Source organism: Acidobacteriota bacterium, assembly GCA_003225175.1.
In the GTDB taxonomy this organism is placed as follows: domain Bacteria; phylum Acidobacteriota; class Terriglobia; order Terriglobales; family Acidobacteriaceae; genus Gp1-AA112.
The window spans coordinates 57672-113199 of sequence record QIBA01000033.1 but is presented as its reverse complement, the minus strand read 5'-3'; the positions used below and the strand labels follow the sequence as shown (position 1 = coordinate 113199).

The following is a 55528-nucleotide window of genomic DNA, read 5'->3' as shown; positions in this document are numbered from 1 at the left end:
TTTCATGTACAGCTCAGACTCTCGCACCTATTTTAGCTGCGCTGAGCGTAACGCAATCTCACAGAAGGAGACCGACGGTCAGCAAGAAGTACCGGCCTCCAGTCTCTCACGCTCGCCGATTGCCATCTCCGCAAGGATGGCCCAATACAGCCCTGGCCTTTTGATGATCTCATGATATCATGTAGTCATGAGACGTACTTTGATCCAACTAGACGAAGCCACATACGGAAAGTTGAGGCAGAAGGCTTTTCAGCAGGAACGGTCGATCTCTTCAGTGGTCCGGGAATTGGTGGAGGCAGGCTTAGAAGGGGAAGTCAGGCGCGCGAAACCGAAGCGTGCGAGTCAATTTTTATCAGTGGCATCGGGCCGATCGAAACCTGGGCATCGCTCTCCCGTTTCGGAGCGGCATGACGAAGCTTTGGCGGCGGCATTCGACAAATGATCTTTGTCGATACTTCGGCGGTCTACGCGTGGGCAGATTCAGCCGATGCTAACCACTCCATTGCACTGCGGCGCCTCAATGCGATTCTCGAAGCAGGGGAAGAGTTGCTAACCCATAACTATGTGCTGGTCGAGTCGATGGCGCTGCTTCAGGCCCGTCTGGGAATAGCCGCGGCGATGAAGCTCGCCAGAGACGCGAGAAATTTCGTTCTCGAGTGGGTGGACGAGGATTTGCATGCTCTTGCCGTCCGAGAGCTGGAGCACCCGAAAAAGCGCCAGGTCAGCCTGGTGGATCACGTCAGTTTTCTTGTAATGAAGCGGCATGATGTGGCTACCGCGTTCGCCTTCGACTCCGATTTCGCTGCAGCAGGCTTCCGGCTTTTTTCGGAGTAGGGCGCGCTGTAGGCTTAAGGTGGTTTCTATGCAGACGGCGAACTTATTTGCATGATCCAGGTATGGATTTCCCGAAAAATCTTGAGTCGCACTGTTGAAGTGCTCCGGGGTTGGTTGCTTTCGCCCACTTCCACTCTTCCACGATCTCAAGGTCTGCCGCGTGTATGATTCCGCGCACTTTCGCGAGCGTCTTGCCGCGCTAGTCGCCAAGTTCCTTGATCTTCTCGTCGATCATTGCTGAAGCAGATTCCATCAGGGCAGTTGTTTTCATGTATACCGGCAACAACCGCAGTTAGCCCGTTGGGGTTTCTCGGCAACTTTATCAGAACAAATCCGTATCGATTCCCGCGACAAACTGAATTCCAGGCACTCCCTTTCCGACTAAGGCGTCATCATTGGTGAGGAATACGTCGGTTTTTGATTCAGCAGCACTGGCGAGGTGTATGGCGTCCGCAGGAGCGAACCCAAAACGTGCGCGGATCCTGGCGTAAACATCCGCCGTTTCATGCGTGAACGGCAGCATCTCAATCGCAGGACCGCTAAACACCTCGCGTATTTGAGTGGCTAGCCTCTCGTCTCCGCGTTTGTAAGGGCCGGTAAGCACTTCCGCCAATGTGAAAGTGCTGGTACACAGAGCGTCACCACGTTCGGTAATTCGGTCCAGTATGTGGGCAATGCGCCGAGCGTATCGCGGATGATCTTCGATCCAGTAGATGAACAGCATCGAATCCCAATAGATTCGGCTCATCGCCCACGCTCTTGGCGCATGCTTCGCGAGAATGCGCTACGTTCGTCCCGAAGGAACTTCTCTCCGCCGCCCAGCTCACGAAAGACTTTTTTTCCGGCTCCGCGGAGTACACGCAAAGACTCCATCGCCGCAATTGGCCGGTCGGGATTCAGCAATTCGAAAGTCAGTTCCACCGTGGTACTTTGCCCCGACGGAGGTCCCGTACGACCAAGCAGACGAAGTGAGTTTTCCTCCAGAAACTTTCGTGAGGCCAGGGCATTGCACACGAGCGGCACGCGATTGTTTAATCTGAGCGCGCGATGGACATCGCCAACCACTACGCGAAACGTAGCTTGCCGGCGACTCCGTGCTGGCCGAACGTAATGATCGCGAACATACCTCCGGACTTTCGACGTCTGTCCTTCACTTGATCGCCGGATCATTTAGCAAGCATAACATAGCAAGGCAAGCTCGAAGGAGCGAACAGTTAGACCGATCCTTTCCAAACCAGTCGTCGAACGACATGGCCCTTCCACATCCAAAGTCCCGAAAGGACCATTATAGGAACGAAGACATACTGTGTAGCGGGTGCGTAGTTTGGAATTTGGTCAAATGGGCTATAGATATAGCCGACGATCGGAATGGCAACGACGATGTGAATCCAGCGAAGAATCGAACGTTGAATAGCTTGGCTCATGGCTCACCTCGATTCAGGGTTTTTGAGCCGCCGGAGGCGGCAAGTTGGGCGTTGCAATACCGAACTGTTTCGCATATTCCACGTGCAGCCGCTGCCAACCACGGAACTTCACCGCCTCGACGCCGGCAATGCGGCCGATAGGAGTTCCGCTGAGAAGACGATCCAGAACATCGAAACAAATGTGCCATCCGGCAGCACCCATTGCGATGAAGCGGCGATCCAGGCTGTGCCAGAGAGTCAGGCGCGTGCCACCGCCAAGGGGTTCGAGTTCCCACCGGGTATTGGCGTCCCCCCAGTTGTACTCAAGCACCTTGGGCGCGTCGGCTCGCGTGACTTTTATTTCGGAAACTTGCGGCGTGGGCGCTGCCATCCACGTGAGCTTTACCTTCGCTCCAACCGTGCACAGGCTCCTATCGGCGTCGAAGGGCGCCCACTCTCGCAGATGCGCCGGTTCGGTAAGCGACCGCCACACTTTTTCCGGCTTGTGGCGCAGTTCTCTGACGAGAATGAGCGTCCACATCTCTCCGTCCTTTTTTACCTGCGCCCCGCTGGCTGGACCCGGTGTGTACTGCTCGCGATCGGTCATTTCGCTCTCCTCGTCTTCCTGGTTGTTCGTGGTGATGGATCCTCGCCCATGCGGTCGAGGTGACGTTCGAGAGCGTCGATTAGAGTGGACCAGAACCGACCCAACTGATCCAGCCAGGCATCCACTTCCCGAAGTGGTTTAGTGTACTGCTCACGATCGGTCGCCTTCTTCATACTTCATCCCTAGCGTGAATACCATGTCAGTTGGGTGAGTTGAATGAGGTTGCCGCAGGTGTCCTTCAGCATCGCAATGGTCGAGCCGGTCACGCCGGTGGGCGGCATGGTGAACTCGGCGCCGCGTGCCTTGATCCGCTCGTAGTCACCCTTGACGTCGTCGGTAAAGAACATGGCCCCGGGCTGGCCCTGTTGAAACATCGCCTGCTGATACGCTTTAGCCGCGGGGTTATTGTTCAGCGCCAACTGCAGCTCAGTGCCGTCCGGCTCCTCGGGCGAGGCCACGGTCAGCCAGCGATATGGGCCCTGACTGAAATCGGTCTTCTTGGCAAAGCCCAGTACCTGCGTATAGAAGCGCAGGGCCTTTTCCTGATCGTCCACGTACACGTTGGTCAATTTGATTTTCATTTCGTTTCTCCTTTTCCACGTTCGCGGTTTCGGCCGCGTCGTCTTCTCCTCGTCTTTCTTTTCGTTGGTGTTGATTGATCTTCATCGATATCCATGCGGTCGAGGTGGCGTTCGAGAGCGTCGACGTGAGCGGACCAGAAGCGGCGGAACTGCGCCAGCCAGTGATCGACCTCCTGAAACGGTTCAGGCTTCAGCCGGTATAGACGGCGCTGTGCGTCGACCGTGGATTCCACGAATCCGGCCTCGCGCAGCACGCGCAGGTGCTTTGACACGGCCGGCTGGGGCATACGAAGTTGACGCTCGATTTGTCCGACGGACTGTTGTGACGAGACCAGCAGACTCAATATCGCGCGCCGGTTCGGCTCCGCAATGATTTCGAAGACAGATTCCACGTCCTTTATATACTCTACATGGCATATACGCGTCAAGGCATATAAAGCGACGGCCCAGATAGAAGGTCACAAACCAGGAAACATTGGGATGGAAAGATTGGCTATGCCGGATCGGCTCTCAACCGCCGGAAGGCAACGTTCGGCAGTACCCTGGGTTCCAACTTGATTGATGCATCGATCGTGTGTAGCAGCGGCTGGCTGGGTTCTGCTCCTGGGTGGGGTGGCGTTTGCGCAGAGTCCCCGTGACCTGGTGAACCGCATGGTTCAAAACGAACTCGCGGCGGCGAAGAACGATCATAGCCAATGGATGTATCGCGATAAGAACTCGCAGCGCGGCACGACGAGAGTTGAAGAAGTAGTGGGCACGCCCGAAGGCTCCATGCGCCGGCTGATTTCCGTGAATGGGAAACCGGCTACCGCCGATCAGGAGAAACGGAGTCAGCAAGACATTCAGAAGTTCCTCACCGATCCCAATTATCGCAAGCAGCAGCGTGAAAAGACCGAGCGGGATGCAAAGAAGGCAACCGAACTGCTTGCCATGCTGCCGAATGCCTTTCTGTACAGCGCAAGCGGGAGGGAAGGCGATACGATCCGGCTTGCCTTCCGGCCGAATCCGAAGTTTTCTCCGCCAAGTCGCGAGGCGAAGGTCTTCCATGCAATGGAAGGCATGCTGCTGATCGACGCAAAGCAGATGCGTCTGGGAAAGCTGAGCGGACACCTCCTGCAGAACGTTGATTTTGGCGGCGGCATTTTGGCAAAACTGAAAAAGGGAGGCACCTTCGAAGTGGATCAGGCGGACGTCGGCGGAGGACACTGGGAAATTACCAGGCTCACCACGCACATCTCAGGTCGTGCGCTGTTTTTCGCGACAATCACACAGCAGCAGGACGAAACTATGAGCGACTTCCGCGAAGTGCCGGCGGGAACGAATTTAGCGAAGGCGGCAGAATTACTGAAAGAGATACCTGCTGTGGCCTCTCTGCAAAAGCATTAGCATCAGCCTGTATTCCTCACCTTTATTATGTCAGCACGTCAGGCTTAGTCTGCCAGTTCTGAGACATTGATCTCGGTTGAGACTTGGCGGTGTGGCCGGGTTGGGCTCTTTCTTCTGCTCTTTGAGGTCTTGCGCTCACCACCCTTCTTGCGCGCGCTGCTGCGTTTCGTCTTTTTTGTGTTTGCCATGTTCTGGCTCCTCGCGAGTCATCCGGTGGGTTATTTGGATGCTCCAGTGAATTCAGGGGTGGTGAGAGCCGAGTTTCTTCGTACACCAGTCAGCAATACCGGATGTAGGTGTGATATGCATCGAACCATGTATGTTCACTCTGGAATTCAGGCCCAAGGAAAGCTCCGGCCGATTGCTGCCGCAGGTCCGCAATGTCGTGCTCGTTGATATGGACGGCACATTGGCCGACGTGACTCACCGTCTGCACTGGATTCGCGGCAGCAAAAAGAAAAACTGGAAGCGATTCTTCCAGGAAATGAGCAAAGATCCACCCAATCCAGTGGTTCTGGAATGGGTGAAGAACCTGGTACCCGAGTACGAGATCTTCATTGTCTCCGGGCGTCCGGCGGAGTATCGGCAAGCGACGACCGACTGGCTGCGCCGCTATCAGGTGCCCTTTTCGGAGCTGCATATGCGGCGCTCCGGTGACCGGCGTCCCGATCACATAGTCAAGCGAGAGTTGCTTGATGAAATCGGCGACGATCGTGTGGCCTTTGTGATTGACGACCGCAACTCAGTGTGCGACATGTGGCGCAGCAATCGGCTGACGTGTTATCAGGTCGCGGAAGGGAATTATTGAAGCCTTCTCTTTGCAGGTGGGCCTAATCACGCCACCCCACTCACGCCGATTGCATCCATCCAATCGGGAGAAGATGCATGGAAAACGACAGCAAGATTGCTTCAGCTTTTTGGGCACTCCGAATCGGATTGGGCGCTACAGCATTCCTGGCAGGTGCAGACAAATTTACCAATCTGCTGACGGACTGGGAAAAGTACACCGCTCCTGACGTCAATGAAAAGCTCCCGATGAGTAACAAGAATTTCATGCGGATTGTCGGGATTATCGAAATGTTAGTCGGAGTGGGCATTCTGAGTCCGCGCACACGGCTCTCGAGCTACGCCGCTTCTGCATGGCTGCTGTCCATTGCGGCGAACCTTGTGCTCAACGACGACTACGACATCGCAGTGCGCGACGTGAACATGGCCTTGGGCGCTTTCGCCTTGGGGCAATTGAGCGCGGCTCGCCAGGAATCATTGCCGAAAGAGGAATTGACAGGCGCCGAGCTAGAAGCTGCCTGACAGATTCTCAACAATCATAACGATGAACGGTTTCCTGCAGGTGCACAGTCGCAACCGTCGGAATATCCGCGAAGTGCTGCCAGCAGCAAAGGGCACAAGCTTCCTACTCGGTTCTCAACGCACTCATCGGTGAAATAGAAGCTGCTCGTCCTGCAGGGATGATGGCGGCGAAGAACGCGCATATCGCCAATGAGATTGCAGCAGCTGAGAGTGCGAGCGGATCCCAAATTGAGACTCCGTACAACTGGGCGGCGATCAGCCGGCCGGCGCCGACCGCCAGGGGCAGGCCGAGCAATAGTCCGAGCAGCACGCGGTTGAAGGCGCCACGCAGCACGAGCTGCACGACGTTGCGGCGGTTAGCGCCCAGGGCCATGCGTACTCCGATCTCGTTGGTGCGCTGCGCAACTGTGTAAGCCGTTACTCCATACAGCCCGACTGCGGCGAGCACCAAAGCTACGATCCCGAACAATCCTGCGAGACTGGCGACGGCGCGCTCCTGTTCGAACGACATATCCACTTGTTGCTGCAGGGTTCTTACGCTTATAAGTGTCAAATTGGGATCGATCTCGGAGAGAATTCGCGTCAGTTGCGGTTCCAGGGCGCCCGGCGAGGCGTCGGTGACGAGCATGCCTGCGCTCACGCCATGCGACGACATTTCGAACCTTCGCATCAGCAGGTCGGGATAATGAACGTACTGCGCCAGCGGCACGTAGAACATCGGGCGTGCCGGTTTGTGCAGCGCAAATCCGGCAAACTTCGCGTCATGCACGATACCCACGATGCGGTATGTGGAGGCATTCTGCGGCAGGTCGAGGCCGAAGTGGTGGTCGAGAGCTTCCTCGCCGCTCTTGAAGAATCGCTTCACGAAGGCTTCGTTCACGATGGCGACGTTCTCGGTATTCTCATTGTCGGCTTCGCTGAAGTTGCGGCCGCGCACCAGTCTCACTCCGAGGCTCTGGAGATAATTCGCGCTTACGCGGTCCCAGGATGCCCCGGCGTTCTCGTTGAATTTTGGAGCTTCGTGGCCTTCGATCATGATGAGCTCGCCCCAGTTGTTAGTGAGCGGGTTATACAGCGCGAGTCCTCCACCTTGGACTCCGGGAATGCTCAGGAGGCGTTGCTCCATTTCACGGTAAAGCGAGGCCAGCTTCTCGGGCCCGTACTTGGATGGCGGCGACTCCAGCGACACGAGCACGCGTCCCGGGACTTTATATCCGAAGTCCTGGTGCTGGAGTTTGTTGAGGCTGCGCGCCAGCATGATGGCACCCGCGACGAGCACAATCGATAGCGTGGCCTGCAGGATCAGCAACGCTTTGCGCGCGAACGACGAATGATCGCCTGTGCTGCGAGTCGATCCGCGCAGCGCGTCGGCTGGGTCAGTGCGCGTGGCAAACCACGCGGGAGCCGCGCCGAATATGATTCCCGTCAACAGCGCTACGAGGAAAGCGAAGCCAAGGACGATAGGGGATGGCGCGGTGCTAATCGGCAGAAAGTGCGCGCTGTGAAAAGCCAGGGAGAGCAGAAGCCGCGCTGCGCCGAAGGAGACTGCGAGCCCAATCATTCCCCCGGCGACCGCCAGGAGAATACTCTCCGTAAGCGCCTGGGCGATGATTTGTCTGCGTGAAGCGCCGATGGCGAGGCGCACGGCGGTTTGCGCGCGGCGTGCCACGGCCCGCGCGAGAAGCAGATTCGCCACATTCGCGCAGGCGATCAGCAGTACTACACCACAAACAGCGAAGAGGATCTGCAGGCTTCGTCCGTACTCTTCTTTCATCTCGGCAACGCCGGCTCCCGCTGGGATGACGTTGATTACCTGGTTGGGGAGGTGACGCTTAATCTCCGGCATCCAGTCGACGGGATACTGCGAGTCCTTCAGCATCCATTGACGCAGCATCGCGGTAAGGCGTGGACCCATGGCAGCCGTCGAGACGCCCGGGCGCACACGCCCGATCACCCGCAACCACGCAGAGAAAGGCGAGTTCAGCAGACCGCCGTCGCGACTCATGACCGCTTCTTGCTGCAGCGGAATCCAGATTTCGGGTGGATCGCCGCGCAGGGTTTCTCCGAAGAATCCCGGAGGCGAGACCCCGATGACGGTGAAGGGGTGTCCTTCGATGATGAAACTTGCGCCTACTACGGACGGATCGGAACCATAGACGGTCTGCCATACATGATGGCTGAGCACGGCAACGGGGGGAGCGGAAAGGGTGTCATCGGCTGGAGTAAAGAGGCGTCCGCCGAACGGGCGCACTCCCAAAGTGGAAAAATAACTTCCAGTTACATATTCGGAACGCAGTGGACGGGCAGCAGTTTCAAGGTGCTCGCGGCGAACCGCCATGCGCCCGCCACCGGCCTGGAACGCCGTGACTTCCTCGAACTCCGGCATTGCCGTGAGCATTTGCTGATAAAACGAGTATGGAAAGAAGCCCCAACGGTCCTGCGGACCGCCTTCCACGCAGCAATCATTCCCTTCTCCCACGCGATAGAGCCGCGCCGGATCGGAGACCGGCAGCGAGCGCAGCATCACAGCATGTATCAGCGTGAAGATCGCCGTCGTGCCGCCAATCCCTAAAGCCAGAGTAAGAACTGCAGCAGTGGTGAACACTGGTGACTGCCTGAACTGCCGAACGGCGTAACGAATACTGCCGGAAAAATTCTGCATTCGCACACTCCGGGGCTTGCACCTGCTGCGCTCTTGAGAAGGTTGAAGTCTGCTGGTTCTGGAACAAGGAACAATCAGTTCGAAAGCGATCATCCGCACAGCGAAGTCGCTTGCACTGTTTATGACGGCTCAAGGCAGATTTGGTGAGCTATGAATTGCCGGTGGCGATGCCCTGCCAGTCTTAGTCTTCGTTGAGAGCCCACAAAGAGAGTGCCTGCTCTCGGTAGGCCGCTGCGGAGGGCGTGCCCGCGTGAATGCCTCAAACTTCCATTCGTGTCGAACGCCCAAATCTCGTATCTCCGGGAAAGGAGCCGGGAACTTCCGCCAACACCAACTTGCTCTTGACAGCGCGCGCTAAGAGTCCGAGACTTCCATAGTCTAACTATGTCACGGAGGCCGCACGCTTGCGTCGAGACGAGATTCCTCCCGGAACGCTTTACCTGTTGATTTTGAAAACTCTCGGCCGCTTCGGCGAGATGCACGGGTATGAGATCGCGAACTCTATCCAGCAGATTTCGGACGATGTTCTGCAAATCGAAGAAGGCTCGCTCTATCCTGCGTTGCAGCGCATGCTGATCAAAGGTTGGGTGACAGCAAGCTGGGGTACAACGGCCGGAAATCGCCGCGCCCGCTACTACCAATTGACCGCCGCAGGCCGCAAGCAATTGGCGGTCGAGCGGTCGCAATTTAAGCGTGTTATTGGAGCGATCTCGCGTGTGATCGAAGCGATCTGAGAGGAGTTCTGCATGAACCGGCTACGCGAACTCGCAAGACGGCTGAGGATGTTAGTCAATCGTCGTCAATTTGACGCGGAGCTCGAGGAGGAGGTGCGCCTGCACCTGGAGCTGCGCCAGGAGGAACATCTCGCTTCAGGCATGGCGCCGAATGCGGCTCGCGAGGCCGCTCAACGCCAGTTCGGAAATGAAACCGCATTGAGGGAGAAGAGTCGCACGGAGTGGGGCTGGGGATGGATTGAGGATTTTCTCCAGGACGTGCGCTTCGGCGCCCGAATGTTGCGTAAGAGCCCAGGTTTCGCCACACTCGCCATACTCACGCTGGCGGTTGGGATCGGAGCAAACACGGCTATCTTCAGCGTGGTCAACTCCGTTCTCCTGCGTCCACTGCCTTATCCTGACGCGAACCGGCTGGCGATCATTTGGTCCGGTTTGGGAAACACCAACCGAGCGCCTGCTTCGAACTTCGAAGTTTTTCAGATTCGCCAACACACGAAGGAGTTTGATCAGGTTGGCGGCATCTGGGTGACCAACGGCGCTCTCCCCGGAGATGGAGACGTGGAGCAGGTGAAGGTGGGCACAGTTACCGCCAACTTTCTGCCGCTGCTATGCCCAAAGCCTGAACTCGGCCGCTTCTTCGCGCCCGAAGACGAGCCGAAAGCACCGAATGCCCAGCGGCCGATCATCATCTCTCATGGAGTCTGGATGCGGCGCTTCGGTGGCGATCGGGGCATTATTGACCGCGTGGTCCGATTTGGGCCGAGATCGGCAGTTGTGATTGGCGTAATGCCTGAGAATTTCCGGCTGATTCTTCCCGGCGGATCGAGTATTGCCGCAAATGTCGATGTCTTCTATTCGACTGGTATCGATGCGTCCGATCCTCTTGGGCCGGCATATCTTCGTTTAGTTGGGCGCCTGCGCCCGGGAAGCAATATCGCAAGAGCCCAAGCCGAAGCGGATTCCATCGCAACCCAGATCACTTCGTTTGACGGAAACTCAGGGATTTCCAACTTTCGCCTGTACGTCTATTCGCTTCAGGCAGAAGACGTGCGCGAGGTCCGCGGCACCTTACTCTTTCTTTTTGGCGGCGTTGCTCTAGTGCTGCTCATCGGATGCACAAATGTTGCTAATCTGCTGATGGCGCGGGCCACACAGCGCCTGCGCGAAACCACAGTTCGCGTTGCACTCGGCGCATCGCGGGGAAGACTTGTGCGCCAACTCCTGACGGAGAGTCTGCTCCTTGGCTTCCTCGGCGCAGTGCTCGCCCTTGGCATTGGCTGGGCCGCCGTGCGTGCAATTCTGGCGGTCCGGCCGCCTTCGCTGGCAAACCTCGGCGAGGTTCAACTGGACTTGCGCGTCCTGGCCTTTACCTTCGCAGTGGCCATAGTTACCAGCGCGCTCTTCGGGCTCGCGCCGATGATCACAGTGAATCGCTTTGACTTGGTTCAAAACCTTAAGGAAGCGACACGCCCGGCAGGGTGGACTGGAAGGCGCTGGAATAGCGTACTTGTTTCGGCCGAAGTGGCTCTGGGATTTGTACTCCTCATCGGAACCGGTTTGCTGATGCGGACCTTCGTCAACATTCTGCGCGTTGATCCTGGCTTCCGCGCAGAAAACGTCTTCACTTTTCAGCTTCCTCCGCCGAATTACGAGATGCTGCGGCAATTGCAGCAAAATCTTAGAGCCCTTCCCGGTGTTGAATCCGTTTCGGCGGTCTCGCATATTCCGCTTGAGGACACTGCGAACTGGTATGACTATTACTGGAAGCAAGGCACGCCCACCGAACTGCGGAGCACGGTTTACGCAGACCATCGTTCTATTCTGCCGGGATATTTCAGCACGATCGGCGCGACGCTGCTTCATGGCCGCGATTTCATGGAAGCTGATAATGCTGCACACGAGCACGTAATTATCATCGATGATCTTCTCGCACACGAGCTCTGGCCGGACGGCGATGCAATCGGAAAAAAGCTCAACATCTCAGACTCTCCCAGCGGTCCGTATCAGTTCCAGCGAGATTGGGCTGTCGTTGTCGGTGTGGTCAGACACATTCAATGCCACTCGCTTACAGCGATCGTGCGGCCGCAGATCTATGTTCCGTTCCAGCTCGCGCCACGGCCAATGGCGATTGTCATTCGCACTGCCGGCAACGTCTCTGGTCTTACTGACGCGGCGCGCAAGCAGGTAGCCCTGCTGAACAAAAACATGCCGGTCTCCCGCGTTGCGCCTCTAACGGATTATGTAGAGAGAGCGCGTTCCGAGAGCCGCTTTGCCTCGTTACTTGCGATATCGCTCTCCGCAATCGCGCTTCTGCTGGCCTGCATCGGCATCTATGGCGTTCTGTCGTACTCGGTAGCGCAACGCACCAGTGAAATCGGCGTTCGCATGGCGATCGGCGCTCGCCGCGTGGACATAATGAGAATGGTGCTGGCCGATGGATTTGCGTCCGTCCTGCTCGGTTTAACCGGCGGCTTCTTACTGTCGCTCGTCCTGACGCCGCTGCTTGCGGGATTGTTATTCGGCGTGAAGCCAGGGAATCCGGCGAATTACGTGTTGATCGTGGCGATCGTGCTGCTCGTAAGTGCGCTTGCATCATTCCTTCCAGCACAACGCGCAATGCAGATCGATCCGCTCACGGCTCTGCGGCATGAGTGAATCATCTTGGCAAAAAGTCTGGCCAAGGCCTCCTAACGCTGCGAATGAGTCATCTGTGTGTTTGTTGCTGATACTGCCGCTGTGGGCTGAGTCTGATTCACCAGCGCGTTCGCCGCGTTGGCTGCCAGAACCCATCGGCTGGCGACGTCAATGACGTATTCGTCTTCAAACCAGAGGAAGCCGAAGTCGTCGATGCATTCCGGGAAGTCCGGCTTGATGATGATGTAACCCGGAATCACGCCGCCAGGAATAAACGTATTGTCCGCGCGGTTGTTTCCGTAGGCCTTCAGCTTGGAAACTGTTCCGACTCCAGAGACATAGGACGTGCTCGATACCGGATGCGTGCCGAGGATGTAGTTGGCGGCGCGCAGCGTGTAGTCGGGGCTGACGATCTCGGGGAAGGCTTTGTGCAGGAAGTACATGCGCGCACCGAGATCGATTACTTCGATGGCGCCTCCCCAGGTGCGCAGGCTGGGCGGGACTCCGAAGGGCGTGGCGGCCAATTGCTTATCCAATTCGGCGACGTAGGAGCGGACCGCGGTTTCGACTTGATGTTTGAAGCCCGCGTCCATGTAGGGCAGGGCGAGCACGGCCATCCAGCCGCCGAAGCCAAAGCGCTTTTCCACATTGGGAAACATTTCCAGAACGTGCTTCTTGTAGGCCTGGCCGCCGTTAGTCGCGAGGAGTAATTGCACCGTCGCTTTCCACTCTTCATTGCGGACGATTCCTTCGGCGAAGTTCTGTGGTGTTTGCCGGCCGGGCGGTGACTTGATCGGAGTGGGATGCGCTTGTTCCTCCGTCCACAGCTTCACGGCCGTTTCCAGACAGTGTTTGGCCAGCCCATCGTCCCAGCCCTTTAGCGCCTGGGAGGCGGCGGCCAGCGCTGCGATGGATCCGTATTGCAGGCGCGGCTCTTTAGTGGTGAACGCCCAGCGATCATCGGGAGCGCCGGAGAAGTTTCCATCCACCTGGTGCGGGGTGAGTTTTGCGTTGTAGACACGTCCGTCAGTCTTCGATGCTGCGTCGCCCAGGTGCGTATACTCGCGCAGATTGGGCTCCATGATTTCGGGTACCGGATGGCCAATGGAATTGATCTGTCCGAGCACCTGCAAGACGCCGTGCTTCACCTGTTGTACCGCATCGGGAATGCCGTCAGGCCGGTGCATCTCGACTGTGCGGGCGTTCTCATCTACGGTGAGCTCGTCCCATTTCAGGCTGAACTCTTTGTAGGCGAGCGCGAGGTCCTGGATCACCGCGTATTGGGTTTCCGCGCGGATGTCGTAGTCGCCGGCGTCGTACCAGCCGCCGACGTTCAATCCGGGAATGTGCTGGCCGGGCTGAAAGGGAGAATCGGTGTTCGGACCCAGCCATGCGCCGTCGAAATGATTTGTGTTCGGAGGAGCCTGGCGTGCGTCGTCGAGGTGCGAAACGCCGTGCCACAAACGGTAGCCTTCGCGCACGGAGACGTGGTCCATCTCAACGGCGAGATAACCGTCGAGGCTGGATTGCCAGCTGCGGCTGTAGACGTCTTTGGAGATAGGAAACAGGTCGGTGCGCTGGTCTGCGTATTCGATCGCGTACAGGCCGGGATCCTTCACTGAGGAGAAGTCGAATTTAGCGTAGGCGTACCGCAGCCACGGCTTGGGCGCCGAGATCGGCGCCTCGAAGACCGGCTTGTAGGAGCCGTCGTCGGCAAGGCGGAGCAGCTTCGCCATTTTGGGCGCGTCGAATTTCGGATCGAGTTCGATCACAGCGACCTTCGGGAAATTCGGAGCGTAGCCGATCTGACTATGCGCGATCATCGGCGGACGCGTCCAATTCGGGATCACGTTCGGACGGATGTGCCAGACCACAGCGCCTTCGGACTTGCCGGAGGGAATCAGAGTGCGCAGTACGAACCAGCCGTTCTGCGCGCGATTGCGTCCGTCGTAGAGGGCGAGCGGGCCGGTTTCGGAACTGATGCTGATGCGATGCAGAGGATCTTCCGTAGCGAAGGTGATGTTATTTCCCGTAACCAGCGGAAGCGGCTGCGTGTATCCCTTCGCCTCGTCCCACTCCTCCTGGTAGGGCAATTTCTTCGGATCGTCAGGGGAGGGCAGCACTTTGTGCATTTCTTCCTGCGGGCTGCGCGGGAAGATGCCGAACGCGTTGCCATCGGCGGCGTAGGTCTTATCCATATAAATCGACGGCAGAAATTCCAGATTGAAACCCGCGCGTCCAGCCAGCTTCTCCGGCAAGGGCTTATCGAGATTCACGCTCACGCGCACGCCGCCCGGCTCGGCAGCCACTTCCAGGCGATAGTCCATCTGATAGCTGGGAAACGAGAGATCGGCGGTGAGGCGGTTGTGATCCTTGTCGGCGTGGCGTCCCTTGAGCTGCGCCACCAGGTCCCACTGCTCGGGAGTGGGCATGAGGCGTACATCGCCGTTGGTCGCGATGCGCTCGCCATGAAGAATCATCTCCATGGCGGTGTTCTTCTGGTCGACGAAAATAGGGTGGAACGTGCTGTCGTAAAGCATCACGTTAAAGCCCTGCGTCGCCAGATAACCTGTCTCGGTGACTTGCATCGTGAAGTCAGCGCCCAGAGCGGGCAAAGAGATCAGGAATACCAGAGTGAACAGGAAGCGAGTGGGCATGAAGGTTTTTCCGGGGACTAAGAGTACCGAAACTGCCACTCAATTGCCAAGTCTAAAACGTTTTAGGCAAAAACCAGTATTGTCTGGTGGGGCTACCACATTGCACCTTCCATTCGGGCAGGACCCACGGGTAGGGCGAGCGTTGATCCTGAACGCGGGTACGCATTGTGCATCATCCTTTATGGAATGCGAGGTTTACCTGCGCATGAAGAATCAAGCCCACCGGATTAGGGATTTTGATATTGGCTCTCAAGCTCAGTAAGTGAGGCGCAAGTCATGCACCCATACTGAATATGGATCGGGATTGCCGTTGGCGTTCAGTTGGATGTGTACGCCGAAGTCGCCGTTCAGACCATTTACAGGTTGTGGGTTGAAGGCCATGTTTACAGGCACGATGTTGCCGTTGGCGCCGATGGAGACAAATACAGCCTGGCCGTTGCTGCGCTGGAACTCGAGCCGCAGTTGGGTGTGAGTTGAAGGCGCCGGCCTCGCGCACGGTACCGAAGTGGGAACCCAGCGCTGATTGGCAGGATCCCAGAGTTGCCAGATGCCGTACCCGAACGAGCATTGCGTGGCGAAGTCGTACCACTGGCCATCGACGATCTGGTTAGCCTCGTACTCGATGCCAAACGACGCGCCGGGATTCTCGATGTACTCGTCGAGTGTCAGAACAAAATGTGAGGCAGTGGGATCGGTCCCCAGCCGCTTCCACCACAGCGCATGTCCCCATGCAGCTCCCTGACCCAGCGAGAATTGCGCCGTGCCGGACTGGGGATAGTTGAGTCCCTGAGTCATCGAATAGCTGATCGTTCCACCTCCGGAGCAGGTGTCGCACGAATCCCAACCAGCCATCTGCTCGATATTGCTGATGGTCACATTCGGGGATGGGACCGGAGCGGGCGATGATGTCGGGGTCGGATTCGGGCTCCCACCTGAGGAACCCGGTGCAGGCGGAGTCGTTGTGCCTGTAGGTGCGGGCGCTGTTGTGGATGAAGGCGCCGAAGGCCCGGAACTCGAAGCTGGGAGGGGACCCGTAATTGTTGTGCTGGTTAGCGATGAAGCTGCGCCACCGCATCCAGAGATCGCTAAGAAGAGTATGGCCGATAGACCAGCGCTCAGCATTGCCAGGGGAAAGAAACGCATTTCCCGATTTTAGAGTTCACTTAAGTCAAGACCGAAATGGAATCGCGTCGTAATTCGGAATGATTACGATGGCCATGAGAGTAGCTGAAGAGCAACTCACATCCGGCGCTGTCCCGCCGCGGGCTGTGTGCTGCCCCACATCAGCGCATGGCGCAATGAACCATCGCTTAGGGGAACTAATCCGAAAAGTGCTGATCCAAATGCCTTGGTCCAATATGTTCGTGTCGGTGGTTCTGGCTTGATCATGGCAGCGGAAATTGGCAGCAGTATGAACAAGGGGTTTAACATTGCCATGCTCAGTGGTGGTAGTTCAATTTGCTGGAAAGAGGATACGAATGACGACAAGCGTGAGTTCAGCGAGAACCGAGGCGACCGGAGCTGGCAGCATCCTCGATGCAGCAAACGGCTTGGCACTGGTTCGCGTGACGGTCGGGGCAATGTTTGTATCGGTTTTTTTCGAGAATCTGGGAAAGGGCCTTTACAGTCCGGCAAACTATGCAGCTTTGATCAACTCCTACATTAAGCAGAGCCACTCGCCTGCCGTGTGGAAGTCGGTGATGGCGCTGGCTGCGAATCATGCGACGATGGCTGCTCCTATGCAGGGCTTGACCGAGATCTCTCTCGGCATCCTGCTGGTCATTGGTCTGGTGACTCGGCCGGCAGCATTTGTGGCTTTTCTATTTCTCGGCAGTCTCTGGATGTCGGAGTTGGGCCTCGGATGGATCTGGGAACTGTTGGTTCCGGTCCTGGCGTGCCTTGGACTCGCCATTGGACGTGCCGGACGAAGGTGGGGCATGGACGCACTGCTTGCAAAACGGTCGCCCTCCTCTCTGTGGTGGTGATCGAGCGAAGCGGTCGCACACTCTATGCCCGATATGCTGATAGGTGGAGCAGGCCGATTCCGGCCTGCATTCACAATCCGAAAAGAAACCTATTCAGCTACTGAGGTAAATTGGGTGCAGCCAATTTACCGCCAGAGGTTAAAGCCAGAATATGAGCATTAGCAGCGACGCAGGCCCGAAGCTGCCTGCTCCACCCAATTGCCGTACAGCTACTTTGAAATCGTCTTAATTCACGTGCGAGTCTCGGTCATTATTCCTACTCACAATGAGGCACAGTCGATTGGGCGCGTTCTTGCGGATCTTCCGTCCGATCTCGCGACCGAAGTCATTGTTGTTGACAGCAACTCGAACGATGGCACGGCGGAAATCGCCGCGAAGCTGGGAGCGCGCGTCGTGCAGGAACCGCGTCGTGGATATGGACGCGCCTGTCTGACAGGACTGGCGAATACCAGCGCGGCTGATGTTGTTGTCTTCCTTGACGGCGACTACAGCGACCGTCCCGCTGAACTTCCCATTCTCTTAGCGCCAATCAGCAATGGAGTTGCCGATATCACGATCGGAGGCCGCATCGGCGAGCACGGCGCTTCCGCGGCGCTGCCTTGGCATCAGGCGTTTGGAAACCGACTCGCTGCCACTCTGATCAGATTCCTCTACGGTCTTGACATCAGCGACCTTGGACCTTTTCGGGCCGCACGTGCCGATGTACTTCGCTCACTCGCGCTGGAGGAAACCACATACGGCTGGGCGGTTGAGATGATTCTCAAAGGCGCGCTGGGCGGATTCCGCGTGGTTGAAGTCCCGGTGAGCTATTATCCGCGCATCGGAAAATCGAAGATCGGCGGTACGCTGAAGGGCAGTATCGGCGCCGCCTGGTTCATTCTCAGCTTGATCGCGAGATACTATTTCCGGCAGCGGAGAGCCGGAAGTCCGCGGCCGGCGTAGGTTCCCCGTCAAAATCTATGACATCTTCAAGCGAGACGGTGGTGCATCCTTCAGGGAGTGACCGTGTGCTGGTGATTATGGCGAAGGCACCACGCCCCGGCACAGTTAAGACGCGTTTGACTCCGAACCTCTCTCCTACAGATGTCATTTCCTTTTACTGCTGTCTCCTCGACGATACGCTGACACTGGCGCGGTCATTGGGCGATGTGGAAGTTGCCATTATGTGCCCGGAGTCCGATGTGAGCGAGTTGACCCAGCTGGCAGGCGAAAACGCAAACGTAGTTGCGCAGAAAGGTGAAGGTCTGGCTGCGGGGCTCACTTCAGTGTTTGCCCACTTCGCGCGAGATCGTCACCGACGGACGATTGCCTTCAACAGCGACAGTCCACATCTGCCGCGTTCGGTTCTCGAAGATGCATTCGAAACTCTCATCTCGCATGACGTGGTCGTGGGACCGACCCACGACGGAGGCTACTATCTCGTAGGGGCAAAGCCTGGGCATCCTACGCTTTTTGCACACGACGGAATGGGCACCACGAGCGCACTGGAGAGGCTACTATCACGCGCACGAGCTCTTGAGCTGACGGTGGGTTTCGCAGATCCATTTTGGGACATTGATGTAGCTGACGACCTGGATCGTCTGGCAGCGGAGTTGCGCCAAGCTCCGGCAAGAGCGCCGCGCACGGCACGGTGGCTTAAAGAGTGGGAGCTTGCGGCAGCACAATTGCGTACGGGCACGGGAGAAATGTGAAGATGACCCCCGCGTGGAGAGTGCATCTCCTCGGCGCCACGTTGTGCGTGGCACTGACGATCTGCTCACGCAACTTCGGCGATAGAGGCGGACCGTACTTCATGGCCTCATTGACGCTTGCGGGCGTCGTGTACCTCTTAGCGATCCGTGAGTTTTTTGCCAGGCCAAGATTCTCCCGACGCGTTGTCGTCATTGGCCTCCTGCTGGCTGCTGTGTGGCACATTGAATTTCTTCGGATGCCGCCGGGCGCGGATGACGATATTCATCGATATGTTTGGGATGGCCGCCTGCAGAGGCTCGGCTACAACCCTTATCTTGTCGTTCCCGGCGATCCTTCCGTTAAAGGGCTGCATACTCCCGAAACCCGCACCTTGAACAATCCGGATCTACCGAGTCCATATCCAGCGGGAGCGCAGCTCTTCTTCCGTGCCTTTACCGGTATTCACGAATCTGCGTTTGCGCTGAAGGTAGCATTTGTGGTTTGCGAGCTCGCTATTGTTCTCTTGTTGTTCGATGTCTTGCGTTTTAGCCGGCAGGGCGAGCACTTGGTTCTGGCGTTCGCGTGGAATCCATTGTTGGCGATTGAGGTAGCGGGAAGCGGTCATATTGACATTGTTGGCGCGCTATTGCTGCTCGTGTCCGCTGCTGCGCTGCTCCGCCGATGGCGTGCGACTGCGGCCGTTGGATTTGCCCTAGCTGTAGCAGTTAAATTTCTGCCGATCGTACTTTTGCCTCTTTACTGGAAGCGCGTTCGCATTCGGGACGCTGTGCTAGCGCTTAGCCTCGTCGCCCTTCTGTACCTTCCATTTCTGAGTCACGGCCGTATTCCGGTCGGCTCGCTCGGCGCGTACGTGCAGAGTTTCCGCTTTAATGGTCCAGTGTTCGGAGCGCTCGATCGAGTGGCGCCGCCGCAGTGGTTAGCTGCGCTGGCAGTGCTCGTTGGATTAGTGACTGCAACCTGGCTTAGAAGCGCAGCGACCGAGTGGTCTCCGGAGACGTTTGCGTGGCCAATGGCAGCATCTCTCTGGTGCGCACCCGTCGTATTCCCCTGGTACCTTCTCTGGCTGCTGCCATTTCTGACGTCGGCTTCGACACTGCTGATTGTGCTCTGGACTGTGAGTATTTTCCCGACATATATAATGTGGCACTTCCGCGCACTTGGGCGTCCGTGGGGATCGCTTCCTGCTTGGGTCATGCTGCTGGAATATGGATGCCTGGCAATGGCCGGTGCAATTCTTGCTTTGCGCCGGATCACACGATCGGCGACGTTACTACGCCAAACGAGCCAAGTAGAGTGAAGCCAACTTCACGAGATGTATTCTTGTATCCGGGAACCTTTGTGCGTCATCCAAGCGACATTTACTTCATTGATTGAGGAGGATCTCTATGGCAAAGCTGGGCCGTTCAACGATGATCCGTTTCCTATTTTTTGCGGCGCTATTCCTTGCTTCGAACTTGTGGGCGCAAGAGCGCGCGCCGATTCTCGAGCAGATCGCTAAAACGTACGGTCTCGACTCGTTTGGACAAATCGAGGCTATCCGCTACACCTGGAATGCTGAAATCCCCGGAGTCTTCAAACTCAGTCACAACTGGGAGTGGGAGCCTAAGACTAATAAAGTCTCTTACGAGGGGAAAGACAAAGACGGTAAGCCGGTCAAGGCCACTTACATCGAGTCTCAGCTCAGCAGCCAGCCAGACAGCGTGAAGAACGAAGTCGAACCGGCTTTCGTCAACGATAACTATTGGCTGATCTTTCCTTTCCATGCCTACTGGGACAAGAGTGCTACGGTGACCGACGAAGGTATGAAGAAACTGCCGGTGGGAACTGGCTCGGCCAGGCTGGTCGTAGTGAAGTATCCCGCGGAAGCTGGCGGGTACACGCCCGGCGACACCTGGGACCTCTACGTCGCCAAAGACAACCGCGTGCAGTACCTCGTCTACCATCGCGGCGGGCCCAAGCCGCCACAATTAGTGATCGCCAGCTGGGCAGGCTACAAAAAGGCAGGTCCGGTGCTTGTCTCAACCGAGCACCGCGGCACCGCCGACGGCAAGCCCCTGCACATCTTCATCTCAGATCTGGCGGTTAAGCTGACCGGTTCGAATACCTGGGTGAAAGCGCAATAAGTCGCGCGCAGTAAAAAGCTATTTCCACGTGCTCTCGCAACTGTAAAATGCGCGGATTCCGATGAAGACTAAGTTCGATCTGGATATCGCGCGAAAGACGTTCGCGTCTGGCCTCTTGCCGGAATTGATCTCTGTTCTGCGCCGCGGTAGGCCGGGCGATCTTGTCGCGGTGATCGGCGACGAAGAGAGCATTGGACCTGAGTTGGAAACCTGGTGCCGATTCACCGGAAACCCACTCCTGGAGACCACGTCCGAAAATGGCCGCACGCGGTGGGTTTTCCGTTTTGGGACTGCAGCAATGCCTGCCGAAGAAAATCGGCCGGTCGGTTCCCGCCTTTGGCTGTACACCAACTTCGACTGCAACCTGCATTGCGACTACTGCTGTGTGCGTTCCTCGCCTACCGCGCCGCGACGAGAGCTGGGGCTCGAGCGTGTACAGCGCATTGCGCGTGAAGCTGCCGAACTTGGGGTGAAAGAAATTTTCGTCACTGGAGGCGAGCCGTTTCTGCTCGAGGATATCGGCGAGATTCTGCTGGCCTGCGCTGCGGCCGCTCCCACTACTGTGCTGACCAATGGCATGTTGTTCACCGGCCGTCGCGCGGAAGGCTTGCGAGCGTTGCCTCGCCAGCGAATTGTTCTGCAAATCAGCTTGGACAGCCCAACGCCAGGGCGGCACGACCTCCATCGTGGGTCCGGAACATGGGCTCGAGCGCGCGCAGGTATTCAGCACGCTCGTGCGCAGGGGTTTAGAGTGCGGCTGGCTGCAACCGTTTCAACTGATGCCGAGGCTGAGGAGTTCCGTCAGTTCCTCGACGAAGAGAAGATTGCCGCAGAGGACCGAGTCATACGCCGTATGGCGTTGCGCGGCGCTGCCAGCGAAGGTGTTGCCGTCAGTCGAGCCGATCTGGTGCCGGAAGTCACGATTAGTGCTGATGGTGTGTACTGGCATCCGGTGGGGGCGGAAGATGCCGACCTGCTGGTTACGCACGACATCTTTCCTTTGGCTGAGTCCTTCGCTGCCGTCCGCCGCGCTTTCGAGCGCGAAGGCGAACACGCAAGTAGACTGGCGAGAATCTTTAACTGTGCGTGAAGCTTGTCCGCGCTTACGGCCAAAAATCTGGCTGGTTGAAGAGCCTGCGGAAAGATGGTGTGACAACTGAAGTGAAAATCGCTTAGGGAAGGGCACTGGCTTCAGCCTTGCCGTGCAGTCGTTCCAAATCAGCACAGCTTTAGCCGATGAGCTGAGTCTTTCTTTCGTGCTCCAACCTCAAGCGGGCGCTAACACTCCAAGACAATCGATAGAACTCGCCTAAACGGCACGACTCAAAGGCGTGCCGTTTTCTAAAGCCTGAATGATTTTTCTGAAGCTCGTAAGGCCAGATCGCCTCAGCCTCTCAGGCCGATTTGGCCAATGCCTGCTGCAACAATCCCTGTTGCGCGGCCGCGTGCCGCAAGGCCGAGTAGCCATCGAGGTGAGGCGTTACCCAGCGCTGCAGCCCTTCCGCATCGAGAATCGCGCGATGAACTGGATTCTCGTAGTCCATAGCTAAGAGCGCTTCGACAAACCGGCGCTCCTGTTCGAGGGTAAGATCGGGCCGGGCCGTGAACATGCAATGGTTGTACGCCGGAGAGGACCATATCTCACAGAGGCCTCTTTCCGGCACCAGGCGCTCCTTGCGGACGGTGTCCCAAAATGGGCTGCCGATAGCGCCGGCGTCGGCTCGACCATCGAGAACGGCGCGAACGACCTCCACTTCGCTGGTACCGGTATCGCCGTGTTTCCCGACGTCGCTGTCGAAGCGCAGCGTTCGGTAGTCCCTTCCTTCGCACATCCCTTGCTGCTCCAAGAAGTGAACAGGAAGGATCGCCGCGTGTCCGCTGTCTCGGCTGCCGAGCGCGAGCGTGCGATTTCTCAAATCCGCGAGTGTCGAAATGGGACTTCCGTTGACGGCGATGATCGTGGTCATCCAGCCGAGATCGGTGTCGCGCATAGCGATTGCACGACAGGAGTGGCCACTCCACTCATCTGCCTGCAGGTAGGCCAGGTTCGTATTCCAGGCAATATCGATACGCGGCACCGCCTCGCCGGGTTGAGCGAGCAGCGCGAGGACCTGCGCCTCATAGCTCTGGAACAGCACGACCTCAACATCAAGATGTGCTTCCTCATGAAAATATCCCCGCATCCCCTCCCAAATCGTGACCACTTTGGGATTGTATGCAACAGCTCCTAACCAGATTGTCTTGCGCATAGGCCTCCACGGCGGCATTTCACAAAAATATTTTCTTGCTTTTCGCAGCCGCTCATCTAGAAGAGCGGCATGCCTAAAAGGGCCTTTCCGATGAACTCGCGCAGAACATCTCCGGTTGGCGCCATCACAGCGCCCGCGTGCGCATCGCGGAAGAGGCGCTCGATGCCCAAATGTTTTGAGAAGGCCGCACCGCCGCAAACGCGCATTGCGGCTGAAGTCACGCTAATCGCGACGTCGCCGGCAGCGGCTTTGGCTTCAAGCACGCGCAGCATGGTGGTCTCGCGCGGGTTTTCAAGATGGTCGACTAAATCGTCGATGCGTGCCGACAGCCCATCGGTCTCGATCTGCATCGTCGCGAGCTGCGCGCGTAGCGTAGGCAGGCTCTCGCCGAGGCTCTGGCCGAGGTGCTCGAATTTTGCAGTCTTCAGATGCGAGGCCGTCCCTGCAACCGCCGCTCGGCACAATCCCAATGACACCGATGCTGATCCCAAATTGAACAGCGGGAGCACCATGTTCAACATCGCGGGAAAACCTGCGCCGTCGTCCGTGAGTTGAAAATGGGATGGCACTTCGCACTCTTCGAGTGCGATTGGCGCAGAGGCGTTGGCGCGAAGTCCCAAACCGTCCCATGGACCGGCAACGGATAGGCCGCGTGTTCCTGCCGCAAGAAGATAAAGAGTTGAGTCGGTAGGTCCGTCGCCCTCAGGCGCAAGCGCGGAAACGATGTAGCTCTGCGCATGGCCCGCGCTGGTGACCCAGGATTTCTTCGCGCTAATGCGTACGCCGCTACCGTTGCGATGTGCTCGCGATATTGGTGCCCAGAAATGACTGCGTGAGCCGGCTTCACTGAAAGCGAGCGTCGCTAAATGGCGGCCAGCGCCGATCTCCTGCAATATCGGCGTGAGTGCCTGAGCTGCGCTTGGACGGGCTGCCGCGATCGTGGCGGCGCCCATGATGTGCATTACATACACCATGGCGACAGAAGCGTCTGCCTCAGCGAGCGCGGCGGTGACAGCCGCAAACGTGCGTGGTCCCAGGCCTGAACCGCCAGAATTCGTGGATAACAAAAGCCCGAGCAGCCCGGACTCTCCGAGTGATTCCACCGCCTCCGTGGAAAATCGTCCCGCCTTGTCGTTTTGCCCTGCACTTGGCGCCAGTACACGACTGGCCAGCTCGCGAGCTTTCGAAACGGCTGCTTCATGAGTCATGAGGCACCTGTCTTCACTATATGCAGCGGAGCCAAGATTGTACGCTGAGCCGCGCGTGCAGGATCAAGCTTCGCGGCCAAATTTTCGGAGCATCAAGCGGATGTGCCACTCGGGACACCACCGGGAACTCCGCAGCATTCAGCATTCAGGCACATCGAGAGCATACGCCGAGCGTATATTGGTATGCGCAACGGCGACGGTCTTGAGTTGTGCGTTGCCAACTTCTCTCCGCAGTCAACAGCCAACCCATCATCCTTAATTCCTCAATGGAGATCAGCATGAAGGCCATTCGAATTCATCAGTATGGGGATGCCGATACATTGAAGCTGGAAGATGTGCAGCGAGTATCCATCGCGGACGACCAGGTTCTCGTTCGAGTTCACGATGCCGGAGTTAATCCAATCGATTGGAAGATCAGGCAGGGGTATCTGAAGCAGGTGATGCCCGCATCCTTTCCGCTTACCATCGGGCAGGACTTCGCTGGTGAAGTGGCAGATCACGGCAAGGCTGTCGATCGCTTCGCAGCGGGGGATCGGGTGTTTGGTTTTGCGCAGGGCGCATACGCAGAATACGTTGCGGCCTCGGTTTCTGAAATCGCCGCGATGCCTGCATCGATGGACTTCGTCACGGCAGCCGCGCTTCCGACTGCTGGATCGACGGCGCTGCAAGTTATCCGTGACGTCGTGAAAGCGAAGTCGGGCATGACCATTTTGGTACACGGCGCCGCCGGCGGTGTGGGCTCGTTCGCCTCGCAGATTGCGAAGAACTTTGGAGCCCGCGTGATCGGCACGGCTTCGGGTGACGACATTGAATACCTCAAGTCCATCGGAGTCGATGAGGTGATTGACTATCAGCGCGAGAGGTTTGAGGAGAAGGCGGGCGAAGTCGATGCGGTGGTCGATCTCGTCGGTGGCGACACTCTGGTGCGCTCATACATGGTGGTGAAATCCGGTGGTGTGCTCGTCACCACGGTTCAGCCAGTCGATGAAGCAGCCGCAAAACGGGCTGGCATCCATGCGGTTATGGTATTTATGCGCAAGAATGCGGCAGACCTGAAGGAACTCGCAAAGCTGGTCGAGCAAGGCGCTTTGAAGCCCAGACTGGCTCAGACGATGAACCTCAGCCAGGCGAAAGAAGCGCAGGAACTTAGTGAATCCGGCGGGACACATGGGAAGGTGATACTGAAGGTAGCCTGAGGGAAAGGCGACAAGTTAAAGGGAAGAGGGGATAGTACATCAGAACTGTCCGCGGTAGGGATGGGTTAGAGCGATCGGGTGATTCAATTGGCCACAGAAGGAGCACATCAATGGGCGATCGAAATAAAAAGGATGAACTCGGGCCGGCGTCGGCTGGTCAGTCTGGCGACATTCAGCAATTGTCTGATCTGGCTGATGCAGATTCGGAGAGTGTGGAGGAGCTTCTGGAAGAGGGGAATGCGTTCGAGGCTGGTGTCGTTGAAGGCGTCGAGGGCGCTGAGTCGCCGGATGTCTCTGAGGTGAAGACGCGCGAAGTTCCGGAAGATGATGTGCCGGGCGAGTACTTAGAGAATGATGAGGATGTAGCGTGAGCGAATAAATCGGGGAGCACTTAGTCGCGTCGACAGTCGAAGACAAAGCCGTGCTAGCCGCTACCGCAGGTGGTTTTATCTGCCTTCCAGGACATGCACGTCAGGTTCGCTCAGCTTTGCTGGATTGGCGATGACCTGGACCTGACGATTGTTCCGTCTCTGATCGTGAAGCTGGGGCGTCTGAAGAGCCTTCCCCGTGGATCCCACAGAATCCCAAGGCTCCGTCGATGAGCATCTGCGCCTCTGCCGACTTTGCCCACTTGCCTGCCACTTGTTCCATGCTGACACTCACCCGGTTCCAGTAGTCTGCACGGCGTTTCCCATTCTGGAACGTTAAAGCTTCGATAAGACCTCCAATGAAGGAGGCGCCATCACAGATTGGGACGAAATGGATCGGGATGAAGCGGCCCGCTCGCATTGACTTGTACTCACCTTGGGACGAAAATACGCGACGCCTACAGCTTTGCCAAAGGAAATCCCGGTTGGGATGCAATTCACCATCCGACAAGTTCCTACAGCAGAGCTATCGCTCAGAGGAGGAGTTGTGAAGACCATCCGTCGATTCCTAGTCATTGCAGCATTACTCAGTGGTTCGCTTCTCGGCACAATGTCGGCCCAAAATGGTTTCGTCGAAACCGATCTTGTCGCTAATACATCGCCCTTGACTGATGCCAATGGCATCATTCATACGCCTCTCGTGGCGGATGATCACCTTAAAAATGCCTGGGGTGTGGGTGCATCCGGTACTTCGCCCTTTTGGATTTCTGACAATAACGCGGGTGTCTCCACGCTTTACCGAGTTACAGCCTCTGTTCCAGTGGCCACGCTGGGACTGGTAGTTTCCATTCCCAGGCCGGGAGATCCGCTGGGGAATTCGGGAACACCGACAGGACTCGTCTTCAACATTAATGGTGGCGCAAACGGCGGATTCAAGGTCTCGGGGGTTGACGCGAACGGAAAGCCGGCCTCTGCATCGGCGGCGTTTTTGTTCTCGACAGAAGATGGAACGATTCTCGGCTGGAATCCAGGAGTAAATCCGCTGGGCTTTGACCCTGTGCGAGACAAAGCGAAGGCAGGCACATTCGCGATTATCGCAGTCGACAATTCCTCCAACCCTGATGCAGCCAACGGCGCTGTGTACAAGGGACTGGCAATCGCCACCGATAGCGCAGGCAGGACTTTGTTGTACGTTCCCAATTTCCGTTCCGGGAAAGTTGAGGTGTATGACAACACCTTCTCTACACCGCGCAATTTGCCGGCGAGTGCGTTCTTTGACCCGAAACTGAAAAAAGGCTATGCACCATTCAACATAGTTCTGATGAACGGAAAGCTCTTTGTCAGCTATGCCGTACAGGATGAGACGAAGCACGACGATCTGGCCGGTGAGAGCCACGGCATTGTGAACACTTTCAATCTCGATGGCAGCGGGCAGGAGCGATTCGCGCAGTATGGGCAGCTCAATTCGCCCTGGGGAATGGCACTCGCCCCCGCCGGTTTTGGTCAGTTCGCCGGCGATATTCTGATCGGCAATTTCGGAAATGGCCACATCAACGTGTACACTCCGGGCGGCGAATTCGTGGATAAGCTCCGCGATCCGCATGGACAAGCGATTGTCATCGACGGCTTATGGACGCTGAGAGTCGGCAACGGTGGCAACGGTGGTCTCACTAACACAGTGTATTTTACCGCTGGTCCAAATCAGGAAACTGACGGACTTTTTGGCGGTCTCACGCCGCAATAGCAGGCAACGGGGAACAGCCGGGGACCAGGTTGTTCCCCGGCACTCCAATCTCCGTGCTCGCCATAAATCCTCGGCTTCCGGTGGAACTTCTTGACAGAGGAAGGTGTCTTATTCTGCGGAGGAGTCTATGCACCGTCAGATTGCCAGCCGAATGCACATGAAATACAGGCGTAGTCGGCCAACCAGCGCGGCTGATACAACTTTTTTTCCCATCGCGATGATTGTGGTGCTCACCGTTGTGCTCGTGCTACTCATGCTCCTCGCGGCGCACCGATAGCCTTTGACGAGATTGCGACCGCCAGGTTTCACGTATCGCCGAGCCTCTAGGCGGAGGTTTGATGCTGCTCTGGTCGATTGCGTTCGCGCAAAAGACAATCGTCACTGCTAACGTGCCGCCTGCTCGCCGTTCTGAATTGAATCAGACACTTTACGCAGCCGCTCGAGGATCTCGGAGGGAAAAGGACACGCCTTGCGCGTCGCCTGATCGATATGCACGCCGGTCAATTCTGAATTGGCAGCGATTTCTTTCGATTCGTCGTGCACAGTCTCATGCTGAAAACGTACTAACAGAGGGCGCCCTGCGGATGCAGGGCGCCGCTGAGTCGAAGGGAATCGGTTACTGGTTTGCCGCAATGATCGTGACAGATGGTCCCTCTGCACCTTGAGCGCGTTGTGTCTGCTTACGCGAGGATGCAAAGTGGAGCTTGCCACGGAGCGTCACCACATCGCTCAAAAAGTATTGATCGCCGATGTGACGGAACACTAGCTTAGTTCCGGTGACGGTGTCGTCGATTTCGGTGGCTCTAGTCAAAATTCCGCGATGATCGCCAATGAACGCGAGACCCCTATTGTCGTTTGGGAGTGACTCTCGAATGGTATAGGTGGCCGCCGGCAGTGTGTTTCCACCGACCACGAAATCAAACGGGACCGCAACCTTCAGCGCCTGAGCATTGGCCGTCGCCGCAGTGCAAAGCGTGACTCCCGCAATGAAAAACAGAGCAACAAGTTTCTTCACAGCTTTCTCCTTGAGCGCGTCTCTTTAGTATGTGCGCGCATCGATATAGAGCGTTGCAGCTGTGTTAACGATTCCGGAAGAAAGAGAATCTGCGGGAGCAAGTGTCATTGTGGGACTGGAGGGAAATGGAATGGGATTATTGTGCATCGCCATAAGATCGCAACTGCTGGCGCGCTCTTTACTCTGACTCTGAGGGAAGGATTCGGGCGATGAACAGCGGTCGGGTTTCCTCTCCAGCCTGGCCTTCCCGTGAGTGGATCGGGAGAGCGCCGTTCGGCGCAAGCTGAAAATCAGTAGTTATAAGGGGAGCATCGATGCTCCCCGCCTGTCCCTGCTTTTGATCCCGCGTTTCTTCCTTATTTACCGGAATATCTGTAACCGATCAACATTTCCATTCATCTTCGATTGCGACTGCATTCCCGCACATGCTCAAGTGTTGAATCCGTCGAGCCGAATTGGGAGTTTGCAGCCTTGACACGCACCCCAACGGGATTGCTCCGAAACCATTGCCCTTCGGTAGCGTAACCTGGCAGAGTTCCTTCGACAGCAGCAAGGTGTGGGCGCAGAAGAAGAACGCGGTTCCCGCAGGTTCGGAAGATAGTTGCCCAAATGATGGCGCAATCGCCTGTCTCTTATTGCAGTCAATAGGCTCGGACAACGGTCCAACTGGGGGCAGCTTCCTGACGCAAACTACGTTCATCCAGCGCCTGAACACCAAAGGTGGAACTGCGCCGGCTGATGGTTGCTTTACCTCTGCCGATGTAGGCAAGCAAGCCTTGGTGCCATACTCGGCGGACTACTACTTCTTCCGCAAACAGGAATAGTTTCATTACGCGGTTGACTTCTCGTGAGTAATGTTTCGCGACGAGAAAGGAGGGCGGCTGGGGGAGCCGCCCTTAGCTATTTCTCGACAAATGCTTTAAGCCTGGACAATGTCTCGTCCCACTGCTGCGAGACAATATCCAGATAGAGTCGAAGTTCGTCGATTGGTTCTGGATTGAATTTGAAGCGGCTCTCGCGACCTTCGCGGATGCTGTACACGATCCCAACGCTTTCCAGTACGCGAAGATGTTTGGTGATCGCCTGGCGCGTAAGTCTAGTGCCTTCGGTCAGCTCAGAAATAGAAGTGGGTCGCCCACGGCTGAGCTTCGTTACGAGCCGCAGACGCGTCTCGTCTCCCAAGGCTGCGAAGACAGGCGCCTGGCGCAGTACGGCGAGGCGATTATGGGTTGCTGGCGACATAGCTCTCGATGTTGTGGATCTGAGTCTCCCATCCGCCTTCGTTCATGCGAAACGCTTCCTGGCGGCGGTCAGCCGGTATCTGGTCGAAGCCGGATTCTGTGACCACAAGCAGCGTGCCGTGCGCAGTCTTCTCCAGCCTGAACTCGACAAGGGTAGGCTTCTCTTTCGAATAATCCCTTTTGGCATCGATTCCGGCCGGATGCCAGGTGAACGAGAAAAGACGCTCCGGCTCCATTTTCTGCACGACGGCTTCCCACTTCAGGTGCTCGTAGCCGGAATAAGTAACTTGTCCATGTGAAGCCTCGCCTGGTTTGAATGGGCCATCGATTTTCACGCGAAACCATTCGCCAAATTCTCGATAATCCGTTAAGGCGCGCCAGACCCGCGAAACTGAGGCTTTCAATTCGATGCGCTTCTCGATACGGTCGGTCATCCAGTATGCAACCTCCAAGTTGCATATTAACCGGAGGCAAAATAAAAGGCAACCATAAGGTTGCCTGTTACTGAAGGCATTACAGGTCGTGTCTAAACCGCACGCTTATTCGGTTTTGCAAGCCAGCCGATAACGAAGCCAATTGCCAGTCCTGCCGCAGCTGCAGATCCCACTGCGGCCAACGGATGCCGCTTGATTTGATAACGGCTGTCATAGAGTACGTCGTCGGCTGTGTTCTTGGCCCGCCTCATGCCACGGGATACTTCTTCATATGCCGAGTCCACCGTGCGGCGAAGGTCTTCAACCACTTTGACGGGCAGGCTGGATACCTCTGAGCGGTGTTTTTGTATTTGTCTAACCGTGCTGTTCTTCATCAATCTACCTCCAAAAAGTCTGGGCACATCCATTAAGGATACCGATGGAATAGAGGTGAGACACGCAAAGTTTTAAAAAAAAGCGGAGTAGCGGACTCGCGGTTATGGCAGCGTGAATGCCATCACGTAGTCGCCCTGCTTCGTTCCAAGCTTGCCGTGTCCACCCGCGCAAATCACAACATATTGCTTGCCGTTAAGCATGTAGGTCATCGGCGTGGCCTGGGCGCCGGCAGGCAGTTCGAAGCTCCACAGCTCCTTTCCTGTTTCGGAATCGAACGCTCGCACGAAGTTGTCCATGGCCGCGGAGGTAAACACCAGGCCGCCTGCCGTAGTCATGGGTCCTCCGAGGTTGATGGTGCCGGTGCTCTTGCCAGGAATGAAGCTTCCCAGAGGCACTTCCCACGCCTTCTTTCCCGAAAAGAGATCGACGGCCGTCACAGTGCCCCAGGGCGGGGCATTGCAAGGCACCTGGCCAGGGGAGAACAGGAATGTCCGATATATTCCAAACGGAGCCGGATCTTGATCGCCAAACTCGCCGTAGATTCGGTTGTCTTGATCTTTGTTGGTCTCCGCTTCATAGTTAGCGCGTGGAATGAGCTTTACCCATGCGACAAGTCGATTCGTATTGACGAACATTAAGTGATGCTGCGCATCGTAGGCGGCTCCTCCCCAATTTACACCCCCCACGTTCCCAGGAGCTGTCGCCGTGCCTCGCAGCGTCGGTGGCGTAAAGATGCCCTCCGCACGAGAAGCGTTGAGCTTGTCCTGGCACCACTTCAAGGCTTCCGGAGTCGGTCCCCAGGCATCGGCCGCAGAGATTTTTTCTGGAACAAGCGAGATGGTAGAAAACGGCTGCGTGGGCCACGTCTCCTCGCCGGCAATATCCGTTTGCGGGAACGGACGTTCTTCCACTGGAAGCAAAGGCGCGCCCGTGAGCCGGTTCAGGACAAACACATGGCCCATTTTGGTATTGATCACTACAGCCGGAGTTCCGTCCTTCCAGGTGAATAGTGTGGGCTGAGCTGCGACATCGAAATCCCAAAGATCGTGATGCACGACCTGGAAGCCCCAGACAAATTCCCCGGTAGAAGCGCGTAGAGCCACAACAGAATTCGCCCACTTGTTATCGCCTTTGCGGCCTCCGCCGTAATAGTCGGGAGCGGCGCTGCCTGTTGGGATGAAGACGAGGTCATGATCCGCGTCGACTGAGAGCGTTGACCACGCATTGCCACCGCCGGTGCGAGGCTTCGTGTTCTGTGCCCATGGAATCGGGTCCCAAGTCCATCGCAGTTTGCCGGTGCGGGCGTCAAAGGCGCGAACAATGCCGCGTCCGGTATCAACCTTCCAATTATCGGCGATCGAGGATCCCACGATGACGAGGTCTCCGGCGATTGCCGGAGCAGAGGTTACTTGATATCCGCCGGTCCATTCTGTCTGGGTTGCTGCATCACGATTAAGATCAATCTCGCCCTTAGTACCGAAGTCGCTGCAGAGCTTTCCGGAGTCGCCATCAAGAGCTGCTAGACGAGCGTCGAGAGTGCCGATGAAAATGCGCAGACTGCACGGTTGTCTAGACTTGGCTTTCGCGTCGCGCCATGCCGAGACGCCGCGCGAAGCAACTTCCGAGTAGTTGCGTTGCAAATTGACGTGTGGATCGTACTCCCACCGCTTCGCGCCGGATTGCGCATCGAGTGCGATCACATGATTGTAGGGAGTGCTGAGGAAGAGAACCCCATTCACCAGGATGGGAGTGGCTTCGAAGGCTGCTTTCTTTATCAGCCGCGTTGGGGTGTCATTGGCGCCGGTGCGATAAGTCCATGCAATTTTGAGGCGCGCAACGTTTGTTCGACTTATCTGCGACGCAGGCGAGAAGCGAGTTCCTCCAGGATCATTGCCATAGGTGGGCCATCCCGCTTCAGAAGCAGACTGAGCGTGGAGAATGGCGAACGATATCAGGAGAGAAAACAACAGAGACCGATGGCAACGGAGAGATCGTTTGCAGGTTTTCATTGAAATTGTGCGTATGCAGAACCACAGCACCACCAACCCCAAAAACAACAGCACCACCCGCTACCGCAGGTGGTTCCGCTTACGTTAACGGGCAGCGATCAAAAAGACAAACAAAAGGATCGAGAAAAATTGAAATCAGGAGGTTAACGTTCAATTCACCTCTACATCTGTAAAGCCAAGAGCTTGGACCAAAGCCGTAACCGTCCCTCGGGCATTGGTCGAAGCATTGTTCAGGATGCCATCGATCAAAGCGGCCTGCAGGAGCTGGCGTTCGGCTTCGGCGCGAACCTCTGATTCCAGATTGGGATCGGCTGGCACGAGCAATCCCGTCTCACGAGAATAGACTCGGGTCTGGTTGTTATCGACACGCGTGGAAAAAATCTCCGCGCGAGGCAGGCTAATCTTCACCTGCTTTCCGTTTACCTGGACATCACTGGATTGCAGTTTGCCTAAATCGACGCCAGCGAACACTTCGCCACGCACAATCAATAGCAGGCGCTCGCCTGCCAGGGATTGCGGCAAGAATCGACTTTGCCTCTCGCCTGTGACTACCTTTTCGAGTGTGTATTTCACGGATTCCAGCCGCTGCAGACGCTGGATGCGCTGCACGATCGCAGGCTGATCGAGATCGACATGCAGAACCCTCTGAAGCCAGCGGCCACGACCAGCGGGATAAGAAACCAGGAACAGCAGGAACACTGCTGTTACAAAGCCAGCCAGGAAGATTCCAAGTCTTCCCAGACGGCTTGGAGCACGCAAGTTGTCTGTTGGCAGGATCGACATCGCAAATTCAATTGACTAAGACGAAAACTACAGTCAAAGGCAAGAGCAAAGCAAGAGTCCAGTCAGGAGGACACGGTTTCAAACATTACCAATCTTAGTTTGCGTCCAACGCGCCTCGCCGATCTGATCGAGCAGCCACGCGGAGCTTCGGTGCATTGAGCGGCCTCCCTCGCGACAGGTAAAATCGGTAAAGTGGACTAAAAACCCGCGAGTGTGGCCCTGTAGCTCAGATGGATAGAGCAGCGGTTTCCTAAACCGTTGGTCGGGTGTTCGAGTCACCCCAGGGCTACCATTTTGTCGGCAATTTGCCTTAGTGCCAGCTTCGGTATAGCGCGAATGCCAGACATCCAAGCGTAATCAGGAGAGACAGGAGATCAAGGATGATCTTCGTCTTTTGTGCCGCTCTGCGGCTTGATGTTGGGATGTTTTCGATGTTGATCACGGAACCGGTCCCTCAGCGCTTCGATCTATCCAGATTGAGCGGCAACTCCCATTTTGGGCAGGAAGTTATGAGTCGCTGCTGACAGGGGACAGTATTCATCCAAAGTCGTATATCCGCAATGTACCGTAGTAACGTTTCTTCCGTAATGCCAAGCTGAAGCAACCAACTCGTGATTGGCAACCATCGCGCTCAGAGCGCATTGTTACCTGTGTGCGACAAGGCTCAGACCGCGATTACGCGGGTTATCTGGTTTTGCCGAGGCGAGCGGCGTAAAGTGCTGGCATGATCATCTGGGAAGACGATTTCACGGCTGCTCAAAGGCCAGGTTTCTTCTGGGTCATGTTCCCGCTTCAGTAAGCCCCTGAAATCTACTCATATCTCAATGCCTTTGTTGGGTTCACGCCTGCTGCGCGGCGTGCCGGCAGCGTCGCGGCGAGCATAGCTACGCCTGCGATGACCACAACAACTCCGATTAGAGTCAGTGGATCGGTGTTGGATACACCGTACAACTGGCTGCGCAGGTAGCGAGCAAGCAACAGGGCAGCCGGCACGGCGACCACGACGCTGATTCCGGCGAGCCACAATACCTCGCGCAAGACCATCTGTACGACCGAGCTCCGGCTCGCGCCGAGGGCCATGCGAATCCCAATTTCACGCGTGCGCTGCGCTGTGGAGAAGGCAAGTACTCCATATAGTCCAATGCCGGCCAGAAAAGTCGCCAAAATGCCAAAGCTCACAGCAAGAAAGGCAACGATGCTTTCGTTGGTAACGTTGTTGTTGATCTGCCGGTCCATCGTGAGCAGAGAATCGAGTACCAATTTCGAATCGAGGTTCTGCATGGCAGTACGGATCGTATTCATGGCCTGCTCAGGCGCTTGCCAGGTGCGGATATAGAACTGCATGTACGTCAGGCCGTTCTTCGGATCAACCTGCATGTAGGGTATGTACACGGTCGGCTCTATCTCACGGCGAAGATTGCGGTGTTTCGCATTCCGCACAATTCCAATGATCTGAAAGTCAGGCTTGTTCTCAGGCCCTCCCCCACGCGCGAAATTGTGTCCAACCGCCTTCTCGGGAGTTCCAAAGTAACGGCGGGCAAAGGTCTCATTCACGATGGCGACTTTCGCGGCGCTTGCGTGATCCTGGTTATTGATGTCTCTTCCAATTAAGAAGGCAAGTTTAAGAGTATCGAAATAACCCGGGGTGATCTCCGCCCACTCGACACTCATTCGTTCGCCCTCGGCCGGCGTATAGCCGGGGATTCCTATGCCACTCATGCTCTGATTATTAGCCAGCTCAGGATCGCTGGTGGCCGCGGCTGAGCGAACTCCGGGCAGTACCGCCAACGTATCGATGATGCGTTTGTAGAGGTCCAAGTTCTGGTTAAGCTGGTAACCTGCATAGCCCGGCGAAATGCCAAACGTCACCAGATGATCTGAAACAAAACCGACGTCAACGTTTTTCAGGTTATGCAAGGTGCGCACAAATAGTCCCGCTCCAAACAGAAGGAGCAGGCTAAGCCCCATCTGCAGAGCAACAGAACTGCGGCGCAGCTTCAGTTGACCACCGCTGGCCGTAGTAAGTTGTTGCTTCAACGTCTGTACCAAGTCGGGACGCCAGAACTGGAGCGCTGGTGCGAGGCTGAACAAAAGCCCAACCGTGACGGAAACGGCGAAGTTGAAGACTAGTACGCGCACATCTGGCGACGGGGAGAAGGGAATCTGGCCCAATGAATCGGCCCAAATCTTGCGAAGCAATAGCTGGGTCACTTCGGGAGCAATGGCTAAACCCAGCACTCCTCCACCAACGCCGAGCACCACTCCTTCGATCACGAGCTGCTGGACGACTCGCATACGCGAGGCTCCCAGCGCATATCGCACCGACATTTCGCGAACTCTTCCGGCTGCACGCACCAGGAGCAAACTAGCGACATTGGCGCATGCAATGAGAACGACGAGCCCGACCATCGCCATCACGATCACGAGCGGCGTGCCGATCTGATCGCGCACGGGAGAGAATCCTTTAGCCGCCTCGTGCAATTTCAGATGGGACTTGGCGACGAATCCTTCGCGAAACTTTGGTGTCGCATTGGGAATCGCCTTGAGTTCTTCTTCGCGCAGTGAATGCCAGAGTGGCGCCAGGCCAGACTCCGCCTGGGCGAGTGTCATGCCTGGCTTGAGTCGTCCAACGATATTCAGCCAACGCGAACGCCGGTTATCGAGATCGTTCCATCCCGGAGTGATCTGCGGCTTCATCATCATTGGAGCAAAAACGTCGGGCGCGGCTCCAAGGACGAAGCTCTTAAAGCCGGGCGACGCTACTCCGACGACCGTAAAAGGATGGCTATTTACCAGGATGGTGTCGTTCACTACTCGGGGGTCAGAACCGAATCGTCTCTGCCAATATCCGTAGCTGAGCACGACGACAGGATTGCGTTCCTGCGCCTCATCATCCGATTGGACGAGCACCCTGCCTAGCGCGGATTTCACGCCAAGAACGTCAAAGTAATTTCCCGATACGAGCTCGCCTTGCACCAGTTCGGGTTGGTTGTGCCATTGCACTCCGACCTGGACCTGGTCGGTCGCTACGGTGCCGGTGAAGACTGAATTCTTGTCGCGGAGATCGCGATACATGGGATAGGAAAAATAGTCATCACCGTCCCCGCCATAGGCGTTGATTCTTCCGCGATCGCTTCCCGTGCCCTGGAGCATCACCAGCTGCTCAGGGTCCTGAACCGGCAAGCTGCGCAACATTACCTGATCGAGCAGGCTGTAGATCGCCGTGTTCGCGCCGATGCCCAACGCGAGTGTCAGGAGCGCGGTCACCGTGAAAGCCGGCGATTTTGTTAGTTGGCGCAGCGCATAGCGAAGGTCCTGCAGAAAGCGGTCCATGGGACTCCTCAGTTATGAACACACGGATTCGGATTTCCAGATGCATCTGGCTATCCACGAGAGGTGGCTGTAAGTAACTGACTCTACGTTCCCAATCGGCGGCAACATGGCCGAAATAGACGCGGGACGTTCGATTTTGAACAGCGGGCGTAAGGCAATCCCCAGATGCTATGGCCAGCGCCGAAGGCGCGGAATTCTGAAGCCCATGTGCGATTAAGCCGTGGGAATGTGTGAAATCGTAAGCGAGAGCCCGAAGGGCGGCATTCCTGAGAGGACACGATGAGGATCCACCATAGGCACGAACAGCGAAGAATGCCGCCCTGCGGGCTCGTATTTGTTCTTGGTCCCACATCCAGGCCGGTCGCACATCGGCTACAGAATTCCGCGTCTTCGTCGCTGGCCTTGGGAGTGAGATCAATGACCGATAAAAGCAGCGGTCTCCGTGCCCGGCTTGCGCGCATGTTCCGGCTCTTCGACAAATGAGCGGAGCTGCTTCAGCAAGAGCAGCAGGCATACGATTCCGATTGCGAGCAAGACAGTTCCACGAGTGGGTTGACCAAGGATTGCGTATCCTGCGCCGAACAAAAATGAATAGACCATCGCGCATCCCAGCAGCCAGAGTGCGAGATTGCGGCCGAGATCCCGTGTGGGCTTTACGTCTTTAGCGATGGCCGCCACGTGCTTCCATCCGCGTACATCGGGACGGACGTGCCGGTAAAAGCTCACCAACACCTCCTGGCTCACCGGTCTCGTCATGAATGTGGCGGTCAGCCAGGCCACTGTGGTGATCGCCGTAGTTATGCTTGCGCTCTTGGCAAACACTACGGCGGAATTTCCCGAAAAAGGATGCATAATCCGCAGCGCGAGTGAAACTACCAGCGCCACAACCATCGCGCTGATCTCGCTCCAGGCGTTAATGCGCCACCAATACCAGCGCAGCAGATAAACCGCTCCGGTTCCTGCACTGAGTTCAAGCACCCACTGCCAGCCAGACTGAATGGATGCGAGTTGTGCGGCTACAAGCGCTGCGCAGACTACTAGAAACACCGTGACCAGGCGCGACACGAGAATGTAATGCTTCTGCGATGCCTCGGGTTTGATAAAGCGCTTGTAGAAATCCGCGACGAGATAAGAGGCGCCCCAATTGAGCTGCGTCGCGATGGTCGACATGAAGGCTGCGAGGAATCCCGCGATAGCAAGCCCGCGCAACGAAGTAGGAAGATGCTGCGTGAGTACCAGCATGTATCCGTCTTCTGGATGACGTCCGGCAGCCGAACCGTCCAGATTTGGGTACAGAACGATCGCGACCAGCCCAACGAGAATCCAGGGCCATGGACGCAGCGCGTAGTGCGCGATATTGAACCACAGCACGGAGAGCAGTCCCTGTTTCTCATCCTTGGCGCTGAAGATTCGCTGAGCGATGTATCCGCCCCCGCCGGGTTCAGCTCCGGGATACCAGAATGCCCACCACTGCAGACCGAGATAAGCGAGCAGTGTGATCACGGGAAGTGTCCACCATGTCTCCGCAGTGAGTCCGCTGGAAAAGTCAGGAAATAGCTTTAATGGATTGCCATGTAGACTCGTGGGCATAGGGGGTTGCGCGACTTGCAATTTTCGCAGCAGTTCGTGCATGCCTCCGGCTGCGCTGATTCCGTAATACGCAACTGCGATAACCACTCCCATTTTGAGAACGAACTGGAACAGGTCGGTCCACAAGACGCCCCACAATCCGCCGATGGCAACGTATAAACCCGTAAAGGGAACGATCACGAAGATGCAAATTGCCAATGCTGTGTGCTCGCTCACGCCTATCACTACGCTTACGATGCTGATCATCGCCTTCGTTACCCAACCGAGAATCAGGCAGTTCATGAGCAATCCGACATAAACAGCGCGAAAGCCGCGTAGAAATGCCGCCGGCTTGCCTGAATAGCGCATCTCCGCGAATTGCACATCGGTTAGCAGTCCGGATCGACGCCAAAGTCTGGCGAAGAGGAACACGGTCATCATTCCGGAAAGCAGGAACGACCACCAAAGCCAATTGCCAGCGATGCCCTGCGTGTACACAAGCCCGGTCACAAGCAGTGGGGTGTCGGCGGAGAAGGTCGTCGCGACCATCGACGTTCCGGCCAGCCACCACGACACGGATCGGCCCGAGACGAAGTACTCTTCCATGCTGCTGCCGGAGCGTCCCCGGAAGTACAGCCCCATGAGGATAGTGATGCCCAGGTAGCCAATAATCGCCGACCAATCGAGCCAGGTGAGATGCATGCGGGAAGATTAGCCGCGAACGAGATAAGAGGCAATCAAAAGCTTCAAGAGAACGATTTATGAAGTCTTGTTTCGGCCTGCTTTGCGCCTCAGGGATATTGGTGGTAAAGAGGTGCTATTATGCGCAACGCCGTAGCAGATTCCTGACGATGAAAAAATTATTCTTCCTGCTGCTCGTGCTTACTTTGGCCTTCATTCCCTCAATGTCATTGGGCGCTTCCGTCCAAAAGCAACTGATCGATCTGAATCATGGATGGCAATTCCGGCTTGCGCCTGACAGCTCTCTGAATCATGTTCCCGGAGTTGAGCCTGACGTGGATTCGGCTACGCTGCAGCGAGTGGCCGGTTGGACGCCGGCGGAGGTCCCCGGCTGCATTCAGACCGATCTGCTGCGCAACAAAATCATTCCCGAGCCCTTCTATCGCGACAATGAGAAGAAGTTGCAATGGATCGGCCTGGAGGACTGGCAATATCAAACAAGCTTCGACGTCTCTGCAGCCATATTCGCGCGTAAGCATATTGAGCTTATGTTCCAGGGGCTCGATACATACGCGACAGTCTTTCTCAATGGTCAAGGCGTGCTGCACGCGGAGAACATGTTTCGCATCTGGCGCGTCGATGCGAAGCCTTATCTAAAGCAGGGGAGCAACACACTGCAGGTAGTGTTTCGGTCCCCGATCAACGAAGTGCTTAAGCACATTCAGGGCATGCCGTACCATTTGCCGTCTATCTCGGTGCATGACGCGGATGTAGAGAAGGGAATTGGCACCGATCCGTATACGCGGAAAGCTCCGTATCAATATGGCTGGGATTGGGGTCCACGCTTCGTCACCATGGGCGTGTGGAGGCCAGTAACGCTGGAAAGTTGGGACGAGGCCGTGATTCGCGATCTGCACATCGCTCAAGACGAAGTTACCGCGGACGTCGCGAACATTGCTGCAAGTCTCGAGATCGAAGCGGGGGCTAACGCTCCAGCTAAAGTGACGATCAGCTACACGTCGCCTGAGGCTAAAGCTGCAAAGAAGATCGAGAGAACCTTCACATTACTTCGCGGTGCAAACCGCGTTACTGTTCCGATCGAGATCGAGAAGCCCGCTCGCTGGTTTCCTTCCGGATACGGACCACAGTCTTTGTATGAATTCTCAGCAACACTGGAGATCCGAAAAGGATCTGTGGATCAGGCGAAGACTCGTACTGGTTTGCGTTCCCTCCAGCTTCGCCGCGATCCCGACCATTGGGGCCGGAGTATGGAGTTCGTGATAAACGGCATTCCCATATTTGGAAAAGGTGCAGATGTCATTCCGTTCGACAGCTTTCCCTCGCGAGTAACTGCTGAAACATACCGCGAGATTCTGCAGTCAGCCCGCGACGCGAACATGAACATGATCCGCGAATGGGGAGGCGGAACTTATGAGAGCGACGAGTTCTACAACATCTGCGACGAGCTGGGGCTGATCATCTGGCAGGACTTCATGTTCGGCGGCGATATGCACCCGGGCGACGCAGAGTTCCTGGACAACGTGCGTCACGAAGCCGTCGATCAGGTCAAAAGGCTACGCAATCATCCCAGCATCGTGATCTGGTGTGGCAACAATGAAGTGGAAACCGGATGGATGCACTGGGGAGATCGCCAGCAGTTCAAGGCCGAGGTAGGGCAAAAGACAGCAGAAAAAGTCTGGCAGGACTACATGGTGCTCTTCAATCGGGTGCTGCCTGATGTCGTTATTCAGCATGGCCAGCCAGTGCCGTACTGGCCGAGTTCTCCAAGCGCCAACTTCGAAGATGATCCGGATACTCAGCGCATCGGCGACATGCATTACTGGCAGGTGTGGCACGCGCTGGCTCCGATTGAGAACTACAAGCAGCAAGTGCCGCGATTCATGACCGAATTCGGATTCCAGTCGTTTCCCGAAATGAACACGATCAAATCCTTCAGCACACCGGAGGACTGGGACATCAGCTCCGCGGTAATGCTGTCGCACCAGAAAAATAAAGGGGGGAACGGAAGAATCTATGACTACCTGTTGCGCTACTTCGGTCAGCCGAAGGATTTCGCCTCCTTTCTGTATGCCAGTCAGGTGATGCAGGCGGAAGCAATCAAGATGGGAGCTGAGCACTTTCGCCGCAGCCGCCCTCGCACGATGGGCTCGCTTTACTGGCAGCTCAACGACTGCTGGCCAGTGGCGTCGTGGTCAAGCATCGACTATCACGGGCGTTGGAAGGCATTGCAGTACTATGCGCGACGCTTCTACAACGATCTGCTGGTGAGTCCAAACGAAGAGAACAGCGCACTGCAGATTTACGTTGTTTCGGACAAGCAGCAAGTTCAGCCAGCCCAGTTGCGCGTACGGTTGGTGGATTTGGCCGGCAAGGTGCTCGAAGAGAAGTCCGCAAATATTCAGGTGAAACCTCTTGCCAGCGATGTTTACTTGAGCTTGCCCGTGACGGAGCTCTTAGCTCAGCGCCAACGCGAGCAGGTCTTCATCGATTCTCAGCTCCTGGTAGCGGGCAAGTCTGTATCTCGCAATCTGTATTTCTTCGCAACAATGAAGGATATTCGCCTGCCACGGCCGGAGATCAAGGCGAGCATTGAGAGCACTGGGAATTCATATCGAGTGACTCTGCAGTCTTCGCAGGTCGCGCGAGATGTGTATCTCTCCTTCGGCGATCTCGATGCAAAGTTTTCGGATAATTACATAGACCTGCTTCCCGGCGAGTCTGTCCAGATCGACATCACCAGCAAAGCTTCTCTCGATCAATTGCGGCAGGCGATGAAGGTAGTTTCTCTCTATGACGCGTTTCTTCCTCAAACAGAGCACGAAGTGTCAGGCCGAAGGGCGAGCCCGTGAGCGCGCGCTATTCCCAAATTGATTTAGGCGCCTAGTCTCTTCAAGGCCGCAGTAGCCGGTGCGAAGTCGCTAGCACTAGCTTTGGCAGTTAGATAAGCCTTCTTTGCTCCGGCTGCGTCACCGGATTTTTCGAGCACCTGGCCTAGTAAATACTGCGCCTGGAAAACAGGAGCATCCTCGGACTTTTCGCCCTGATCGATGTAGCGCTGTAGTAGCGTCACTGCGAGCGGGAGGTTCCGGTTCACGCGAAGGAGCAGGGACGCAGAGTCGAAGAGAGCGGAATCGTTTTTCGTGTTCAGTTTTGCCGATTGCTTTACGGCTGCTTCGAGCTCATCAAGACGGTTGGCGCGTCGATAAAACGAAGCGAGATCGAAGATGCGGCGATGGCCAGGATCAGCTTGCAGAGCTTTCTTATATTGCTGCTCGGCATCGCTGTTGTGTTTTTCATGCTCAGCGATGCGGGCGCGAATCCAATACGCAGTTGCCGGCTCGATTTTTTCAACTGCGTTTGCCTGGGCGGCAGCCTTATTGGTGCCACCACCGAGGAAGCCCGGCGCTTCAATGTAGTACTCGCTCAGGTCCGATCGGGCTTCGATGTTCCTCGGATCTAGTTCCACGGCTTTTTCAAATGCGATCCGCGTTTTCTTTGCGAGGTTAATTGCAGTGAACCAGCTTGAGTGCTCCGCCTTCTCGCCATAGGCTCGCCCGAGCCAGAGCTGATTAAGGCTACTGTTTGGATTCAGTTTTGCCGCGCGCTCGCATTCGGAAACGGCGGCGTCCCAGCTCTCCTCAGCATAGTGAACGCGGCACAGAAGATTGTGCTCTGCTGCTCCGGACGGATTCGTGCTCAGAGATGTCTTCAACATCCGAATCGCTGCATCAGCTTCGCCGTTCACGAGTAGCTGGTGAACCGAGTCAAGCGGCGCGTTTGCCGGCGAGACTGCCGAAAGCGCGAGTACAAAGGTTAAAACTAATGAGAACAAGCGGGGGACTGGCATCAGAAGTTTACCGGGCGCGAACCTCAAGTCCAGGTCGTAGTGGAGTAGCCGGGTTCATGCTGGTGAGAGCAACGAGTTCTCCTGGCTGGAGGCCGGTCATGATTTCAATGCGGGTATTGTTTGCGATGCCGGCCTCCACCGCCTGACGTTCCAGATGTCCATTTCGAACCACATACACATAGCGTCCGTTCTCGTCTTCATGCAGACCCTCGCGGGCTATGGTCACTATGTCTTTTTTGTTTGCAATACTGACGTTCACCGTGACGTTGATGTTCGGCAAGAGGCGGCTGTCCTCGTTGTCAACTGAGGACAGAACCTGCCCAACATTGCGGGTTCCGTAAGTGGTGATGGTATAGGGCATCTGACTGATTTCGCCGCGCCACGTCTTTCCCGGAAGGGCATCCCAGGTGACCGTCACAGGCTGGCCTACTCCCAGCTTTCCCAATTCGGGCTCGTCGACAAAGGCGCGTACCTGCACGCGATGCAGATCTGCAAGCTGAATGAGAAGCTCCCCCTGTTGAACGTATTCACCCTGCTTGATGGGAATGGAGTACACCGTACCGTCGAAGGGAGCGCGGATTGCACTGTGCGCCAGCAGGTCCTGAGCTGCGGTGTAGGAAGCGCGGGCCTGATCGACCTGGGCTTCAACGCGATTTACTTCCGGACGGGAGTAGCGATCTTGTTGCTTGTCTTGCAGCACCTTGAGTTGGGCCTGAGCCGCCGTCAGGCGATTTGCTGCTTCGCGGACTTCGGACGGAGCTGCAGCTCCCGTTTGAGCCAATTTTTGCAGAGCGTCGTAGTTCTTTTGCGCAGCATCGCGCTCGGCTTGTGCCTTTACCAGCTCGGAGCGGGTATTCAACACTTCTTCCTGCGTTCCCCCGGTATTGATAGCGTGCTGGTCGGCCTCTGCGGCTTTCATCTGCGCCAACGCTCGCGCTGCCTGGGCGCGCGCATCGGCATCGTCAAGTTGCATCAGGAGATCGCCCTTATGGACTCGCTGGCCTTCGCGGACGTAAGTGTTTCGAACCGTCGTCGCAGCAGGAGCATGAGCCTCGAAGTTTTGTATAGGCTCGACTTTGCCATTGGTGGAGATCGTCGTGACGAGGTCTTGCTTGGTTACGTGGTCGACTCTGACGGAAACTTCGCCCTTGCGGCTGGAGATGAATGCGGCGAGCACAATAACGGCAAGGATGGCGATAATGATCCCTCGCCAAACGTGCTTTCCATTGCCGCTTTGTCTCGTGAGCTCTGCCATCAGGAAACAAACTTAAAGTATATCGAACCGTGCCAGCGCTTTTTTCGGCAGCTCGAGCTTGAGCCTGCTCTGCCACCGTTTCTCATCAGATGTCCACGGGAGTGATTTCGGCTCAGCGACATCTCAACCAACAGAACGTTCCATCTAAGTCCAATGACAGCTTACGTCTATATACGTTTTAGTTATGGGAATTGGACTGCGAAGAGCCAGAGAAGTCACCGTAGCCGTGTACCGCGAAGTGCAACGCACACGTGTGCTGAACATGGCGGCCGGGCTTTCCTACTACTTCCTTCTGTCGCTGTTTCCCCTCCTCATTGCGTTGGCCACGCTGCTCGGTTACCTGCCCATTCCTAACTTGTTCAACCAGAGCATGGACTTCGCCGCCCGTTTCGTTCCATCTGAGGCAATGGGATTGGTTCGCAGGATTCTCCAGAGCGTACTAACCCCGAATCGCGGAGGATTACTCTCGATTGGGCTTGCCGGGACCATATGGGCTGCTTCGGGCGGTTTCTCGGCAATGATCGATGCGCTCGACATCGCCTACGATGCCCGTACCAGCCGGCAAATGCTGAAACAGCGACTGCTGGCTGTGGAACTGACGTTTATGACCGGTGGCCTGATGGCGATTGCCATGTTGCTCACGATGGTGGGCGACCGCGGTGGTCACTTCCTGAGCAATGTCCTTCACCTCTCATATGTATTCGAGCGGAGTTGGCCGCTCCTGCGTTGGGGCATCATTGGACTCTGCATTGTGCTCTCGATGGAGCTGCTGTACTTCTTCGGACCCAATGTGAAGCAGAGGTTCAAGCACACGCTGCCAGGCGCGCTTCTCGGAACAGTGCTCTGGATTCTGATTTCGGCTGCCGTAAACGTCTATGTATCGCACTTCGCCAACTACAACAAAACCTATGGGACGATCGGCGCCGTCATCGCTCTCTTGTTCTGGCTGTACGTGAGCAGCATCGCGATTCTGATCGGGGCTGAGTTGAACGCAGAGCTTCTGAAAGCCGAGGGCAAGAGACTGCAAGGACAGCAGCGCGTCGCACCTGGGCAGGCAGTCGAGATGCCCAAGGCTGCCTGATTGGTGTAGACGCAGCATGCGGCGTCTGTACCAAGCACCGTTACAATAGGGAGGATGTCCCGAGCTCCCGCATACACGCCAGAACATGCAAAGTCCGGATTGGATTTTGCCTTTCCTGAAATCGAGACCTGGCCGAATCAATTTCCCGCTTATGAGATAGACATTGATATACCGGAATTCACATCCGTATGTCCGAAAACAGGATTGCCTGATTTCGGCCTTCTCACAATCCGTTATATGCCACGTAAACGCTGTCTCGAATTGAAGTCGCTAAAGGAATATCTGACCTGCTATCGCAACCTCGGTATCTTCCAGGAAAACATTGTGAATCGCGTGCTCGAAGATATTGTGAGCGCCGCCGATCCGGAATGGGCGGTAGTACGAGGCGTCTTTCGTCCGCGAGGCGGAATCGGAACAACGGTTGAGGCACGCTGGCCGCGTCCAGCAGCGGGTTCTAAGGAACGTTCCTGAAGATGCAGCGCGCCACGCGACCGCTGCTTGCACTTGCACTGCTCACCGCCCTCAATTTTCTCAACTACATCGACCGCTATATCCTGCCTGCTGTTCAACCGTTGATCAAGCGGGAGTTCCATCCCTCCGACACCGCGCTAGGCGCACTGACGATGGTGTTCATCCTCTTCTACATGTGTGTCGCGCCAGGCGTTGGATTTCTTGCAGACAGGAAATCGCGCAAGACAATAATGGCCATCGGCGCACTGATCTGGAGTGCCGCAACTCTCCTGACAGCGGTGACATATAACTTCACTTCTCTCCTGATTCGCCACACTGTCGTCGGAGTTGGAGAGGCGACTTTTTCGCTGATCGCCCCGGCCTACATTGCCGACCTGTTTCCGCCGGAAAAGCGGGGACGGGTTCTATCTTTTTTCTATCTGGCGATCCCGATGGGCGCAGCTCTAGGCTACATAATTGGGGGCGCTCTCGGAACTCGATATGGATGGCGCTCTCCTTTTTACGTGTGTGCCATTCCGGGATTCATTGTCGCTGTCTGGTTTTACTTTGCAGCGGATGAGCCGCTGCGGGGCGAGAGTGAAGTCGCCCTGCACACGGTTGAGCGCACATCCTTTCGAGGGCTGCTGCGCAATCCAGCGTTCTGGACAGCTACTCTCGGTCTCGCAATGATGACCTTCGCCATAGGCGGAATCTCCGTGTGGATGCCGACATTCCTTGAGCGCGAGAGAGGCATACCGCTCGATAGAGCAAACTACTACTTTGGACTGATCACAGTGATTGATGGACTGGCCGGAACAGCGGTTGGTGGTTGGCTGGGAGATATCTGGCTGCGCCGTTCGCGAGGAGCATATTATGCAATATCGGGACTCAGCGCTTTACTTGCTCTCCCCGGCGCAGTCTACGCCTTCTATGGACACCCGGCTTGGATTTTTCCGTCACTCGCGATCGCTGAGTTTTTCCTCTTTCTGAACACAGGACCCTTAAACGCCGCCATCGTGAATTCAGTCGCCGCTCCGATTCGGGCTACGGCGATTGGCATAAATTTGTTCATCATTCATCTTTTTGGAGATGCGTTTTCTCCGGTTCTTATCGGGGCCATCTCTGATCGCAGCAGCCTGCGGCTTGGTTTTTCCGTTACATTGGTTGCGATGGTTGTGTCGGCCGGCATTCTTTTCATGGGCACTCGCTTCGCCCCGCCGCGAACGCAGGAGCGGGAGCTTGTAGGAGCCTCGGCTTGAGCCGCTGGATCTGGCTCATTAGCGGCATACTGCTCGGAGCAGACTGGCTGCGGCGTTCGCTTCGCACTGCCTTTGGTATGGCCAAACTTGCGGATGTGACCAGTCCAGAATGGGACAGGCTACCTCGACCTGAAGGGCCACAGCCAACTGTTGCGGTGATCGTTCCAGCGCGGAACGAGGGTGCAACCATCAACCGATGCCTGCGCTCCTTGATAGCTCAGGATTATCCGAATCTGCAGACTCTTGCTGTGGATGATCGGTCCACCGATGCTACGGGATCGATCATGGATGAGGTCGAAACAGAATCGCCGGGAAAACTTCGCGTATTACATATCAGTGAGCTGCCTCCCGGATGGTTGGGGAAAACTCACGCGATGTGGCGTGGTGCCAGCGAAACGCAGAGCGATTGGATCCTATTCACGGACGGCGATGTTATTTTTCGTGAAGACGCCCTGCGACGCACTCTCGCCTATGGCGAATCAACGCTTACGGATCACCTTGTAGTCTTTCCCACGCTGATCATGAATGGATTCGGCGAGCGCATGATGCTGGGCTTCTTTGGCATCGCTTCATCGCTCCTGCTGCGCCCGTGGAGGGTGAAGGATCGTGACGCGCCCGATTTTATTGGAGCCGGGGCATTCAATCTAATTCGACGCCGCGCCTACGAGAAACTCGGTACGTATCAGGCGCTGCGCATGGAAGTGATCGATGATCTAAGACTTGGGGGAGCCGTCAAGGGCCATCGTCTGAGGCAGGATTGCGTAGTAGGTAACAATCTCGTTCGCTTGCGATGGGCAGAGGGGGCGTTGGGCGTGGTGCGAAATTTGCGCAAGAACGCTTTCAGCCTGCTGCATTTCAGATGGCGGCTAGCGGTCTTGGCCTCTATAGCGGCGGCAATCTATCAGTTGGGTCCGTGGGTCGGACTAGGTCTCGCTCCTGGAATTGCGAAGTTTGGATTCGGCGTAGGCGTCTTCTCGATCGCTTTACTTTATTGGCGAATGGGGCGTCAGTTCGGAATGTCCGCTTGGTTCTTCTTGACTCATCCACTATCCACGGTCATGTTCATCTGTACGTTGCTGAATTCCGCCATAAGCTCACTCGTGCACGGCGGAATCGTGTGGCGAGGAACCACTTATCCGCTGGAGGAAGTCCGAGCATTCTCCGCGGAAAGACGGAAAGAGATGCAACGCATGCGGGACAGCATTTGATGCGCGGACGATATGAATTAGGGACTTTCACGTAGTCCAAATTCACGCGTCAACTTTGCGCTCCTGGCAGACGATCATGCTATGCTCTGCGGCAGGTCAGTTTGGAGTTTCTTCTGCCGCCCCGCTCTCTTTTGTGCGTTGTAGTCTTAGCTGTCTTCTCGACGTGCGTCCATTCCCAAAATGGTAACGCTTTCCATCCTCAGGAGGCGAATTTCGGACAATTATTTCAAGCGATTTCTGCTGACGAGGATTACGACGCAACAATTTTATATTTTCAATCAAGATTTAAGCAGAATCTGGGAAATCACAACGAAGCTCTGCAGCTAGCCGAAGCTGCAGTGAAAGCCAATTCGAAGAAGGCGGCCTACCATTTGCAGCTCGCCAGTGTGCTGAGTGAGGAAACAAATCATGCGAAGTTCTTCAGAAAAATCTCGCTAGCGAAACGAATACGCGCTGAACTGGAAACCGCTTTGAAACTCGAGCCAGCGAATCCCAATTGCCTTTTCGGGATGATGATGTATTACGAGCAGTCGCCTGCCATGCTGGGCGGTAGCAAAGAGAAAGCGCATCAATTTGCCAATCAGATTGGCAAAATCGACCGATCAAAGGGCTATCTAGCGCAAGCGCAGCTCGCTCGCATAGAGAAAAAGAATGGCGATTTGGAAGATTTGTATCTGAAGGCCTTTCAAGCTGACCCAACCAGCTTGGATGCCTTGGCGTCGCTAGCTGGCTTCTACGCTTCCGAGGGTCCAAAGAAAAAATACAACTTTGCGAACAGATAGGCGCCGTTTTGATGTCAGCGCGGGGCTTTGATCAGTTCCCGAAGTGCCTCACAAGGGCCTGAGTGAGGCCTTCCATCGTATACTCATCGGCTTCAACGTCTACGCGCAATCCATATTCACGCATCGTGCCTGAAGTCACGGGGCCAATCGAGGCAAACTTCACCTGCGAAAGCTTCGTGGGAATGTCCGTGCCGACCACAACCGTAAAGAAGTTCTGCACGGTCGAGGAGCTTGTGAAAGTGATGGCATCCGGAAGTGGACGATCAGTGAAGACACTTTGCATGCGCGACTTCGCATTCTCGGGAATTGCACTTTGATAAGCCTCTACTACGTCGACGTGTGCGCCTGCCGCGCGTAGTTCGTCGGGAATTACGTCGCGCGCAACCTTCGCTCGAACCAGCAGAACTTTCTCGCTCTTTACGAGCTTTCGGAGAGATCGTACGATTTCTTCAGCGACGTACTGGGGAGGCACAACGTCCACAACCAGCCCATGATCCTGAATGCGCTGTTCCGTGGCCGGGCCGATGGCTGCAATCTTCAGATGTTGGAGCGAATCGATACTCAGGCCGAGCGGCTCGAGCCGCGAAAACATCGCTTCCACTCCGTTCACGCTGGTGAGGATCAGCCAGTCGTATTGAAGGATGCCCTTAAGTGCGGTGTCGAGCGCATCATATGAATCCGGTTCGCGGATCTCGATGACGGGTGCTTCAATCACCTCTGCACCAAATTGTTTCAGCAAAGAACAAAGGTCATCGGCTTGTCTGTGAGCGCGTGTCACAACAATGAGCTTGCCGGCCAGCGGGCCGGAAGTGACCAACTCTGCCACGCGGTGCGCCTGGGGATCGACGGGTTTCTTCTTTGCCATTGCCATGCGAAGAAAGCAGGATACTACGGTTGCTGAGGTACGGAAGCCTCTTTCCCGTAAACTGTGTCGAGGATTTTGCTGGCCCCTCGCGAGAGCAGGGCCTGCCCGACTTCTACTCCAAGCCGCTCTGGATCGGACCCCTCTCTCTTTTCTCGAATGATCGAGCTTCCATCGGGACTGGCGACCACGGCCTGGAGCAATAGGCCTCGCTGAGTGGGTTCCGCATAAGCTCCGATTGGGACCTGGCATCCGCCGCCTAGTCGATTCAGCGTTGCTCGTTCGCATGCGACTGCTGCACGCGTGTGCGGATGATCGAGGAATGTTACCGTCTCGATCGTCGCAGCGTCGTCTGCGCGAGTCTCGATCGCGAGTGCGCCCTGTCCGGCAGCGGGACATATCTCTGTCGGTTCGAAATGGTGCCGGACCATCTGAGTCAGTCCCAATCTGGTCACGCCAGCAGCCGCCAAAATGATCGCATCAAACTCGCCGCTGTGGAGCTTTCGCAGTCGAGTATCGACGTTACCACGAAGCGGAATGATCTCGAGGTTGGCACGGAGTGAGTGCAACTGTGCCTGGCGACGCAGACTGCTGGTTCCGAGGCGCGCATTCTTTGGCAGCTTTTCAAGATGCGAATAGCGGACAGAGAGGAAGGCATCTCGCGCATCTTCCCGTTCTGGTACTGACGCCAGCAGAAATCCGGGAGAGAGCTCCGTAGGCAGGTCTTTCAGACTGTGCACAGCGAGATCGACACGATGCTCCGAAAGGGCTTCTTCGATCTCTTTCGTAAACATACCCTTGGTCCCGACCTTGGCCAAGGCTACATCCGTAATCTTGTCGCCGGTGGTCTTAATTACCTCGATAGATACATCGTGCCCTCGTCCCCGCAAAAGGGCGGCGATGTGATTAGCTTGCCACAGGGCAAGTTGAGATCCACGTGATCCGATACGAAGGCGAGCCATTAGCGGCGAGAACCGGGCTTCTGCTCGGCAATTTCGTTCTCGTCTGAGGCGACGGAGAGCGTGTGATCCAGCGGCTTATCAGAAGCCTTCGAGATGTCGTCCTTAGAGATGCCTGATGCTCCATTCCAGTGCGAAGCATCGTTCTCGATTCCAAAGATGGAACGCAGAAACTCCGCGGTTGAGGCAAGCTGGTCGGATCCGCTAAAGCCTTTGAGCGTCGTGATGGGAGCGTGCAGGATCTTGTTCACAATACTTCGAGTGAGGTTCTCGATCGCAGTCTCTTGTTCCGGGGAAAGCGGACCGAGTCGGCCACGAAGCCGATCGACTTCGGACTGTCGAATCTGTTCAAGTCGTTGCTGCAGAGCCACGATCGTCGGGACAGCATCCAAGCTCTGGATGCGCCGCCTGAAGCGCTCGACTTCTTCCTCGACTAACTGCTCGGCGCGCGCAGCCTCGCGTCCGCGATCGCTCACATTGGCTTCGACTACATGCTGAAGATCGTCAATGTCATAGACGAAAATTCCTTCCACCTGGCTCATGCTCGCATCCACGTCGCGCGGAACCGCGATGTCGATGAAAAACATCGGACGGTTCTTGCGGCGATGCATGAACAACTCGCCGTGGTCCCGCCGGAAGATTGCGTGAGGCGCTCCGGTGGAGGTGATCACGATGTCGGCCTGATCGGCAGTGCCGTAGAGCTGATCAAAATGAATCGCCGTGCCGCCTACTCGCTCCGCCATTCTCAGTGCGCTTTCATGTGTGCGATTGGAGACAAAGATCGTCTCGGCTCCGTGCGATCGCAGATGGCGAGCAGCTAATTCACTCATCTTACCGGCGCCCACGACGTAAACCGTTCGACCATGCAGGCTGCCGAAGATTTTCCTCGCCAGTTCCACTGCCACGGATGCGACAGATACCACGGAACTGCCGATCGCGGTTTCGGTTCGCACGCGCTTCGCTACGGAAAAGGCGCGGCTGAGCAGGGCATCGAGGTTCGAGTGAACTGAACCTACGGCTTTGCCGATGGCATAGGAATGCTTGACCTGTCCGAGGATCTGAGACTCGCCTATGATCATCGAGTCGAGACTCGCTGCGACGCGGAAGACGTGTCGCACGACATCGTCCCCGCTGTGTTCGTAGAGATACTCACGCAATGCCGATACATCAGTCAGCAGGTAGTCGCGAATGAAGCTGTGCAGATCAACGCCGCTTTCAGAAGCCACGGCAAACTCCACGCGGTTGCAAGTCGAGAAGACAACGCACTCCGCGACCCCGGTATGCTGCAGCAACTTCCGTGTAGCCTCCTCCAGACGCCACTCCGGAACTGCGAGCCGTTCACGTACTTCGACAGGAGCGGTCTTGTGGTTCACGCCGAGGAGTTGGAGCTTCATCGCGAGACGAACCTGTGGACGCCGCTGAAGTAATTGGCTGCCCAGACGCTAAGCGCAGCAGCGAAGGCAAAAGCAGACAGCAACGCGGCGCGGCGTCCTCGCCACCCGGAGTTCCATCGCGTGAAGAGCATCACTGTGTAAACGCCCCACATCAGCAAGCTAAGGATGATCTTGGGATCCTGGAAATAACTGGACCCGTACTCCATCTGGGCAATCACGGAACCCGCGATTAGTCCGATGGTCATGAATGGGAAGCCGATGAGGAGCAGGCGATAACCGATGTTGTCGATTGTCTCCAGGGCCGGAAGTTTTCCGGCGATTCCGTTCAGGTCTTTGCGTTTCAGGCTGCGTTCGTGTAGCAGATAAAGGACGCTTGCGATGAAACTGAAAAATAGCGCGGAATATCCCACCAGGATCAGGATGATGTGTGTGTAGATCCACCCATTACGCAATAGAGGTGAAATCACCGGTGGGGCGCTCTGTGCCAATGCGGCAGAAAGTGATAACAGGAAAGCGATCGGTAAAACGACGATGCCCGGTGATGTTGTTCTATATAAGTAGAAGACCCCGATGAACAGCAGCATCATAAGAAAAGCAAGCAATGATTCCGACTGATGCAGCGGATTGCCGGCCATGCCACCGGCAATGAACGCCTCCACTAAAGCGACGAAATGCAGTGTGACCGCCACGCCAGCGATTGGCAGAGTTGCGCGCGACAGAATTTCACGGCGTCGCAGTAGCGCTACGAGCGCGTAGAGCATGCTGAGACCATACAAACCTACGGCGATACGTAGCCAAAAAAGAGACATACAAACCTGTCAGCCAATTCGACCCTGATCCCCCCTTGTTTTTCGAGATATCAGAGTTGTAGCGGCGCAATTTAGAGGCGAAAGATACCAAACATTATACGCAGCACCGTTCTGAAGAAGCCGTTACGCCAGTGCAATCACCTGATGGTCGTGGCATTCTGGACGGTAATCTTCGAGCAGACGATCGATCAGGTCGACGCCATATTTAGCCAGAAAATAAATCCCCGCCAGCCGGCGCTCCTGAAGTTCCCTTTCGGGAAACAGCAGTGAACTGAGCATGCTCGCGTGCCGGTCCAGAACCTGCTCGCGGCGGAGATGGGCGCGTGCGGCTCGCGATTCCAGTCGCTGAAGTTGATGGCGCATCTTGCGCGCCGCGATCTCGCCGGCCGACCCGACGGTCGGATCGAGCTTTTCCAAAGCGCGGAGTAGTGGAGTCAGCAGGCGTTCGAGGTGCTCGCGGCTACGATCGAAATCATCTTTTATGTCAGAGGGAATCGTCCTCCGCGCCAGCGCCGTCAGGAAGTCTTCTTTAGGTTGGAGCACATCGCGCAGCCTGAGCCCGTACTTGCGCATCCAGCTGGCGAGACGCGCCTCGATCAAAGTAGTCGAGAAGCGAGGCCAAACGGGCGTGGTCCGGCCCATCAGACGTTCGTAAACAACCTGCACCTGAGCAAAGTAGGCGGTCTCGGCGGGGCCAGCGACGTACGCTGCTGTCGGCAGCAGATAGTCTTGCAGGACCGGTCTCAACAAAACATTTGCGGTGAATAATTCCGGATTAGACTCAATCTGGCGCTGCAGCTCATTTTGGGACCATTGCTGGCCGTTGGCGCTGAAGGCTCCATTTTTCCGATGAATCGCGAGCCGCTTTTCCTCTCTGGAAAAAAACAGAAGCGTCGACGCCTGTGTGACCTTCACCTGCGCATGATAACCAGCTGTTTCGAGCTCCTTTGATCGTGAGAGCAGCGCGCGGGTTAACTCATCCGAGTATTCGGCCGCCGAACGCAGCAGCGGAGCACCAATTTTATGGAGCTCTTTATCTGATGGTTCCAGCAGGATCAAGCCATATCGAGAGAAGATCTTGCTCATCAAAGCCGCGAAGGAAGAGGAGAGCGTCTTTCCCGGACTGTAACTCGAGCGCACTAGGTCAATCGTCTCCGATTCGCCAACAAGCCCCTGCAGTCGGTCCGCGAGCCATCCGAGGTCATTTCCAAGAACCACAGTCCCGACCGGACAACCGGGGCAGCCTTCGGAAGACGTTTCCAGTCTCTGCAACTCACCCTGAGTATCAGGCATGAAAACATGGTTTACCTCGGCCAAATCGTGGTCCTCTGAGGCAAGCCAAAAGATCGGAACCGCTTCCACTCCTCTTGCCGTGAGCTCGCGTGAAAGCCGAATGATCGAGATGGCCTTATAAAGCGTGTAAGCCGGTCCAAGAAACAGACCTATCTGCTGGCCGCTGACAACGGCACAAGCTCCGTCGCGAAGTTTCTCGATGTTGCTGAGAACCTCCGGGCCTGCATTCCAGGCAAGATTTTGTTTGAGCAGGACGTCCGTGACCCGTTGCCGACGGTCAACCGGGATGCTCACGCTGCCAGCTCTAGCTGCGAGCTCGTCTAAGGAGAGTGTGGAGGTGGGATAGAAGGGCCGAGCCTGTGGATCACCGCGTAGAAAATCGAGAAAAAGGCGGGAGGTGCCGGGCACATCACGGAAGGGAAGACATTCCTGGTCCAATCAGGCCTCTCTCGCTCAAGTCCATACTACAGTGAGGGTTTGGATTTCGGCGGCGCGTAGAAAGATGCAGAAAGTGCCTGTTATCCGGCAGCCATTGCCGGTTCCGTGGCATGTTGCTGAATCTCCCGCCAGGCGGAACGTACGTGCTCCTCGTCAGTGTAGGTTTGACCAATGCACATGCGGATCACAAATCGTCCGTTGAGTTTGGTGTGGGACAGAAACAACTTGCCTGACGAATTCAGCCTCTGCATCAGAGCTTCGCTTGCTGAATCCGGACCTTTCAGGCGGAAGCAAACCAGATTCAAGGAAACAGGAGCCACAATCTCAAAGCGGGAATCGGCTCTAAGCCAGCTGACGAATTCATTTGTGAGTTCGATGTGAGTCCGGACCATCGCCCGCAGACCTTCAACACCGTAAGAGCGGATCACAAGCCACAATTTCAGCGCGCGAAAGCGCCGGCCGAGAGGAATGTGCCAGTCGCGAAAGTCCACGACGGCGCCGGTCGCTGACGCTGTATTGCGTAGATACTCAGGGGTGATCGTCAGCGTTTCAGTCAGTTCTTTCCGGTCGCGGACGTAGAAGCAGGTGCAGTCGAAGTTCGTGAACATCCACTTGTGGCAATCGAAGCAGTAGCTGTCTGCCAGTTCGAGCCCTTTATGGATGGATCTGAACTCTTCGCAAAGCGCTGCCGTTCCTGCCATGGCGGCATCTACATGCAGCCAGATATTGTGCTCGCGGCAAATCGTCCCAATCTCTGGCACAGGATCAATAGACATTGTGGACGTAGTGCCGACGGTAGCACCCACAAAGCAGGGAACACGCCCCGCTGCCGTGTCTTGTTGAATCGCTCGCGCCAGCGCCGCCGGTCTCATCCGAAACTGCTCATCCACTTCGATTACGCGCAGGTTCTTGCGGCCAATCCCGGCAACCTTAATGGCTTTCTCCATCGAGGAGTGTGCCTGAGCCGACGTATACGCACTCAGTCGCTGATCGCAACCATTCTCATTTGACCCGAAGTGCGTCGCTCGCTCGCGACCCGCAAGCACAGCGCAGAGATTC

Annotated in this window: 53 protein-coding genes, 1 tRNA gene and 1 pseudogene (1 of these 55 running past the window's edge); 26 read left to right on the top strand and 29 right to left on the bottom strand. The window is 56.3% G+C overall.

What is annotated here, in order from left to right:
* Positions 1-199: 199 nt before the first annotated feature.
* Together DMG62_05280 and DMG62_05275 are read left to right on the top strand one after the other, a co-directional pair.
* Entirely contained in the window at positions 200-442 is a 243-nt protein-coding gene (locus DMG62_05280) for a hypothetical protein (GenBank protein ID PYY24127.1), read from the top strand.
* Entirely contained in the window at positions 439-834 is a 396-nt protein-coding gene (locus DMG62_05275; GenBank protein ID PYY24126.1) for a VapC toxin family PIN domain ribonuclease, read from the top strand. The genes DMG62_05280 and DMG62_05275 overlap by 4 nt, the downstream gene beginning before the upstream one ends.
* 322 nt (positions 835-1156) lie before the next feature.
* Here DMG62_05275 and DMG62_05270 read toward each other — a convergent pair whose 3' ends face one another.
* The 7 genes and pseudogenes from DMG62_05270 to DMG62_05240 all read right to left on the bottom strand — a co-directional run bounded on the left by DMG62_05270 (position 1157) and on the right by DMG62_05240 (position 3817).
* Positions 1157-1582, bottom strand: coding sequence for a PIN domain nuclease (locus DMG62_05270; GenBank protein PYY24125.1), 426 nt, complete (start codon positions 1580-1582; stop codon positions 1157-1159).
* Positions 1579-1899, bottom strand: coding sequence for a hypothetical protein (locus DMG62_05265; GenBank protein PYY24124.1), 321 nt, complete (start codon positions 1897-1899; stop codon positions 1579-1581). Before DMG62_05265 ends, DMG62_05270 begins: the two co-directional genes overlap by 4 nt.
* A 149-nt stretch (positions 1900-2048) precedes the next feature.
* Positions 2049-2258: a hypothetical protein gene (locus tag DMG62_05260; GenBank protein ID PYY24123.1), complete on the bottom strand. Its 210-nt coding sequence runs from the start codon at positions 2256-2258 to the stop codon at positions 2049-2051.
* A 13-nt stretch (positions 2259-2271) separates the two neighbouring features.
* A complete protein-coding gene (locus DMG62_05255; GenBank protein PYY24122.1) occupies positions 2272-2844 on the bottom strand; it encodes a polyketide cyclase in 573 nt (190 codons plus the stop codon).
* Positions 2841-2984 (bottom strand): annotated as a pseudogene (locus tag DMG62_05250) (transcriptional regulator). The gene DMG62_05255 and the pseudogene DMG62_05250 overlap by 4 nt, the downstream one beginning before the upstream one ends.
* A gap of 42 nt (positions 2985-3026) precedes the next feature.
* Complete coding sequence (locus tag DMG62_05245) at positions 3027-3425, bottom strand: glyoxalase (protein ID PYY24121.1); 399 nt, start codon at positions 3423-3425, stop codon at positions 3027-3029.
* Entirely contained in the window at positions 3422-3817 is a 396-nt protein-coding gene (locus DMG62_05240) for a transcriptional regulator (protein PYY24120.1), read from the bottom strand. Before DMG62_05240 ends, DMG62_05245 begins: the two co-directional genes overlap by 4 nt.
* A 169-nt stretch (positions 3818-3986) precedes the next feature.
* Here DMG62_05240 and DMG62_05235 point away from each other — a divergent pair, with 169 nt between their 5' ends.
* The 3 genes from DMG62_05235 (at position 3987) to DMG62_05225 (ending at position 6119) form a co-directional block, all read left to right on the top strand.
* Positions 3987-4811, top strand: coding sequence for a hypothetical protein (locus DMG62_05235; GenBank protein ID PYY24119.1), 825 nt, complete (start codon positions 3987-3989; stop codon positions 4809-4811).
* A 319-nt stretch (positions 4812-5130) separates the two neighbouring features.
* Positions 5131-5619 (top strand): hypothetical protein, encoded by a 489-nt coding sequence (locus DMG62_05230; GenBank protein ID PYY24118.1) that lies wholly within the window; start codon positions 5131-5133, stop codon positions 5617-5619.
* 77 nt (positions 5620-5696) lie between these two features.
* Complete coding sequence (locus DMG62_05225; GenBank protein ID PYY24117.1) at positions 5697-6119, top strand: hypothetical protein; 423 nt, start codon at positions 5697-5699, stop codon at positions 6117-6119.
* 103 nt (positions 6120-6222) lie between these two features.
* Here DMG62_05225 and DMG62_05220 read toward each other — a convergent pair whose 3' ends face one another.
* Positions 6223-8781: an ABC transporter substrate-binding protein gene (locus DMG62_05220; GenBank protein ID PYY24116.1), complete on the bottom strand. Its 2559-nt coding sequence runs from the start codon at positions 8779-8781 to the stop codon at positions 6223-6225.
* A gap of 404 nt (positions 8782-9185) precedes the next feature.
* Between DMG62_05220 and DMG62_05215 the strand changes: the two genes are divergently transcribed.
* Both DMG62_05215 and DMG62_05210 read left to right on the top strand, forming a co-directional pair.
* Complete coding sequence (locus DMG62_05215) at positions 9186-9515, top strand: PadR family transcriptional regulator (GenBank protein PYY24115.1); 330 nt, start codon at positions 9186-9188, stop codon at positions 9513-9515.
* Positions 9516-9527: 12 nt separating this feature from the next.
* Positions 9528-12170, top strand: a complete 2643-nt coding sequence (locus DMG62_05210) for a hypothetical protein (GenBank protein ID PYY24114.1) — start codon at positions 9528-9530, stop codon at positions 12168-12170.
* Positions 12171-12202: 32 nt separating this feature from the next.
* Here DMG62_05210 and DMG62_05205 read toward each other — a convergent pair whose 3' ends face one another.
* The gene (locus DMG62_05205; GenBank protein ID PYY24136.1) at positions 12203-14737 is read right to left on the bottom strand and encodes a glycoside hydrolase; all 2535 of its coding nucleotides are present in this window, start codon (positions 14735-14737) and stop codon (positions 12203-12205) included.
* Positions 14738-14804: 67 nt separating this feature from the next.
* On the opposite strand from DMG62_05205, the gene DMG62_05200 reads away from it, so the two are divergent.
* On the top strand, positions 14805-15068 hold the full coding sequence (locus DMG62_05200; protein ID PYY24113.1) for a hypothetical protein: 264 nt from the start codon (positions 14805-14807) through the stop codon (positions 15066-15068).
* Here DMG62_05200 and DMG62_05195 read toward each other — a convergent pair.
* Positions 15062-15682: a hypothetical protein gene (locus tag DMG62_05195; protein PYY24112.1), complete on the bottom strand. Its 621-nt coding sequence runs from the start codon at positions 15680-15682 to the stop codon at positions 15062-15064. The two genes, DMG62_05200 and DMG62_05195, sit on opposite strands and share 7 nt — an antisense overlap.
* On the opposite strand from DMG62_05195, the gene DMG62_05190 reads away from it, so the two are divergent.
* From DMG62_05190 to DMG62_05160, 7 genes are all read left to right on the top strand, one after another.
* On the top strand, positions 15675-15962 hold the full coding sequence (locus DMG62_05190) for a hypothetical protein (GenBank protein PYY24111.1): 288 nt from the start codon (positions 15675-15677) through the stop codon (positions 15960-15962). The genes DMG62_05195 and DMG62_05190 overlap by 8 nt on opposite strands.
* A 322-nt stretch (positions 15963-16284) precedes the next feature.
* Positions 16285-16791: a hypothetical protein gene (locus tag DMG62_05185; GenBank protein ID PYY24110.1), complete on the top strand. Its 507-nt coding sequence runs from the start codon at positions 16285-16287 to the stop codon at positions 16789-16791.
* Positions 16792-17025: 234 nt separating this feature from the next.
* Entirely contained in the window at positions 17026-17733 is a 708-nt protein-coding gene (locus DMG62_05180) for a UDP-glucose--dolichyl-phosphate glucosyltransferase (protein ID PYY24135.1), read from the top strand.
* Positions 17734-17750: 17 nt separating this feature from the next.
* On the top strand, positions 17751-18482 hold the full coding sequence (locus DMG62_05175) for a glycosyltransferase (protein PYY24109.1): 732 nt from the start codon (positions 17751-17753) through the stop codon (positions 18480-18482).
* The gene (locus tag DMG62_05170) at positions 18479-19780 is read left to right on the top strand and encodes a hypothetical protein (protein ID PYY24108.1); all 1302 of its coding nucleotides are present in this window, start codon (positions 18479-18481) and stop codon (positions 19778-19780) included. Before DMG62_05175 ends, DMG62_05170 begins: the two co-directional genes overlap by 4 nt.
* 88 nt (positions 19781-19868) lie before the next feature.
* Positions 19869-20606 (top strand): hypothetical protein, encoded by a 738-nt coding sequence (locus tag DMG62_05165; protein PYY24107.1) that lies wholly within the window; start codon positions 19869-19871, stop codon positions 20604-20606.
* A gap of 61 nt (positions 20607-20667) precedes the next feature.
* A complete protein-coding gene (locus tag DMG62_05160) occupies positions 20668-21696 on the top strand; it encodes a radical SAM protein (GenBank protein PYY24106.1) in 1029 nt (342 codons plus the stop codon).
* Positions 21697-22000: 304 nt separating this feature from the next.
* On the opposite strand, the gene DMG62_05155 is transcribed toward DMG62_05160, so the two are convergent.
* Together DMG62_05155 and DMG62_05150 are read right to left on the bottom strand one after the other, a co-directional pair.
* Positions 22001-22855, bottom strand: a complete 855-nt coding sequence (locus DMG62_05155; GenBank protein ID PYY24105.1) for a phosphate ABC transporter substrate-binding protein — start codon at positions 22853-22855, stop codon at positions 22001-22003.
* A 56-nt stretch (positions 22856-22911) separates the two neighbouring features.
* Positions 22912-24063, bottom strand: a complete 1152-nt coding sequence (locus DMG62_05150) for an acyl-CoA dehydrogenase (protein PYY24104.1) — start codon at positions 24061-24063, stop codon at positions 22912-22914.
* Positions 24064-24329: 266 nt separating this feature from the next.
* Between DMG62_05150 and DMG62_05145 the strand changes: the two genes are divergently transcribed.
* Entirely contained in the window at positions 24330-25259 is a 930-nt protein-coding gene (locus DMG62_05145; GenBank protein PYY24103.1) for an NADPH:quinone reductase, read from the top strand.
* Between the two features lie 110 nt (positions 25260-25369).
* Positions 25370-25630, top strand: a complete 261-nt coding sequence (locus DMG62_05140; protein PYY24102.1) for a hypothetical protein — start codon at positions 25370-25372, stop codon at positions 25628-25630.
* A gap of 100 nt (positions 25631-25730) precedes the next feature.
* Here DMG62_05140 and DMG62_05135 read toward each other — a convergent pair whose 3' ends face one another.
* Positions 25731-26048 carry a hypothetical protein gene (locus tag DMG62_05135; protein PYY24101.1) on the bottom strand — a complete coding sequence of 106 codons (318 nt, stop codon included), beginning with the start codon at positions 26046-26048 and terminating at the stop codon, positions 25731-25733.
* Positions 26049-26117: 69 nt separating this feature from the next.
* Here DMG62_05135 and DMG62_05130 point away from each other — a divergent pair, with 69 nt between their 5' ends.
* Entirely contained in the window at positions 26118-27371 is a 1254-nt protein-coding gene (locus DMG62_05130; GenBank protein ID PYY24100.1) for a TIGR03118 family protein, read from the top strand.
* A gap of 616 nt (positions 27372-27987) precedes the next feature.
* Here the strand turns inward: DMG62_05130 and DMG62_05125 are convergent.
* Positions 27988-28386: a hypothetical protein gene (locus tag DMG62_05125; GenBank protein ID PYY24099.1), complete on the bottom strand. Its 399-nt coding sequence runs from the start codon at positions 28384-28386 to the stop codon at positions 27988-27990.
* Positions 28387-28826: 440 nt separating this feature from the next.
* Here DMG62_05125 and DMG62_05120 point away from each other — a divergent pair, with 440 nt between their 5' ends.
* Positions 28827-29210, top strand: a complete 384-nt coding sequence (locus DMG62_05120) for a hypothetical protein (GenBank protein ID PYY24098.1) — start codon at positions 28827-28829, stop codon at positions 29208-29210.
* Positions 29211-29286: 76 nt separating this feature from the next.
* On the opposite strand, the gene DMG62_05115 is transcribed toward DMG62_05120, so the two are convergent.
* The 5 genes from DMG62_05115 to DMG62_05095 all read right to left on the bottom strand — a co-directional run bounded on the left by DMG62_05115 (position 29287) and on the right by DMG62_05095 (position 33228).
* Positions 29287-29628 carry a transcriptional regulator gene (locus DMG62_05115; protein PYY24097.1) on the bottom strand — a complete coding sequence of 114 codons (342 nt, stop codon included), beginning with the start codon at positions 29626-29628 and terminating at the stop codon, positions 29287-29289.
* Entirely contained in the window at positions 29609-30061 is a 453-nt protein-coding gene (locus DMG62_05110; GenBank protein ID PYY24096.1) for a vanillate O-demethylase oxidoreductase VanB, read from the bottom strand. Before DMG62_05110 ends, DMG62_05115 begins: the two co-directional genes overlap by 20 nt.
* Positions 30062-30153: 92 nt before the next feature.
* Positions 30154-30435 (bottom strand): hypothetical protein, encoded by a 282-nt coding sequence (locus DMG62_05105; GenBank protein PYY24095.1) that lies wholly within the window; start codon positions 30433-30435, stop codon positions 30154-30156.
* Positions 30436-30537: 102 nt separating this feature from the next.
* The gene (locus DMG62_05100) at positions 30538-32445 is read right to left on the bottom strand and encodes a pyrroloquinoline quinone-dependent dehydrogenase (GenBank protein ID PYY24134.1); all 1908 of its coding nucleotides are present in this window, start codon (positions 32443-32445) and stop codon (positions 30538-30540) included.
* Positions 32446-32595: 150 nt separating this feature from the next.
* Entirely contained in the window at positions 32596-33228 is a 633-nt protein-coding gene (locus DMG62_05095) for a DUF4230 domain-containing protein (GenBank protein ID PYY24094.1), read from the bottom strand.
* Between the two features lie 215 nt (positions 33229-33443).
* On the opposite strand from DMG62_05095, the gene DMG62_05090 reads away from it, so the two are divergent.
* Positions 33444-33520, top strand: a tRNA-Arg gene (locus DMG62_05090).
* A gap of 518 nt (positions 33521-34038) precedes the next feature.
* Here the strand turns inward: DMG62_05090 and DMG62_05085 are convergent.
* Positions 34039-36561, bottom strand: a complete 2523-nt coding sequence (locus DMG62_05085; GenBank protein PYY24093.1) for an ABC transporter permease — start codon at positions 36559-36561, stop codon at positions 34039-34041.
* Positions 36562-36975: 414 nt separating this feature from the next.
* The gene (locus DMG62_05080; GenBank protein PYY24092.1) at positions 36976-38832 is read right to left on the bottom strand and encodes a sodium:proline symporter; all 1857 of its coding nucleotides are present in this window, start codon (positions 38830-38832) and stop codon (positions 36976-36978) included.
* A 149-nt stretch (positions 38833-38981) separates the two neighbouring features.
* On the opposite strand from DMG62_05080, the gene DMG62_05075 reads away from it, so the two are divergent.
* Entirely contained in the window at positions 38982-41681 is a 2700-nt protein-coding gene (locus DMG62_05075) for a beta-mannosidase (protein PYY24091.1), read from the top strand.
* Positions 41682-41704: 23 nt separating this feature from the next.
* Here DMG62_05075 and DMG62_05070 read toward each other — a convergent pair whose 3' ends face one another.
* Together DMG62_05070 and DMG62_05065 are read right to left on the bottom strand one after the other, a co-directional pair.
* Positions 41705-42679, bottom strand: coding sequence for a hypothetical protein (locus tag DMG62_05070; GenBank protein PYY24090.1), 975 nt, complete (start codon positions 42677-42679; stop codon positions 41705-41707).
* A 7-nt stretch (positions 42680-42686) separates the two neighbouring features.
* Entirely contained in the window at positions 42687-43934 is a 1248-nt protein-coding gene (locus tag DMG62_05065) for an efflux transporter periplasmic adaptor subunit (protein ID PYY24089.1), read from the bottom strand.
* A 184-nt stretch (positions 43935-44118) separates the two neighbouring features.
* Here DMG62_05065 and DMG62_05060 point away from each other — a divergent pair, with 184 nt between their 5' ends.
* The 5 genes from DMG62_05060 (at position 44119) to DMG62_05040 (ending at position 48714) form a co-directional block, all read left to right on the top strand.
* Entirely contained in the window at positions 44119-45015 is an 897-nt protein-coding gene (locus DMG62_05060; GenBank protein PYY24088.1) for a ribonuclease, read from the top strand.
* Positions 45016-45069: 54 nt separating this feature from the next.
* Positions 45070-45486 (top strand): NADPH-dependent 7-cyano-7-deazaguanine reductase QueF, encoded by a 417-nt coding sequence (locus DMG62_05055; GenBank protein ID PYY24087.1) that lies wholly within the window; start codon positions 45070-45072, stop codon positions 45484-45486.
* A 2-nt stretch (positions 45487-45488) separates the two neighbouring features.
* Positions 45489-46724, top strand: a complete 1236-nt coding sequence (locus tag DMG62_05050) for an MFS transporter (GenBank protein ID PYY24086.1) — start codon at positions 45489-45491, stop codon at positions 46722-46724.
* Positions 46721-47932 (top strand): family 2 glycosyl transferase, encoded by a 1212-nt coding sequence (locus tag DMG62_05045; GenBank protein PYY24085.1) that lies wholly within the window; start codon positions 46721-46723, stop codon positions 47930-47932. Before DMG62_05050 ends, DMG62_05045 begins: the two co-directional genes overlap by 4 nt.
* A 131-nt stretch (positions 47933-48063) precedes the next feature.
* Positions 48064-48714, top strand: a complete 651-nt coding sequence (locus DMG62_05040; GenBank protein ID PYY24084.1) for a hypothetical protein — start codon at positions 48064-48066, stop codon at positions 48712-48714.
* A gap of 31 nt (positions 48715-48745) precedes the next feature.
* On the opposite strand, the gene DMG62_05035 is transcribed toward DMG62_05040, so the two are convergent.
* From DMG62_05035 to DMG62_05010, 6 genes are all read right to left on the bottom strand, one after another.
* Entirely contained in the window at positions 48746-49585 is an 840-nt protein-coding gene (locus DMG62_05035) for a hypothetical protein (protein ID PYY24083.1), read from the bottom strand.
* A 17-nt stretch (positions 49586-49602) separates the two neighbouring features.
* On the bottom strand, positions 49603-50538 hold the full coding sequence (locus DMG62_05030) for a hydroxymethylbilane synthase (protein ID PYY24082.1): 936 nt from the start codon (positions 50536-50538) through the stop codon (positions 49603-49605).
* Positions 50538-51929 carry a glutamyl-tRNA reductase gene (locus tag DMG62_05025; GenBank protein ID PYY24081.1) on the bottom strand — a complete coding sequence of 464 codons (1392 nt, stop codon included), beginning with the start codon at positions 51927-51929 and terminating at the stop codon, positions 50538-50540. Before DMG62_05025 ends, DMG62_05030 begins: the two co-directional genes overlap by 1 nt.
* On the bottom strand, positions 51926-52738 hold the full coding sequence (locus DMG62_05020; protein PYY24080.1) for a cytochrome C biogenesis protein: 813 nt from the start codon (positions 52736-52738) through the stop codon (positions 51926-51928). The genes DMG62_05025 and DMG62_05020 overlap by 4 nt, the downstream gene beginning before the upstream one ends.
* 123 nt (positions 52739-52861) lie before the next feature.
* Positions 52862-54469, bottom strand: coding sequence for a bacillithiol biosynthesis cysteine-adding enzyme BshC (gene bshC / locus DMG62_05015; protein PYY24079.1), 1608 nt, complete (start codon positions 54467-54469; stop codon positions 52862-52864).
* Positions 54470-54549: 80 nt separating this feature from the next.
* Positions 54550-55528 carry the 3' portion of an aspartate aminotransferase family protein gene (locus DMG62_05010; GenBank protein PYY24078.1) on the bottom strand. It continues 473 nt past the right edge of the window, so 979 of the gene's 1452 nt are visible here — the last part of the coding sequence; the start codon falls outside the window, past its right edge; it ends in the stop codon at positions 54550-54552.

What these genes read in the sequence shown, in the direction of transcription:
- DMG62_05275 (PYY24126.1), top strand. Translation starts at nt 439, where the DNA reads ATGATCTTTGTCGATACTTCGGCGGTCTACGCGTGGGCAGATTCAGCC.
- DMG62_05270 (PYY24125.1), bottom strand. Translation starts at nt 1,582, where the DNA reads ATGAGCCGAATCTATTGGGATTCGATGCTGTTCATCTACTGGATCGAA.
- DMG62_05260 (PYY24123.1), bottom strand. Translation starts at nt 2,258, where the DNA reads ATGAGCCAAGCTATTCAACGTTCGATTCTTCGCTGGATTCACATCGTC.
- DMG62_05255 (PYY24122.1), bottom strand. Translation starts at nt 2,844, where the DNA reads ATGACCGATCGCGAGCAGTACACACCGGGTCCAGCCAGCGGGGCGCAG.
- DMG62_05245 (PYY24121.1), bottom strand. Translation starts at nt 3,425, where the DNA reads ATGAAAATCAAATTGACCAACGTGTACGTGGACGATCAGGAAAAGGCC.
- DMG62_05235 (PYY24119.1), top strand. Translation starts at nt 3,987, where the DNA reads ATGCATCGATCGTGTGTAGCAGCGGCTGGCTGGGTTCTGCTCCTGGGT.
- DMG62_05230 (PYY24118.1), top strand. Translation starts at nt 5,131, where the DNA reads ATGTTCACTCTGGAATTCAGGCCCAAGGAAAGCTCCGGCCGATTGCTG.
- DMG62_05225 (PYY24117.1), top strand. Translation starts at nt 5,697, where the DNA reads ATGGAAAACGACAGCAAGATTGCTTCAGCTTTTTGGGCACTCCGAATC.
- DMG62_05220 (PYY24116.1), bottom strand. Translation starts at nt 8,781, where the DNA reads ATGCAGAATTTTTCCGGCAGTATTCGTTACGCCGTTCGGCAGTTCAGG.
- DMG62_05210 (PYY24114.1), top strand. Translation starts at nt 9,528, where the DNA reads ATGAACCGGCTACGCGAACTCGCAAGACGGCTGAGGATGTTAGTCAAT.
- DMG62_05205 (PYY24136.1), bottom strand. Translation starts at nt 14,737, where the DNA reads ATGCAAGTCACCGAGACAGGTTATCTGGCGACGCAGGGCTTTAACGTG.
- DMG62_05200 (PYY24113.1), top strand. Translation starts at nt 14,805, where the DNA reads ATGAAGGTTTTTCCGGGGACTAAGAGTACCGAAACTGCCACTCAATTG.
- DMG62_05190 (PYY24111.1), top strand. Translation starts at nt 15,675, where the DNA reads ATGGTCACATTCGGGGATGGGACCGGAGCGGGCGATGATGTCGGGGTC.
- DMG62_05185 (PYY24110.1), top strand. Translation starts at nt 16,285, where the DNA reads ATGACGACAAGCGTGAGTTCAGCGAGAACCGAGGCGACCGGAGCTGGC.
- DMG62_05175 (PYY24109.1), top strand. Translation starts at nt 17,751, where the DNA reads ATGACATCTTCAAGCGAGACGGTGGTGCATCCTTCAGGGAGTGACCGT.
- DMG62_05165 (PYY24107.1), top strand. Translation starts at nt 19,869, where the DNA reads ATGGCAAAGCTGGGCCGTTCAACGATGATCCGTTTCCTATTTTTTGCG.
- DMG62_05160 (PYY24106.1), top strand. Translation starts at nt 20,668, where the DNA reads ATGAAGACTAAGTTCGATCTGGATATCGCGCGAAAGACGTTCGCGTCT.
- DMG62_05155 (PYY24105.1), bottom strand. Translation starts at nt 22,855, where the DNA reads ATGCGCAAGACAATCTGGTTAGGAGCTGTTGCATACAATCCCAAAGTG.
- DMG62_05150 (PYY24104.1), bottom strand. Translation starts at nt 24,063, where the DNA reads ATGACTCATGAAGCAGCCGTTTCGAAAGCTCGCGAGCTGGCCAGTCGT.
- DMG62_05145 (PYY24103.1), top strand. Translation starts at nt 24,330, where the DNA reads ATGGAGATCAGCATGAAGGCCATTCGAATTCATCAGTATGGGGATGCC.
- DMG62_05140 (PYY24102.1), top strand. Translation starts at nt 25,370, where the DNA reads ATGGGCGATCGAAATAAAAAGGATGAACTCGGGCCGGCGTCGGCTGGT.
- DMG62_05135 (PYY24101.1), bottom strand. Translation starts at nt 26,048, where the DNA reads ATGCGAGCGGGCCGCTTCATCCCGATCCATTTCGTCCCAATCTGTGAT.
- DMG62_05130 (PYY24100.1), top strand. Translation starts at nt 26,118, where the DNA reads ATGCAATTCACCATCCGACAAGTTCCTACAGCAGAGCTATCGCTCAGA.
- DMG62_05115 (PYY24097.1), bottom strand. Translation starts at nt 29,628, where the DNA reads ATGTCGCCAGCAACCCATAATCGCCTCGCCGTACTGCGCCAGGCGCCT.
- DMG62_05110 (PYY24096.1), bottom strand. Translation starts at nt 30,061, where the DNA reads ATGACCGACCGTATCGAGAAGCGCATCGAATTGAAAGCCTCAGTTTCG.
- DMG62_05105 (PYY24095.1), bottom strand. Translation starts at nt 30,435, where the DNA reads ATGAAGAACAGCACGGTTAGACAAATACAAAAACACCGCTCAGAGGTA.
- DMG62_05100 (PYY24134.1), bottom strand. Translation starts at nt 32,445, where the DNA reads ATGAAAACCTGCAAACGATCTCTCCGTTGCCATCGGTCTCTGTTGTTT.
- DMG62_05095 (PYY24094.1), bottom strand. Translation starts at nt 33,228, where the DNA reads ATGTCGATCCTGCCAACAGACAACTTGCGTGCTCCAAGCCGTCTGGGA.
- DMG62_05085 (PYY24093.1), bottom strand. Translation starts at nt 36,561, where the DNA reads ATGGACCGCTTTCTGCAGGACCTTCGCTATGCGCTGCGCCAACTAACA.
- DMG62_05080 (PYY24092.1), bottom strand. Translation starts at nt 38,832, where the DNA reads ATGCATCTCACCTGGCTCGATTGGTCGGCGATTATTGGCTACCTGGGC.
- DMG62_05075 (PYY24091.1), top strand. Translation starts at nt 38,982, where the DNA reads ATGAAAAAATTATTCTTCCTGCTGCTCGTGCTTACTTTGGCCTTCATT.
- DMG62_05070 (PYY24090.1), bottom strand. Translation starts at nt 42,679, where the DNA reads ATGCCAGTCCCCCGCTTGTTCTCATTAGTTTTAACCTTTGTACTCGCG.
- DMG62_05065 (PYY24089.1), bottom strand. Translation starts at nt 43,934, where the DNA reads ATGGCAGAGCTCACGAGACAAAGCGGCAATGGAAAGCACGTTTGGCGA.
- DMG62_05060 (PYY24088.1), top strand. Translation starts at nt 44,119, where the DNA reads ATGGGAATTGGACTGCGAAGAGCCAGAGAAGTCACCGTAGCCGTGTAC.
- DMG62_05055 (PYY24087.1), top strand. Translation starts at nt 45,070, where the DNA reads ATGTCCCGAGCTCCCGCATACACGCCAGAACATGCAAAGTCCGGATTG.
- DMG62_05050 (PYY24086.1), top strand. Translation starts at nt 45,489, where the DNA reads ATGCAGCGCGCCACGCGACCGCTGCTTGCACTTGCACTGCTCACCGCC.
- DMG62_05035 (PYY24083.1), bottom strand. Translation starts at nt 49,585, where the DNA reads ATGGCAATGGCAAAGAAGAAACCCGTCGATCCCCAGGCGCACCGCGTG.
- DMG62_05030 (PYY24082.1), bottom strand. Translation starts at nt 50,538, where the DNA reads ATGGCTCGCCTTCGTATCGGATCACGTGGATCTCAACTTGCCCTGTGG.
- DMG62_05025 (PYY24081.1), bottom strand. Translation starts at nt 51,929, where the DNA reads ATGAAGCTCCAACTCCTCGGCGTGAACCACAAGACCGCTCCTGTCGAA.
- DMG62_05020 (PYY24080.1), bottom strand. Translation starts at nt 52,738, where the DNA reads ATGTCTCTTTTTTGGCTACGTATCGCCGTAGGTTTGTATGGTCTCAGC.